Origin of the sequence: uncultured Sphingomonas sp. (genome assembly GCF_913062585.1) — a bacterium.
In the GTDB taxonomy this organism is placed as follows: Bacteria; Pseudomonadota; Alphaproteobacteria; order Sphingomonadales; family Sphingomonadaceae; genus Sphingomonas.
The window spans coordinates 56,735-113,715 of record NZ_CAJXWX010000011.1; the positions used below are offsets into that span (position 1 = coordinate 56,735).

Here is a 56,981-nt window from a genome sequence, read left to right on the forward strand (position 1 = left end):
CGTGCGGCGTCCGCTCGATCGCGGCGCGCGCGGCACGGGTGGCCAGCGTCTCCCAGCTTTCCTCGTCCCCGGACCAGGGCTCTTCATGGATCAGGGCAATCTCGATCATCGGGGCCTTTCCGGGGCAGCCAGGTCAGTCAGGGCGAAATCGTCGCCCTTGTACAAGAGTTCCGCCGCGACGCCATGGGCACAGGCATAGGCGAAGCAATCGCCCATGTTGAGGCGGGCGGGGTGATGGCCCTTGCCGTAGCGGGCATGGGCGATGACGGCCTGTTCGGCTTCTTCCGCGCCGATCGGCATGAGCTTGAGACCGAGTGCGATGCGGAATCGTTCGACCTCGGCCCATGCCAGTTCGACGCTCGTATCACGCGCGCGGCGGACTGCCGCCATCGTCTCCCAGAGCGCGATGGCGCTCGTCAAACGACGTTCGTGGCGCTCGAGCCGATCCGCAAGCATATCGACATCCGGCTCTTTGAGGATGATCGCGACCAGAGCGGACGCGTCGACGAACAGACTCACAGGCCGCCCGAAAGATCGTCGTAAAATGCCTTGTCGATGACGATTCCTGTCGGTGGCGGTAGCGGCGAAGTACGGTGCAGTTCGGCGATGACATCTCGAAGCGGTCGCCGGTCTGGCTGTTCAGGCGGGCCTTTTGCCAGCAACTCCGCCAAAGCCCGCCGAATTGCCTCCTCCTCGCTGACGCCGAGCCGCCGGGCGGCGAGCGCGACCTGCTCGCTCGTCTCGGAGCCCAGCGTCAGCGGAGGATAGGGATCGCGTTCGGCCATGGTCCCATCCTATATCAGGCGTTCGGCCCTTCATAGGCATCGACGATCCGCCCGACGATCGGGTGACGGACGACGTCGGCGGCGGTGAAGCGGCTCATGGCGATGCTCTCAATGCCTTCCAGACGACGCACGGCATCGGCCAGGCCAGAGGCCGCGACGCCGCCGGGCAGGTCGACCTGGTTGGGATCGCCGCAGATGACCATGCGGCTGTTCTGGCCGAATCGGGTCAGGAACATCTTCATCTGCGCGGGCGTGGTGTTCTGCGCTTCGTCGAGGATGACGAAGGCATCGGCCAGCGTCCGGCCGCGCATGAAGGCGATGGGCGCGATCTCGATCTCACCACTGGCGATCCGCCGCTCCACCTGCTCGGCGGGGAGGCAGTCGTGCAGCGCGTCGTAGAGCGGGCGGAGATAGGGATCGACCTTCTCCTTCATGTCGCCGGGCAGGAAGCCCAGCTTCTCGCCCGCCTCGACCGCCGGGCGCGACAGGATCAGGCGCTGGACCGATCCGGTGATGAGCTGCGCCACCGCCTGCGCCACCGCCAGATAGGTCTTGCCGGTGCCCGCCGGGCCGAGCGCGAAGATCATGTCGTTCGACACGAGCTCCTTCATGTAATGCGCCTGGGCGGGGGTGCGCGGCACGATCGTCTTCTTGCGCGTGCGGATCATGATCGGCGGCGCCGAGGAGCGTTCGGCGCTCAGGATGCCGTCCAGCGTCGGTTCGGATGCCATGGCGATCGATGCGTCGACCAGGCCGGTATCGACCTCCTCGCCGCGCTGGATCCGCGCATACAGGTCGTTCAGCACGTCGCGCGCCAGCGCCACCTGCTCGGCGGTCCCCTCCAGCCCGACACGGTTGCCGCGCGCGGTGATGTAGACGCCCAATCGATTTTCCAACGCGACCAGATTGCGGTCATATTGGCCGAACAGCTGCGCCAGCACTTGCGGCTTGTCGAAGCTGAGTTCCGCCCGGCTGCGTTCACCGGCCTGGGCGGGGAGGGGCTTGCGGCTCATGCGGTCCTTTCACCGTCTGTGGTTGCCACCAAGATGGGGTGGCGGCGGTCGGAACGCCAGCGAAATTGCGTGACATGGGTGTGACGTTCGCAAGGTTTTTGGCGCGCAGAGGCGCGGAGGACGCAGAGAAGAAGAGCACGTCCTCGCGATCGGGAGACCCTCTTCTTCCTCCGCGCTCTCTGCGCCTCTGCGCGATCAAGAAAATTTGGTTCGCGCGAAGACGCGAGGACGCGAAGATGGCGTATCAAAGTACCGTGTCTTCCGTCCGCGATGACGGGATGCGCTTGTGACGAGCGATACCTCTTTGCGCCGTCGCGTCTTCGCGTGAACGATCGGCATCGCATGGGCTTCGACTTCGCTCAGCCTGAACGGAGGTAGGGGGGACGGCTTACGCCGCAGCCTTCACCTTCGCCTGTCCGGTCAGCGAGTTCGGGCCCGCCGCGACCAGTTCGACCTCGACCAGGTCGCCGATCTGGTGGTCGCCGATCAGATGGACCGACTGGAGCCAGGGCGACTTGCCGAGCATCTGGCCGGGCAGCTTGCCGCGTCGCTCGAGCAGGACGGTGCAGGTGCGCCCAACGCTCGCCAGATTGAACGCGTGCTGGTCGCGGTTGAGCGCGGCCTGCAGGCGCTGGAGCCGGTCGTCCATCACCTCGGCGGGAACCTGATCCGCCATGGTCGCAGCGGGCGTGCCGGGGCGGGGGGAGTATTTGAAGCTGAACGCCTGGGCATGGCCCATCGCGTCGACCAAGCTCAGCGTGTCGGCGAACTCTTCCTCGGTTTCGCCGGGGAAGCCGACGATGAAATCGCCCGACAGCGCGATGTCGGGGCGCCCCGCGCGGACCCGGTCCATGACGCGCATATAGCTGTCGCGCGTATGCTGGCGGTTCATCGCCTTCAGGATGCGGTCATTGCCCGACTGGACCGGCAAATGGAGGAAGGGCATCAGGCTCTCGACATCGCGGTGCGCGTCGATCAGCCCCTGCGTCATGTCGTTGGGATGGCTGGTCGTATAGCGGATGCGGTGCAGCCCCGGAATCCGGTCCAGCTCGCGGATCAGCCCGTGCAGGCCGCGGTCGTCGGCGTCGTTCCACGCATTGACGTTCTGGCCCAGCAGCGTGATCTCACGCGCGCCCGCATCGACCAGCGCCCGCGCCTCGTCCATGATCGCCGAATAGGAGCGGCTGACCTCCGCGCCACGCGTATAGGGCACGACGCAATAGGTGCAGAATTTGTCGCACCCTTCCTGCACCGTCAGAAAGGCCGAGGGGCCGACCTTGCGACGGCCGGGCAGGTGGACGAACTTCGACTCGACCGGCATGTCGGTGTCGAGCGCGGCCTCGCCCGCCGCCGCCTTCGCGACCAACTCGGGCAGGTTGTGATAGGCCTGCGGACCGACGACGACGTCGACCTTGGCGCGGCGGACGATCTCCGCGCCTTCGGCCTGGGCGACGCAGCCCGCGACCGCGATCATCGGCTTGCGACCCTGTTCGCCCGCGTCCTTGCGCAGGCGGCCAATGTCCGAATAGACCTTTTCGGTCGCCTTTTCCCGGATATGGCAGGTGTTGAGCACGACCAGATCGGCGGCGGCGGCATCGTCGGTCGCCGACAGGCCTTGCGCGGCCATCAACTCGGCCATGCGCTCGCCGTCATAGACGTTCATCTGACAACCGAAGGACTTGACGTGAAAGGTCTTGGGGGATGCGGGCATGGCGCGCCCCTTATCGCAAAAGGCGCGCGCTCGCCAGCGTCGGGCGATGTCCTTCATTCCTTCCCTGCAAGGGGAGGGGGGCGTGCGCAGCTTGGTGGAGGGGTGCCGCGTTATCGAGAGGGTGACACCCCTCCGTCAGGGCTTCGCCCTGCCACCTCCCCTTTCAGGGGAGGAATATTGGCTCTCAGCCCTGGGGCAGGCAGACGCGGGTTTCGTCCGCCATGTCGCTGCTCTGGCGATACAGGTCGGTGAAGGCCGAATAGGCTGCGTCGCGAGGCGCCTGCGGTTTGGAGGCGCCATAGCGGGTGATCGTCACCGCTTCCGCATCGGTCACGACCGGGCCGCTGGAGCCGCGTGTCAGGACGCGGACCAAGGTCGTGCGGGTGGGGTCGTTATGGCTGACATACCAGCCATTGTGCGCGGCGACCGCCTTGGCGAAGGTCGCCCATTGGCCGGGCTTGATCTTGCTGTGGCGGATCGTGGCGGGCTGGGTCCCGCCGGGGCAGGGATTCGCCATCTGGGCGCTTGCGGCAGTGGCGGTCAGTAGGCTGGCGGCAACGAGAATCGTCTTGAGCATGGCATATCCCCCATCTGATCGCCGCCATCCTATCGCCAGGCTCGCGCGCTGGCGATGCAGGATTTCGGGCAGGATTTCAGGAGGCTGCGATCCGCCGTCGCGCCTCGGCCGCGATGGCCTTGCGATCGGGGAAGGCGGCGGGATCGAAGGGCGCCAGATAGTGGAGCGTCACGGTGAAGCGCCCCGGTCGGCGCAGCACCCGCCTGGCGTGCGCATCGCCCGGATCACTGCCCAGCCACGCGAGATCCGCCGAGGCCGCGCCATAATCGATTCGCACCGGCTGGACCCGAATGCCGGGCAGGGCGGGGACCAGCGCGGCGAACAGCGCGGGCTTGAAGGGCAGGAGGGCCAGGTCGTCGCCGGTCGTCCCCTCCGGAAAGACCGCCAGCGGCTGTCCCTCGGTCAGCGCCGCGCGGATCGTCGCGACCTGATCGCTCACGCCCAGCCGGTCGCCGCGTTCGACGAACAGCGTGCGGTTGAGGCTCGCCAGCCAGCCGATCAGCGGCAGTCGCGCCACCTCCGCCTTCGCGACGAAACGCGTGCCGGACGTACCCGCGAGCAGGAGGATGTCCATCCAGCTCAGATGATTGGCGGCGATCATCACATCGCGGCGCTCAGGTGCCCCGATGACACGGATATCGGCGCCAAGAATGATCGCCACCCGGCGCAGGAACCGGCGCGGCCAGGGCGAGAACCGCCCCAGCGCGCGCCAGATTCCATGCAGCGCCAGCGCGACGAGCAGCGCCCCCACGATGCACGAAAGGCGACCCGCTGCACGCAGGCCGCCCTTTTGATCGGCGTCGACAGAGGCCGCGAGCGCGCTCACCCCTTGCGGTCGAGGCTGACGCCGTAGAGTTCCATCCGGTGATCGACCAGGCGGAAGCCCAGCTTTTCGGCGATCGCCTTTTGCAGCTGTTCCAGCTCGGGGTCGACGAACTCGATCACGCGGCCGGTTTCGACGTCGATCAGATGGTCGTGATGCGCTTCGGGCGACGGCTCGTAGCGGGCGCGGCCGTCGCCGAAGTCGTGACGGTCCAGGATGCCGGCCTCCTCGAACAGGCGGACGGTGCGGTACACGGTCGCGATCGAAATGCCGGGATCGATCTTGGCGGCGCGCTCATAGACTTTTTCGACATCGGGATGGTCCTCCGCCTCCGACAGGACGCGGGCGATCACGCGGCGCTGTTCGGTGATGCGCAGACCTTTTTGGGCGCACAGCGCTTCGAGATCAATTTTGCGGGCCATGGTAAATTTCAACTCCTCAGGCAGACCCCTCTCTACCCCCAAAGCGCTATTGCGAAAAGAGGATAGCGACTCGCAATAACCCGGAAACTATGATCGGGTCAGCCTATGACCCGGTTATAGGTATGCGCGTCGTAACGGCGACCGTCGGCACCCTTGTAATAATCGCGCCGCTCGCCGCATTTGGCGAAATCGTGCCGGGTGTAGAAGAGGATGGCGGGGTTGTTCGACCGCACCTCCAGATGCAGCGTCGCGACGCTCTGTGCGGCGCAATCGCCGACGACCGCCTCGACCAGCAAGCTGCCGATGCCGTGGCGACGATGCTCGGGGACGACGCCCAGCAACAGCAACTCGGCTTCGTCCATGACCGATCGGGTCAGCGCAAAGCCCGCCGGTTCCTCGCCCGCCTCGGCGATCAGCAGCGTGATGCCGGGCAGCGCCATCACGCCCAGAAGCTGTGCCCGGGTCCAGGCCTCGCCCCATTGCGGGTCGAAGGCGGCGGTCATGATGTGTTCGACGATCCCGGCATCGCGCGTATCGCCGGGGCGCAACGAGACGCCGATGCTCGCCATCAGGCGGCCAGCTCGGGCGGGGTGATCCCGCCGGGCAGCTTGGCATCGGGCGCGCGGCCATAGACCGGGCGCGGGGGCAGGTCGGTCAGGGCCGGGGGCAGGCGCCAGCCCTCTGCGGCATCGGGCAGCGCCTCGACCACGGGCAGGTCGGGCGACAGCGCGGTCAGCCAGCGGACGCCGTTGCCGATCGCGGTCCGCCTCGCCAGCGCGGCGAGCGCGGCGTCGGGCTTCATCGAGGCGAAGGGGGCGAGGGCGGTCAGGTCGCGCGCGAAGGGCTGGACGAAAACCTCGCCATGCCCGCCCTCCAGCACCACCGTCAGCGCCTCGTCGTCGCGCGTGGCAAAGCCGGCGGCGGCGACCAGCGCCAGCGAGCTGTAGCCGGTCGCGGGCACGCCCCAGCCCAGCGCCAGCCCGCGCGCTGCCGCGATGCCGACCCGGATGCCGGTGAAGCTGCCCGGCCCGCAATCGACCAGGACGCGCTCGGCCCGGCCGCCATCCGGCAGGGCGGCGATCATCGGCACCAGCTTTTCGGCATGGCCGCGCCCGACCACGTCATGGGCGCGCGCGACCACCCGGTCGCCGTCGAGAAGGGCGACGGAGCAGGCGGCGGTGGCGGTGTCGATGATCAGCGTGCGCAAGGGGCGGCTCAGACGATCTGGTTGGCCTGTTCGAACGCCAGGCGTGGATTGCGCGGGTGCAGCGTCTCGCGGTCGCCGTAACCCAGCGTCGCGATGAAGTTCGACCGGACGCCCGGCTGGTCGGCGAAGAACGCCTTGTCCACCGCGCCCTGGTCGAAGCCCGACATCGCGCCGGTATCCAGCCCCACCGCACGCGCGGCGAGGATCAGATAGGCACCCTGGAGCGAGCTGTTGCGGAAGGCCGAGGCCTCGCGCAGCTCGGTATTGCCATCGAACCAGCTCTTGGCATCCACATGCGGGAACAGCTGGGGCAGGTTCTCGTGGAAGTTCACGTCCATGCCGATCACGACGGCGGCGGGCGCCTTGCGGATCTTGTCGGCATTGCTGTCCGAGGCGCAGGCGGCGAGTTTTTCCTTCGCCTCCTGGCTCAGGCACCAGACCATGCGCGCCGGGCTCTGGTTGGTTGAGGTCGGCGGCATCTTCATCAGATCCCAGATCGCGCGGATCTCATCCTCGCCGACGGGGGTGTCGAGATAATGGTTGAAGGTGCGGCCTTCGCGGAACAGCCGGTCCAGGCTGGCGTCGTCGATCGGGTTCATCAAACGGCCCTTACTTCGGTGACTTCGGGAACATAATGGCGCAGCAACTGCTCGATGCCGTTCTTCAGCGTCGCGGTGGACGAGGGGCAACCGGCGCAGGCGCCCTGCATCTTCAGGTACACCTTGCCCTTGTCGAAGCCGCGATAGACGATGTCGCCGCCGTCATTGGCGACCGCGGGGCGGACGCGCGTGTCGATCAGCTCGCGAATCTGCGCGACGATGTCGGCATCCTCGGGATCGTCGGTGAAATTCTCTTCCGATGGCACGGAGAAATCGGCCGAGCCTTGGCGGAACAGCGGCATCTGCGCGGAGAAATGATCGAGCAGGATGCCCAATACGTCCGGCTTCACATCCGCCCATTCCGCCCCGGGCGCGATGGTGACCGAGACGAAGTCGCGGCCGAAGAACACGCCGGTCACGTCGCCGAGGTTGAAGATCGCCTCGGCCAGCGGGCTGGCGGCGGCTTCCTCGGGCGAGGCGAAGTCGCGGGTGCCGCTGTCCATGACCTTGCGGCCGGGCAGGAATTTCAGCGTCGCCGGGTTGGGCGTCGGTTCGGTCTCGATCAGCATGGCCCCCATGTGGCGCGGCGCGCGGCAGGGATCAAGCAGGCTCCGGGAAAGGATGCGTTTCCGGCGCGCAATCCTGGCTGATCATGATGGGGTTCTGAGCGGATCGCCACGCGTCGGACCTTCCTTCCCTCTCCCCTCTGCGAGGGGCGAGGGAGGAAAGGCCCATCGCTCCTAGAAGGCCGACCAGCTTTCATTGGCGGCGCGGGGAACGGATTGGCGTTTCGTCCGATGTTCCTTCGGCTCGGCCATCCGGACGGGGGCGGCGGGTGCCGCGTCCAGCCGGAAGCGGGCGACCGCGCGCGACAGCTCCTCCGCCTCCTCGGCCAGGTTGCGCGAGGCGGCGGTCGCCTGTTCGACCATCGCGGCATTTTGCTGCGTGACCATGTCCATCTGGGTCAGGCTGACATTCACCTCGCCCAGCCCGGTCGCCTGGCGGTTCGCATCGGCGGCGATCGCAGTCATCATCGTGCCGAGCTGGCCCATGCCGTGATTGATCCGCTCCAGCGCCTCGCCGGTTTCGCCGACCAGCGCGACGCCCGTCCGCACGCCGCCCGCGCTGGCCAGCACCCGCGCCTTGACGTCCTTGGCGGCTTCGGCGGACCGCTGGGCGAGCGCGCGAACCTCGGAGGCGACGACGGCGAAGCCCTTGCCCGCGTCACCGGCGCGCGCCGCCTCGACCCCGGCGTTCAGCGCCAGCAGGTTCGTCTGGAAGGCGATGCCGTCGATCACGCCGATGATCTGTTCGATCTCGGCCGAGGCCCGCTCGATGTCCGCCATCGCAGTGCGGGCGCGGACGACCACGGCGCCGCCGTCGCGCGCATCGGTTCGCGTCTTTTCCAGCGCCTGGACGGCCTCGGTCGCGCCGCTGGCGGCGTGGCGGACGGTCGCCGTGATCTCGTCCATCGCGGCGGCGGTTTCCTCCAGGCTGGCGGCCTGTTGCTCGGTGCGCTGCGACAGATCGTCGGACGCCTGGCGGATATCCATCGCCCCCGCGCGCACGCCACCCGTCGCACTCACGACCGCGCTGAGCGCGGCGTGCAGCGCGGTGATGGCGGCATTGAAATCCGCCTTCAGCCGGTCGAACGGCGCGGCCAGCGGCGCCTCGATCCGGGCGGTCAGGTCGCCCTGTGCCAGCGCGGACAGGCCCTGGCCGATGCTGGTGACGATCAGATCGGTCTGCGCCGCCTTGCTCGCCTCGGCGCGGGCCAGCTGGTCGCGAAACTCGGCCATGGACCGCGCCATGTCGCCGACCTCGTCCCCGCGCGTGGCATGGGGGATAGGCCGGTCGACCCGGCCCTCGGCCAGGGCGCCCATCGCGTGGCGCAGGTCGTGCAGCGGCCGCACCACGGTGCGCAGCGTCATGGTAAGCCCCGTCGCCAGTCCCGCCACGGCCAGCAGAATCGTCGACCCGATCAGGATCCAGCGCCCCTGTTCGGCGACCGCATCGGCGCGGGCGTGGAGGTCCGCAATCTCCTGGGTCAGCGCGTCGATGCGCGCATCGGCGATCTTGGAGGCGCGGCGTTCGGCCGGTCGAACCGATTCGCGGAAATGGGCAAGTGCCCCGGCACGGTCGCCGGTGGCGGCCAGGCGCCCGACCTGTTCCAGCTGCTCGCGAACATTCGCCTGCGACGTGACATAGTCGGGGGAGACGGCTGCATAGGGATCGGTACGCAGTTGCGCCAGCTGCTCGGCAAAGCGGGTCAGTCGGGTATCGAACTTGTTCTGGATCGTGCGATGCTCGGCGGGATCGGCCTCGATGACCAGGTTCAGCGCATCACGCTGAAGCGAGCGGCTGATCGAGCGTGCCTCCGCCAGGCGTAGCATCGCGGCCTCTGCCGCGCCGGCCGCGGCATTGGCCTCGGCCACGCGGGCCGCGATGTGGAGCGTGATCGCCGACAACCCCGCCAGCAGGAGCATCGAGATCAAGGCAGGGGCAATCAGGCGTGCCGCTACGCTTTTGAAAATCATGACAAATCCGTGACAGTTTGGGGCCGGAGGCCGAGCCCGCCCTGTCGTGCGGCAGCGGTTATAAATGGGTTAAGAAAGCCGAATTGGTCCGGCGATTTTCGCGGTCGTCACAGGATCGCGCCGAACAGGCGCAGGATGCCGTTCGCGATCCCCCGCCCCGGTTGGCGCAGCGGGCGGACGAAGCGCAGGCGCAGGACCAGGCGCATGGCTTCCGCCTCGTTCCACACCTCGTGCGGGAAGGTATCGTCGAACACCAGCGTCTGCCCTTCCGCCCAGCGGACGATACGATCGCGCACCCGCATCCGCGCGCCGCCGTCACGGGGCACGACCAGCCCGAGATGACAGCTGATCAGCGCCTTGGTCGCGCCGCGCGGCGGGGCGACATGCGCACCGGGGGCGAGCAGGGCGAAACCGGCATCGTGAAGCCCGGGCACGGCGGCCAGGGCCTCGGCCGTGCGGGGGCAGGCGGCGATCCTGTCATCCAGGGCGCGGCCGTTCCGCCAGAGCGGTATGATGCCGCACGGGGCGAGGGGTGGGGTGCCCTCGACCGCCAGCGTCAGCGCTTCGTCGCGAATCGCCGACCAGTCGCGGCGCAGCGCATCGGTCCAGCCGAAATCGCGCACGTCGAGCACCGGCTCGTTCGAGGCGAGGGACGATCCGGCGATCCAGCCGTCCAGCAGGCGACAGGCGCGCAGCATCGGCGGGACGGGCGACACGGGCATGGAGACGGTGACAGGGGCCAGTCGGACGAGGGCTTCGGCGGGGCGGACGGGCGGCGGCGGACCGGCAGGGCGATCGGTCTCGCCCGAATTGTGCCATATTGTGCCCGGCCCCTCGCTCTGGGCGCGCGCATTCATCGACTTGGTCATCACGTTCCGCACTTCCCCGGCCCGACCCCGGCGCCCGGGCATCAATGGCCCTTGTGACGCGGGTTCGGTGGAAAGGCGGGTAGCGCGCCACTGGGTCGAAATGATGGCGGACGCCCAGGGCTTGCGGCCCAATCGCGGCGCTTTGGGGCGATTTAGGGGCGGCTGGCGATCCGCCTTGCGCCGGGTTAAGAGGGCGCATGGCGTTTCCGTCCCGCGCAATGCGCTGTCTTGCCCTGCCGGTCCTTCTGGGACTGGCGCTTCCCGTCATCGGCCAGGTTCCCACCAACGGCCAGACGGACAATCGCTCCGTCCCGCAAGGTATGCCGGTGCCGGCGAGCGTGGTGGGCACCGCCCCCGATCCGCTCGCCCCGCTGCCGCCGATTGCCGGCGTCGACCAGTCGCCCTGGCTCTACAAGGGCTCCGACCTGCCGCAGGACAAGATGTGGAAGTTCGGGCGGCTGGCCAATGGCCTGCGCTTCGCGGTCCGGCGCAACGGCGTGCCGCCGGGGCAGGTGGCGGTGCGGGTGCGGATCGACGCGGGCTCGCTGAACGAACAGGATTCGGAGCGCGGCTTCGCACATCTGATCGAGCACCTGTCCTTCCGCGGATCGCAGCATGTCCCCGATGGCGAGGCCAAGCGTATCTGGCAGCGGCTGGGCGCGACCTTCGGCTCGGACTCCAATGCGTCGACCACGCCGACCCAGACCGTCTATCAGCTCGACCTGCCCGGCGCGACCGAGGCGGGGCTGGACGAGAGCCTGAAGATCCTCAGCGGCATGATGGCCGCGCCGTCGATCACCGCCCAGTCGCTGAACGCCGAGCGCCCCGTCGTGCTGGCCGAGCGGCGCGAGCAGCCGGGGCCGCAGGTCCGCTATTCGGACAAGCTGCGCGAGACCTTCTTCGCCGGTCAGCCGCTGGCCGAGCGCTCGCCGATCGGCCAGCTCAAGACGCTGGAGGCCGCGACGCCCGAGACGGTGCGCGCCTTCCACGATCGCTGGTATCGCCCCGAACGCGCGGTCGTCATCATCTCGGGCGACATGGACCCGCTGTTGCTGGCGAAGCTGGTCACGAAGAATTTCGGGTCGTGGCAGGGCGTGGGGCCCAATCCGCCCGATCCCGATTTCGGCAGCCCCAAGGCCGATGCTCCGGTCGCGGGCGCGCTGGTCGAGCCGTCCATGCCGCCGGTCGTGGCGATGGCGGTGCTTCGCCCCTGGCATTATCAGGACGACACCGCGATCTTCAACCAGAAGCGGATGGTCGACATGGTCGCCGCGCGCCTCATCAGCCGCCGCCTGGAAAACCGGGCGCGGGCGGGGGGCAGCTTTCTGCAGGCCAGCGTCGCGCTCGACGACGTGTCGCGCTCGGCCAATCTGACCACGGTCAACGTCGTGCCGATCGGCGACAATTGGGAAGCCGCGCTGAAGGACGTGCGGGCGGTCATCGCCGACGCGATGGCGACGCCCCCGACGCAAGCCGAGATCGACCGCGAACTGGCCGATTACGACGCGATCCTGCGCAACGAGGTGGATACCCAGCGGGTCGAGGCCGGCTCGAAACAGGCCGACGACATGGTCGGCGCGCTCGACATCCGCGAGACGGTGACGGCGCCCGAAACCAGCTACCAGATCTTCAAACAGGCGGTGGCGGCAAAGATGTTCACGCCGGACACGGTGCTGGCCTCCACCCGCAAGATCTTCCAGGGCACGGCGACGCGGGGGCTGGTCAACACCCGCACCGCGCAAGCGGATGCGGTCGCCCGGCTGACCGCCGCGCTGAAGGCCGATGTCCGCCCGCTGGCCGAGCATCGCCGCCGCCAGGGCGCGATCAGCTTCGCGCAGCTGCCCCGGCTGGGCGCGCCCGGCAAGGTCGTGTCGCGCGAGAAGATCGGCGAACTGGGGCTGGAAAAGATCACCTTTGCGAACGGCGTACGGATGCTCCTGCTCGCCAATGACGGCGAGACGGGGCGCGTCTATCTGCGTGTCCGGTTCGGGCGTGGCTATGACGCGCTGCCCGCGACGAAGGAGAGTCCGGCCTGGGCGGCCGATCTGGCGCTGGTCGCGGGTGGCATCGGCAAGTTCGACCAGGGCGATCTCGATCGGATGACCGCCGGGCGGACCATGGGCATGGACTTCGATATCGACGACGATGCCTTTGCCTTCAACGCCTTGTCGTCGCCCGGCGATTATGCCGACAATCTGAAGCTGATGGCGGCCAAGCTGGTCGCACCGCGCTGGGATGCCGCGCCGGTCAACCGGGCCAAGGCGGCGATGCTGGCGGGCTATGACGGGTTCGATTCCTCGCCAGACGGGGTGCTCGACCATGATCTGGAGCGGTTGCTGCGCGACGGCGATCCGCGCTGGGGCACGCCGCCGCGCGACGTGGTGGCGGCGACCACGCCGGAGGCGTTCAAGGCGCTCTGGGCGCCGCTGCTCGCCTCCGGTCCGATCGAGGTCTCGGTGTTCGGCGATGTGAAGGCCGATGACGCGATCCAGGCGGTCGCCGACAGCCTGGGGGCGATCCCGGCGCGTGCCCCCGTCGTGGGGCCGGTGCCGCCGATCCGCTTCCCCGCCCATGTCGCGACCCCGGTCGTGCGCTATCATACCGGCCCCGCCGACCAGGCGGCGGCGGTCATCGCGTGGCCGACCGGCGGCGGTTCGGCGGGGGACCAGGTCCGCAACCGCCTCGACGTGCTGGCGCAGGTCTTCGCCGACCGGCTGTTCGACCGGATGCGCCAGCAGGCGGGCGCAAGCTACAGCCCGCAGGTCGCCAGCCAATGGCCGATCGGCCTGCCCGGCGGCGGGCGGATGATCGCGATCGGCATGGTCGCGCCCGACAAGGTCGATTTCTTCCTGGCGACCGCGCGGTCGATCGCCGCCGACCTGGCATCCAAGCCGATCGAGGCGGACGAGTTGCAGCGGATCAAGCGTCCGATGGCGCAGCGTCTGGCCCGCATGGCCTCCGGCAACATGTTCTGGATGCAGCGGCTGGGCGGGGCGGCCTATGATCCCAAGCGGATCGAGGCGACCCGGCGGCTGGCCCAGGATTTCGTGTCGATCGGCCCGGCGGATCTGCAGGCGGTGGCGGCACAATATCTGCGGTCGGACACCGACTGGACGCTGAAGGTCGTGCCGAAGGCGAAGTAATCCTCCCCGCTCGCGGGGAGGGGGACCATCGCGCAGCGTTGGTGGAGGGGGCGTGCCGAAAGGGGTGCCCCATGTGGAAGCCCCCCTCCACCAGCCTGCGGCCGGTCCCCCTCCCCGTGCCGGGGAGGAACCTGTCGCTTTCCCGCTCGTTTACACCGCCAACCACCTTTGTGCGCCGCAATATCCGCGCCACTCTTTCGCTTTGCGCAGCTTTCGGCTATGGCGCGCGGCGACATACCCTCCGAACAAGAGAAATTTGCATGAGCCTCCGCAACGTGGCGATCATCGCGCACGTCGACCATGGCAAGACGACCCTGGTTGATCAGCTGTTCCGCCAGTCGGGCACCTTCCGCGACAACCAGCGTGTCGAAGAGCGCGCGATGGACTCCAACGACCTGGAAAAGGAGCGCGGGATCACGATTCTCGCCAAGCCGACCTCGGTCGACTGGACCCCGCCGGGCAGCGACGAGTCGATCCGCATCAACATCGTCGACACCCCCGGCCACGCCGACTTCGGCGGCGAGGTGGAGCGCATCCTGTCGATGGTCGACGGCGTCGTCCTGCTGGTCGATTCGTCGGAAGGCGCGATGCCGCAGACGAAGTTCGTGACCGGCAAGGCGCTGGCGCTCGGCCTGAAGCCGATCGTCGTCGTCAACAAGGTCGACCGCGCCGACGCGCGTATCCAGGAAGTGCTGGACGAAGTGTTCGACCTGTTCGTCTCGCTCGACGCGAATGACGAGCAGTTGGACTTCCCCGTCCTCTACGCCTCGGGCCGCAATGGCTATGCCTCGACCGACATGGACGCGCGCGAAGGCACGCTGATCCCGATGTTCGAGACGATCGTGAACCACGTTCCCGCCCCCAAGGTGGAAGTCGAGGACGTGCCCTTCACCTTCCTGGTGACGTTGCTCGATCGCGACAACTTCCTGGGTCGCATCCTGACCGGCCGCGTGAACTCGGGCACGGTCAAGCTGAACCAGGCGATCCACGCGCTCGACGCCGAGGGCAATGTGATCGAAACCGGTCGCGCGTCGAAGATCCTGTCGTTCCGTGGCCTGGACCGCGTGCCGGTCGAGGAAGCCAAGGCGGGCGACATCATCTCGCTGGCGGGTCTGGCGGTTGCGACGGTGGCGAACACCATCGCCGACACCAGCGTCACCGTGCCGCTGCAGGCGCAGCCGATCGATCCGCCGACGCTGTCGATGCGTTTCGCGGTGAACGACTCGCCGATGGCGGGCCGTGAGGGCACCAAGGTCACCAGCCGCATGATCCGCGACCGCCTGATGCGCGAAGCGGAATCGAACGTCGCGGTGAAGGTCACCGAGAGCGACGACCGCGACAGCTTCGAGGTTGCCGGTCGCGGCGAACTCCAGCTGGGCGTTCTGATCGAGACGATGCGCCGCGAAGGCTTCGAGCTGGGCATCAGCCGCCCGCGCGTGCTGTTCGGCGAGGACGAGGACGGCAAGAAGACCGAGCCGTACGAAACCGTCATCATCGACGTGGACGAGGAATATTCGGGCACGGTCGTCGAGAAGATGAACCTGCGCAAGGCCGAGATGACCGACATGCGTCCCTCGGGCGGCGGCAAGACCCGCATCACCTTCTCCGCGCCCTCGCGCGGCATGATCGGCTATCACGGCGAGTTCCTGTCGGACACGCGCGGCACCGGCATCATGAACCGCCTGTTCGAGAAGTACGGCCCCCACAAGGGCAAGATCGAGGGTCGCAAGAACGGCGTCCTGATCTCGAACGGTGCCGGCGAGGCGCAGGGTTATGCGCTGGGTCCGCTCGAAGAGCGCGGCATCCTGTTCGTCGGCCATGGCGAGGCGCTCTATGAGGGCATGATCATCGGCGAGAACGCCAAGACGGATGACCTCGAGGTCAATCCGATGAAGGCGAAACAGCTGACCAACTTCCGCGCGTCGGGCGGCAAGGACGACGCCATCCGCCTGACTCCGCCGAAGAAGATGACGCTGGAACAGGCCATTGCGTATATCGACGACGACGAGATGGTCGAAGTGACCCCGAAGTCGATCCGTCTGCGCAAGCGCTACCTCGACCCGAACGAGCGCAAGCGCGCGGCTCGCTCGAAGGCGGCGTAATCAGGCTAGCCAATCGGAAAGGGGCCGGGCGGAAACGTCCGGCCCTTTTTCTTTGGGAGGCGTCCGTGGCCTTCGACTTCGCTCAGGCTGAACGGAGGTTGGTATGTTTGCCGGGGCCGAAAAATCCGATTCCACGCGTCTACCGCCCCGTTCAGCCTGAGCGAAGTCGAAGGCCACGTCCCTCGCGCCGCTATGTCCCAACCAGGACCATCAGAAAAAAAGCCCGCCTCCTTGAGGGAGACGGGCTTCCGAAAAAGTATTTAGGGAAGGGGCCTTACGCCCGCTCGGCTTCCTTGCGCGCGCGTTCCTCGTAGAAGTTGCGGACCACGTCCCACGCCTCTTCGGCGGTTTCGACGTAGGTGAAGATGCCCAGGTCGCGCTCGGACACCACGCCTTCCTCGACCAGCGCGTCGAAATTGACAACGCGTTCCCAGAAGGCACGGCCGAACAGCAGCACGGGGATGGGTTGGATCTTGCCCGTCTGGATCAGGGTCAGCAGTTCGAACAGCTCGTCGAACGTGCCGAACCCGCCCGGGAAGGCCGCCAGCGCGCGGGCGTGCAGCAGGAAGTGCATCTTGCGCAGCGCGAAATAGTGGAACTGGAGCGAGAGCGACGGCGTGACGTAAGGGTTGGGCGCCTGCTCGTGCGGCAGGACGATGTTCAGGCCCACCGACTCGGCGCCGACGTCATGCGCGCCGCGATTGGCGGCTTCCATGATCGACGGGCCGCCGCCCGAGCAGACGACGAATTGCCGCATCCCGCGATCGTCGCGGGGCAGGCGGCTGGTGATCTGCGCCAGCTCGCGCGCGATGTCGTAATATTTGCTCTTGGCGACCAGGTTCTCGGCGATCCGACGCGATTTGTCGTCATGCGCCAGGTCGAGCATGGCCTGCGCCTTGGCGGGCTCCGGGATACGCGCCGAGCCATAGAAGACGAAGGTCGAGGCGATCTTGGCCTCTTCGAGCAACAGCTGCGCCTTTAGCAGCTCCAGCTGGAAACGGACGGGGCGAAGGTCTTCCCGCAGCAGGAAGTCCATATCCTGAAAGGCCAGCGTATAGGCGGGGCTTTCGGTCTGGGGCGTCGAGACGATCGTCTTGGCGCTCTCGGCGTCCTGGCTGGCATTGGGAAAGACGCGGTTCGGTACTTGGGTTTTATCGGTCATTTCAGATGATGTAGGGGATCGCTGCCTCTCGCGCTACCGGCAAAAATGCGCGGCATCATCCTCCAGGTGCAGGTGGTTGCGGTGCGCCGCATTGTAATCCGGGGTCAGCACCGTGCCGAAGCGCCGACAGGCGGAGGCGCGAATGGTCGCCCAGAACTGGCGGATCTGCGGATCGGTCGAATGCCAGTCGTTCAGCAGGGTGATGCGCCGCCCGTCCTTCAGGACGAAGCCGCCGACATCGACCGCATTGGCCAGCGCATGGCCCGACCGCCGGTCGCCCATCCGGCTGGTGCCGACGATGTTGCGACAGGCATAGCTGCCCATGCCCTCGACCTTGACCAGTTGCGATCCCAGTATCTGCCACGCGGCGGGGGCGACGGCGTTGCGGATCCAGCCGGCAAAGGCACGCGCATTGCCGCAGCGCATCGCCGTGACCCCGGTTACCGGCACGCCGATATCGGTCAGCTGCACCGCGCCGTACAGGCCGCAGCCGGGGCCGAGTTCCTTGTCGGGCAGGCGGCGATAGTCGACGCCCTCGCGCCGCAGATCGGCCTCGCATTGCGCCGTCTCGCGGATCGGCGGGCGATAGGGTTCGGGGCGTGCGGCCTGTTGGACCGGGCGCTCGGAACGATCGGGGCGTCCGCAGGCGGAGAGGAGGGCCGCGCCCAGAATCGGGACGACCAGCGGAAGGGGGATGCGCACCATGGTCCCCCTTTCCGCTGCCGCTCCGCTTTTGTCAGCAGGGATCAGGCATCCGGAGCCGGTTCTGCGACATGTTCCAATATGTCCCCCGGCTGGCATTCTAGCACGGTGCAGATCGCATCCAGCGTGGTGAAGCGGATCGCCCGCGCCTTGCCCGTCTTCAGGATCGAGAGATTGGCCAGCGTCAGGTCGACCCGCTCGGCGAGTTCGGTCAGCGACATGCGCCGGTCCAGCAGCAGCCGGTCGAGATTGATGCGGATCGCCATCAGATCGTTCCGTCCGCCTCTTCGCGCAGGCGAACGCCCTCGCGAAAGACCTGGGCCAGCACCAGCGTCAGCAGGATCGCAAACACCCCGTCGACGCCCATCGGCTTGACGATGTCGCGCGACTCGAAGGGCAGTATGGGGGGCAGGACGAACTGCAACAGATAGGCGACGGCGATCGTCGCCGCGATCCAGTGCAGCCGCTTGACGTTGGCCAGGGTGAAGGGCTGTCCCGCCGCCGTGCTGCGCAGCATCTGGATCAGCGGCAGCAGCGCGGCCCAGACGAGCGACAGCACCATCAGCATGACCGCCAGCGCGGCGGCGACCACGCCCGGCGTCTTCATGTCCAGGGCCTGTGCGTTGACGTGCACCGCCCCCAGCGCGCCGGGCGAGATCGAATCGACGATCAGCACGCCGACCGACGCCAGGATGATGGCCGTGACGAATGCCAGCAGGCCGAGAAGCGTGGCATAAAGCAGCATGCTGATGTGACTGGCAAAGCGTGTCATCGTCGATTCTCCCATTCTGTTCCGATATCGAAATTCAATATTGTGTTATCGAATGTCAATCAACATAAATATCGAATTTCGATATTCCATGCTATGTCAGATCGGGAGCGTGGACTGGTCTTACTCGGGCGGGACCTGGCTCTCGGTGGCGATGCGTGCGCTCTGCAACATGCTGATATCGCGAAGCAATCGACAGGTCAGCACGGCCAGCGGCGCGTCGATGACGATGCTGGCCACGTGCATCCAGGATGCCGAAATCCATTGGTCCGGCGTTTCCGTCACGCCCAGGATCATCGCCGTGACATTGCCGTAGATGCTCGCTCCGATCAACAGGCCCCACCACAGCCGCAGCCAGGTCGGCACGTCGACCGATTCGGGCGCGCCGGAGTCGATGGTGGCGCCGCGGCTTTCCCGAATCCCCTCGAACGGCTTCCAGAGACAGGCAACGGGCACGAAGAACCAGCCGACATTCCAGCCTGGACTGATCGTCATGGCATCGCTCCACTGCTGTGCGTTGCGATTCACGACATAGACCCAGCGCAGGAACGCGATGTGGTAGAGAATCGAGATAAGGACGAACCCGATATGGGTGGGATCCGGCGAGTCGGCGAGGCGAGCGATCGCCTCCGGCGTCTGGGGGGCATCGCCAAGGCCGCCCAAGAGCTTGATACGCCAGACATATAATGCCGTCTGGACGATGCTGCCGACCAGCCAGAAACAGGCGAGCGCTGTGGTCCAGCGCGCCAGGCGCTTCGGATTGCTGAGCATGTGAAATTCCCCCTTTGCCGGTTCCCTAGACGCAATATTGCGTCGACGCGATTGTGGTTGTCATCTTCGATCGACATCGCTAGGGCCGTCGACGGGCCACGCGGTCCCAACGCCGCGCGTGCTCTCTGTGAGGAGAGTCTTAAATGACTAATGTGATTGCCGCTGACGCCATTCTTGCGCCCGCGAAGCCCGCCACCAAACCGGCGCGTCCCTATTTTTCCAGCGGTCCCTGCGCCAAGCCTCCCGGTTGGGAAGTCGCCAAGCTCGCGACGGACAGCCTCGGCCGTTCGCATCGCTCGAAGCTCGGCAAGCAGCGTCTGCAATATTGCATCGACCTGATGCGCGAGCTGCTGAAGCTCCCCGACACCCACCGCATCGGCATCGTCCCCGGCTCCGACACCGGCGCGTTCGAGATGGCGATGTGGACCATGCTGGGCGCGCGCGCCGTCACGACGCTCGCCTGGGAAAGCTTTGGCGAGGGCTGGGTGACCGACGCGGTCAAGCAGTTGAAGCTCGAACCGACCGTCCTGCGCGCCGATTACGGCCAGATCGCCGATCTGAACGCGGTCGACTGGTCGAACGACGTGCTGTTCACCTGGAACGGTACCACCAGCGGCGTGCGCGTGCCGAACGGCGACTGGATCGCCGACGACCGCGAGGGCCTGTCCTTCGCCGACGCGACCAGCGCGGTGTTCGCCTATGACCTGCCCTGGGACAAGATCGACGTCGCGACCTTCTCGTGGCAGAAGGTGCTGGGCGGTGAGGGCGCGCACGGCGTCCTGATCCTCGGCCCCCGCGCAGTCGAGCGTCTCGAAACCTACACCCCCGCCTGGCCGCTGCCCAAGGTGTTCCGCCTGGTGTCGAAGGGCAAGCTGGCCGAGGGCGTCTTCAAGGGCGAGACGATCAACACGCCGTCGATGCTGGCCGTCGAGGACGCGATCTTCGCGCTCGAATGGGGCAAGGGGCTGGGTGGCGCGGCGGCGCTGGTCAAGCGCTCGGACGCCAATGCGGCGGCGCTGAACAAGATCGTCGAAGAGCGCGACTGGCTCGGCCATCTGGCGGCCGATCCGGCGATCCGCTCGACCACCAGCGTCTGCCTGACGGTCGAGGGCGCGGACGAGGCGCTCATCAAGAAGATGGCCTCGCTGCTGGAGGCCGAAGGGGCCGCCTATGACGTGGCGGGTTACCGCGACGCGCCTGCGGGCCTGCGCATCTGGTGCGGCGCCACCGTCGAGACCGCCGATGTCGAAGCGCTCGGCCCCTGGCTCGACTGGGCCTACGCCACCGCCAAGGCCTGACCTTATCTTAGCCCTCTCCCCCTCGGGGAGAGGGTTGGGTGAGGGGCGGTTCTAGGCCAGGCGGCGCGTGTGTCGCCAAGCCCCAACCCCTCACCCCGACCCTCTCCCCAGTGGGGAGAGGGAGAAATCCCCCTATTCCTGGAGCTTGTCTCATGCCCAAAGTTCTCATCAGCGACAAAATGGACCCCAAGGCCGCCCAGATCTTCCGTGAGCGCGGGGTCGAGGTGGACGAGATCACCGGCAAGACGCCGGACGAGCTGAAGGCGATCATCGGCGACTATGACGGCTTGGCGATCCGCAGTTCGACTAAGGTCACGAAGGACATCCTCGAGCACGCGACGAACTTGAAGGTCGTCGGCCGCGCCGGGATCGGCGTCGATAACGTCGATATCCCCGCCGCCAGCGCCAAGGGCGTGGTGGTGATGAACACCCCCTTCGGCAACTCGATCACCACCGCCGAACACGCCATCGCGCTGATGTTCGCGCTCGCCCGCCAGCTGCCCGAGGCCGATGCCTCGACCCAGGCCGGCAAGTGGGAGAAGAACCGCTTCATGGGCGTCGAGCTGACGTCGAAGACGCTGGGTCTGATCGGTGCGGGCAATATCGGCTCGATCGTCGCCGACCGCGCGCTGGGCCTGCGCATGAAGGTCGTCGCCTTCGACCCGTTCCTGACGCCTGAGCGCGCGATCGAGATGGGCGTGGAGAAGGTCACGCTGGACGAGCTGCTGGCGCGCGCCGACTTCATCACGCTGCACACGCCGCTGACCGACCAGACCCGCAACATCCTGTCGGCCGAGAATCTTGCCAAGACCAAGAAGGGCGTCCGCATCATCAACTGCGCGCGTGGCGGCCTGATCGACGAGGATGCGCTGAAGGCAGGGCTCGACTCGGGCCATATCGGCGGCGCGGCGCTCGACGTGTTCAAGGTCGAACCGGCCAAGGAAAGCCCGCTGTTCGGCACGCCCAACTTCATCTCGACCCCGCACCTCGGCGCGTCGACCACCGAAGCACAGGTCAATGTCGCGATTCAGGTCGCCGAGCAGCTGGCCGATTTCCTGGTCTCGGGCGGCGTCACCAATGCGCTCAACATGCCGAGCCTGACCGCCGAGGAAGCGCCCAAGCTGAAGCCCTATATGGCGCTGGCGGAAAAGCTCGGCTCGCTGGTCGGTCAGCTGTCGCACGGTGCGGTGACGGGCATCGCGATCGAGGCGGAGGGTGCGGCCGCCGCGCTCAACCTCAAGCCGATCACGGGTGCGGTGCTGGCGGGTTTCATGCGCGTCCATTCGGACACGGTGAACATGGTCAACGCGCCGTTCCTCGCCAAGGAGCGCGGCCTCGACGTGCGCGAAGTGCGCCATGACCGCGAGGGCGACTACCACACGCTGGTCCGCGTGACGGTGACGACGGCGGACGGCGAGCGTTCGGTCGCGGGCACGCTGTTCGGCGATCAGGCCCCGCGCCTGGTCGAGCTGTTCGGCATCAAGGTCGAGGCCGATCTCGCCGGGCCGATGCTGTACGTCGTCAACGAGGACGCACCGGGCTTCATCGGCCGCTTGGGCACCACGCTGGGCGAGGCGGGCGTTAATATCGGCACCTTCCACCTCGGCCGCCGCTTGGCGGGCGGCGAAGCGGTGCTGTTGCTCTCGGTCGACGAGGCGGTGGACGCGGACCTGCTCGCCAAGGTCAAGGCGCTGCCGGGCGTGAAGACCGCGATGGGCTTGGGGTTCTAATCTAAAAAGCCCTCTCCCCCTCGGGGAGAGGGTTGGGTGAGGGGCGGGGGCTGGGCGATAGCGCTGTGCCAAGCCCCAACCCCTCACCCCGACCCTCTCCCCAGTGGGGAGAGGGAGTGGTATGCTCCTCGGAACAGGGGGAGCCATTCACATGCAGACCGATCCGGTGCTCCGCGACCGCGCCCGCGCAATGCGTCGCGCAATGACCGAACCCGAAAAGCGCCTCTGGCTGATCTTTCGCGACCGGCGCTTCCAAAGGATCAAATTCTCCCGCCAAGTCCCGATCGGCCCCTATATCGCCGACTTCGCTGCGCGGTCTCACAAGCTAGTCATCGAGGTTGACGGCGATACGCATAGCGACCAATCACGCGATGCCCGTCGTACGGCATGGCTGGAGCAGGAGGGATATCGGGTGATCCGCTTCCCAAATGCGGACGTCATGACCAACCCCGACGGCGTGGCGCACACGCTGATGAACAGGCTTATTCGATGACCGCGCTCCTTCCCGAAGGCTATCACGACCGTCTTCCCCCCTATGCCGATGCCGCCGCATCGGTCGAGGCGCGGGTGCTGGAGGCGGCGCGGCTGCATGGCTATGAGCGCGCCGATCCGCCTTCGATCGAGTTCGCCGAGGCGCTGGGTTCGCGCCTGAAGGCGGGCGGCCTGCATGATGCGGTGCGCTTCGTCGATCCGGTGTCGCAGCGCACGCTCGCCATCCGGCCCGACCTGACCGCGCAGGTGGCGCGGATCGCGGCGACCCGCATGGGCCATCACCCGCGCCCGGTGCGGCTGTCCTATGCGGGCACCGTCGTGCGGCTGCGCGGCTCCGAACTGGCGCCTGCGCGGGAGTGGCGGCAGATCGGGGCGGAGCTGATCGGGCTCGACTCGACCGCCGCTGCGACCGAAGTGGTGCGGGTCGCGGTCGAGGCGCTGGTCGCGGCAGGGACGACCGGCATCTCGATCGACTTCACGCTGCCCGATCTGGTCGACCTGCTCGCCGCCGGGCCTCTGCCGGTCGCGGCGGATCAGGTCGCGGCGCTGCGTGATCGGCTGGATGCCAAAGATGCGGGCGGGGTCGCGGCCATCGCGCCCGACTATCTGCCGCTGGTCGAGGCCGCCGGGCCGTTCGCCACCGCGATGGAGCGGTTGCGCGCCTTCGACACCCAGGGCGTACTAGCCAGCCGTCTCGATGCGCTGGAGGCGATCGCCGCCGCGCTGGGGGAGGGGGTGTCGATGACGCTCGACCCGACCGAACGCCATGGGTTCGAATTCCAGAGCTGGCTGGGCTTCTCGCTGTTCGTCGCGGGCCCGCCGCGCGAGGTCGGGCGTGGCGGCACCTATACGATCTTCCACGAGGATGGCGCCGAAGAGAAGGCGACCGGCTTCTCGCTCTATGCCGACGCCATCGTCGCGACCGCGCCGCCGACCGAGCGGCGGCGGCTGTTCCTGCCCTTCGGCACCGCGCCTGCGACGGGCGCATCGCTCCGGGCACAGGGCTGGGTGACGGTGCAGGCGCTGGAGGAGAGCGACACGCCCCAGGCGCAGCTCTGCACCCATATCCTGACGGATGGCGAACCGCGCGCCATCGCCGGTTGACATCAGGGGGCGCGTCCCGCTACGCGCGCCCCGCACATCTTTGGAAACCCCCTCGCGCCGAGTCCTGTCGAAGGGCGCATGGGGTCCGTCCGGCAGGCGGAGCATAGCATCCATGGCAAATGTAGCAGTCATCGGCGCGCAATGGGGCGACGAGGGCAAGGGCAAGATCGTCGACTGGCTGGCCGAGCGCGCCGACATGGTCGTTCGCTTCCAGGGCGGGCATAATGCCGGCCACACGCTGGTCGTCGGCGAGAATGTCTACAAGCTGTCGCTGCTCCCCTCGGGCATCGTGCGCGGCACCCCCAGCGTCATCGGCAACGGCGTCGTCCTCGACCCCTGGGCGCTGAAGGCCGAGATCGAGCGGCTGGGCGAGCAGGGCGTCCATGCGTCGCCGGAGACGCTGCGCATCGCCGACAACTGCCCGCTGATCCTGCCGATCCACCGCGACCTGGACGGTCTGCGCGAAGATGCGAGCGGCGCGGGCAAGATCGGCACGACGCGGCGCGGCATCGGCCCGGCGTACGAGGACAAGGTCGGCCGCCGCGCGATCCGCGTGTGCGACCTGGCGCATCTGGACGATCTCGGCCCGCAGCTGGACCGCCTGTGCGCGCATCACGACGCGCTGCGCGCCGGGTTCGGCGAGCCGCCGATCGATCGCGAGCGCCTGCTGGCCGATCTGCGCGAGATCGCGGCCTTCGTCCTGCCCTTCGCCAAGCCGGTGTGGCGCGACCTGAACGAGGCGCGGACGGGCGGCAAGCGCATCCTGTTCGAGGGCGCGCAGGGCGTGCTGCTCGACATCGACCATGGCACCTACCCCTTTGTCACCTCGTCCAACACCATCGCAGGGGCCGCGGCGGGCGGTTCGGGGCTGGGGCCGTCGGGTGTCGGCTTCGTGCTGGGTATAGCCAAGGCGTACACCACTCGCGTCGGCTCGGGCCCGTTCCCGACCGAGCTGGAGGACGAGACCGGCCAGCGCCTGGGCGAGCGCGGGCATGAGTTCGGCACCGTCACGGGCCGCAAGCGGCGCTGCGGCTGGTTCGACTCGGTGCTGGTGCGCCAGTCGGCGGCGGTCGGCGGCATCACCGGCATCGCGCTGACCAAGATCGACGTGCTCGACGGGTTCGACACGGTGAAGATTTGCGTCGGCTACAAGCTGGGCGACCAGACGCTCGACTATTATCCGACCCATGCGGCGGACCAGGCCAAAGTCGTCCCCGTCTATGAGACGATGGAAGGCTGGCAGGAATCGACCGCGGGCGCGCGCAGCTGGGCCGATCTGCCCGCGCAGGCGATCAAATATATCCGGCGGATCGAAGAGCTGATCCGCTGCCCCGTGGCGCTGGTGTCGACCAGCCCGGAGCGCGAGGATACGATCCTGGTTCGCGATCCGTTTGCGGATTGATTGGGGAGTCCCCGGCGGAAGTCGGGGCCTTTTTTGTTGCGGGTGGTGTCCCGTGGCCTTCGACTTCGCTCAGGCTGAACGGGTCTTGGTACTGAACCCCGTTCAGCCTGAGCGAAGTCGAAGGCCACGCCCCAACCCAAATAAAAGACCCGGCCGCTTTTGCGACCGGGCCTTTTCCGTAGTGACGAACCCGTCAGGGCTTACATGCCGCCGCTGCTGCCCGGCGGAGTGGTGGTGCCGCCCGAGGTGCCGGTGCCGACCTGACCGCTGGTGGTCGGATCGCTGCCCAGCGTGCCGCTGCCCGTGGTGGTGGACGATCCGGTCGCATCCGGCACGGTCGACGGCGTGTTCACCGTGCTGTCCGGCGTCGTCGTGCGCGAGCGGCTCTTGTTGCGCGTCGTCGAGCGGGTGGTCGTGCTGGGCATGGTGCTCATGGTGTCGGGCTGACCCATGGTGGTCTGGCCCGGCGTCGTGGTCTGACCGGGCATCTGACCCGACATGGTCTGGCCTGGCGTGGTGGTCTGTCCAGACATCCCGCCGGTCGTGCCGCCCGATACCTGCGCCATCGCTGCGGCGGGAAGGATCAGGGCACTGGCGGCGATCACATGCATGTAACGCATTGTTTCTCTCCTGCTTATTTTCTCGTATTGGTTAACGAGGCGGGAGAACGTCCGTTCCTATAGTTAACCACACTGACCGCGATGAAGCAACGCCTGATCGGCTAAAACCAGCGCGACCATCGACTCCACAACCGGAACGCCGCGAATGCCCACACAGGGATCATGGCGGCCCTTGGTGGCGATCTGCGTTTCCTCTCCGGTGCGGGTGATGGTGTCGACGGGGGTCAGGATCGAGCTGGTCGGCTTGAACGCGACGCGCATCGTGACCGGCTGGCCCGTAGCGATGCCGCCAGCAATGCCGCCCGCGTGATTGGCCAGGAAGCGCGGGGCGCCGTCGCCGATCCGCATCGGGTCGGCATTCTGCTCGCCGGTCAGCGCGGCGGCGGCGAACCCGTCGCCGATCTCGAAACCCTTGACCGCATTGATGCTCATACAGGCCGAGGCGAGTTCGCTATCCAGCTTGGCGTAGAGCGGTGCGCCCCATCCGGCGGGCACCCCGGTCGCCTCGCACGCCACGACCGCGCCGACCGAGGAGCCGGACTTGCGCGCGCCGTCGACGATCGCTTCCCAGCGTTCGGCGGCGGCGGCATCGGGGCAGAAGAAGGGGTTGGCGTCGATCTGCGCATCGTCGAACGCGGCATAGTCGATCCGGTCGCCGCCGATCGCCTCGACCCAGGCGCGGATGCGGACCTGCGGGATCACCGCGCGTGCCACCGCGCCCGCCGCGACCCGCGCCGCCGTCTCGCGCGCCGAGGAGCGCCCGCCGCCGCGATAGTCGCGGAAACCATATTTGGCGTCATAGGCGTAATCAGCATGGCCGGGGCGATAGGCGAGCGCGACGTTGGAATAGTCCTTGGAACGCTGGTCGACATTCTCGATCATCAGGCTGATCGGGGTGCCGGTGGTCTTCCCCTCGAACACGCCGGACAGGATGCGGACCTGATCGGGCTCGCGCCGCTGGGTGGTGAAGCGGCTGGTGCCCGGACGGCGCTTGTCGAGCCAGGGCTGGATGTCCTCTTCCGACAACGCGATGCCCGGCGGGCACCCGTCGACCACCGCGCCCAGTGCCGGGCCATGGCTCTCGCCCCAGGTGGTGAAGCGGAACAGGCGGCCGAAACTGTTGAAGCTCACGCAGCGTCTCCCAGCCGGGCAAAGGCCGGCGCATGTGTGGCGGCCCCGCGCACGCCGCAGGGGATCAACCCGCCCTGCAGCGGCACCGCCAGGAAATAGTCGCCCGCATAGGGGCTGTCGAAACCGCTCGCGACATCGGCGGCGAAACCGAACCGGCCATAGAAAGCCGGGTCGCCCAGCGCGAAGCAGAGGACGACGCGCTCCTTCTCCAAGCGTTCGAGTCCGGCGGCGACCAGCGCCTCGCCGACGCCCTGATGCCGCCAGTCGCGCGCGACCGCGATGGGGGCGAGGGCGACGGCGTTGATCGGCTTGCCCCCGACCTCCACGCTCATGCGGCTGAAGGCGATCGCGCCGATCAGGCTGTCCGTGTCCTCGTCGATCGCCACCAGCATCAGCACCATGTCACCCTCGACGCACAGGTCGCGGACCAAGGCGGCTTCGGCGGGCGCGGGGAAGCTGGCGACGAGCAACGCGTCGAGCGCGGCGACGTCCTGCCCCTGGGCCGGGCGGATGGTGATGGCGGCGGAGGGCTGGTCGGACATGGGTTCGTCTTTAGCGTCGCCGGCGCGCAAGGCGCGATAGATAATGTTGCCAGCGATTCCTCCCCTGGAAGGGGAGGTGGCAGGGCGAAGCCCTGACGGAGGGGTGTCACGCTCCGTGATGGCAGGCTGTCTTTCGACCCGCCATGCCCCTCCACCATGCTTCGCATGGTCCCCCTCCCCAAGCGGAGCTTGGGGAGGATTGGGGGTTACGCCAGCGCGATGTCGGGCGCGTCCTCGGCCTTCATGCCGATGACGTTGTAGCCTGCGTCGACATGGTGGATCTCACCCGTCACGCCCGACGACAGGTCGGACAGCATATAGAGGCCCGCGCCGCCGACATCCTCGATCGTCACGGTGCGACGCAGCGGCGAATTCAGCTCGTTCCACTTCAGGATATAGTTGAAGTCGCCGATGCCGCGCGCCGCCAGCGTCTGGATCGGGCCCGCCGAGATGGCGTTGACGCGGATATTCTCCGGGCCCAGATCGACCGCAAGATACTTCACGCTGGTCTCCAGCGCCGCCTTGGCCACGCCCATGACGTTGTAATGCGGGATGACCTTTTCCGCGCCATAATAGGTCAGGGTCAGGATCGATCCGCCCTCGGGCATCATCGCCCGCGCGCGCTGCGCGACCGCGACCAGCGAATAGGCCGAGATGTTCATGGTCATCAGGAAATTGTCGAGCGTGGTGTCGTAATAACGCCCGCGCAGCTGCGACTTGTCCGAAAAGCCGATGGCATGGACGACGAAATCGATCGTCGGCCACTCGGCCTTCAGCCCCTCGAACAGCGTGTCGAGCGATTCCATCTCGGACACGTCGCAATCGAACAGGCGCGCCACGCCGAGTTGTTCGGCCAGCGGGCGGACCCGCTTTTCCATCGCTGCACCCTGATACGAAAAGGCGAGCTCCGCGCCCGCCTCCGAAAGCTGCTTGGCGATGCCCCAGGCCAGCGATTTGTCATTGGCCAGGCCCATGATGAGCCCCCGCTTGCCTGCCATCAATCCGTTCACGCCGTTACCGCTCCTGCCGGTTCACTGTCTTCAATCGCCCTCTCTAGCGCCGTTTCCGGTGGTTCCGCCAGTGCCGCGTTCAAATGCGCGCCGAAAACCAGCCCCAGGCCGATCAGATAGAAGAACAACAGCATCACGACGACGCCCGCCAGGCTGCCATAGGTCAGGTCATAGCCGCCCAGCCGCGACAGCGCCCAGGGGAGGAGTGCGGTCATGCTGACCCACCAGGCGGCGGTGAACATGGCGCCCGGCCATTTGGGGCAGTCGCTCTCGCGATACTTGCCCGGCGTGACCGAATAGAACAGCATGTAGAGCGCGCCGAACATCACGACGCCGGGGATCATCCGCGACAGGCCGACCCAACCCGCCACGTCCTGCGCGAAGGGCAGCAGGCGATAGATGAACTGCTCGGCAGCGGTCAGGATACCCGCGGCCAGGAAGGACAGCAGCGCCACGATGACCGAGGCGATCATGACGAAGGTCGAGGACAGGCGCGATTTCCAGAAGGCGGCCGTCGCCTTCACGCCGTAAGCGCGGTGGAAGATGTCGCGGATCGTCTCGATAAAACCGCCGACGGTCCACAAGCCGACCAGCCCGCCCAGCCACAGCAGCGATCCGGTCCGCGCGGCGAGCACGTCCGAAATCGGCTTGCGGAGCAGCTCGCTGACATCGGGGGGCAGGACGTGCAGGAAGCTCTCCACCGCATGTTGCGTCTCGTTGCTCTGTCCGAACAGCGACAACAGCGCGGCGGTGGTGATGAAGAAGGGAAACAGCGTCATCAACGCCAGATAGGCGAGGTTCCCGGCATGGATGAACCCGTCGTTGAACACGCCCAGGCTGGTCCGTTTCAGGATCTCGAAGGCGTAAGAGCCCGGCCGGACCTTGGCCAGTTGCCGGTCCAGCCTTTTGCGGGCCTTGCCCCGATGATGTGCACGTTCTTCGGGGGTCAGGCCAGTCGCATCGCTCATGGAACGATCAGACGCCCATGGCGGCCCTCGGGTTCCTGCCATCGCTCCATTCCGTAGCGAAGCGTTGCAAGGCTGCATCATCCGCCGGGATGTCGATGATGAGCGTGATCAGCTGGTCGCCGCGATTGCCGTCCTTCTTGTGGAAGCCCTTGCCCTTCAGGCGCAGCGTCTTGCCCGACGTGGTGCCCTTGGGCACGGTCAGCATCACCGGGCGCTCGACGGTGGGGGCCTTCACCTGGCCGCCCAGCACCGCCTCGGTCAGGCTGATCGGCAGGTCGAGGCGGACATCGTCGCCGTCGCGAGTGAAGAAGGCGTGCGGCACGACCTCGATCATGATGATCGCGTCGCCCGGCCCGCCGGGGCCCTGTTCGCCCTTGCCGCTCAGGCGCATCTGGGTGCCGGTGTCGACGCCGGCTGGCAGTTTCAGGTCGATGGTCTTGCCATCGGCCAGCGTGATCCGCTGCGGGCTGAGCGCGGCGGCATCGACGAAGGGGACGCGCAGCGCATAGGTGGTGTTGGCGCCCTTGGCCGCCGAGCGGCCCCGGCCGAACGCGCTTGAAAAGCCGCCGCGCCCCGCGCCGCTGAACATGCCTTCGAAGATGTCCGACATGTCGGCGCCTTCGCCGCCAAAGTCGAATTGCTGGCGAAAGCCCCCGGCACCCCCCGGGCGGGCCCCCGCGCCGCCGCCATAGCCGCCCCCGAAACCGCCGGGGCCGCCGCCATAACCGAAGGGCGAGGCCGGGTTGCCGTCGCCGTCGATCTCGCCCCGGTCGAACCGGGCGCGCTTATCCTTGTCGTTCAGCAGGTCATAGGCATTGGTGACCTGGCTGAACTTTTCCGCCGCCTTGGGATTGTCCTTGTTGCGGTCGGGATGCAGTTCCTTCGCCAGCTTGCGATAGGCTTTCTTGATATCGGCTTCGCTGGCCGTGCGGCTTACGCCCAGCGTCTGATATGGATCGGCCACTCTGTTCCCCGTCGGCAGTGTATTACCGATCTATGTGGGGAAGTCCGCGCCGGAGCGCAATCCGTCTCCCATGCGTTGCAGCATGAACAAAGGAGACGGATCATGACCCAGCCGATGCAGGCCGTCGAAAAGGATGGCAAGAAGGGCGCGCCCGACGGCGTCTCGGACGCCCCCGGCAAACATGGCGGCGAGAGCCAGGGCGGCGGCTATGAAGGCGTGCCCGAGCGCGAAGGCGACTTCCACGGCGGCCAGAGCGGCACGGCGTATCACGGAAAGGGCGGTCATCCCGACCCGGACAAGGACAATCCCAATGCGGTGACGGAGGAGGGGTAGGTCCTCAATTCGCGCCAAGCTGAGCGAAGTCGAAGGCCAAAGGAGGCCCCAGCGGGGAAGACCGGGGCGTGCACTTCGACTTCGCTCAGTGCGAACGGAGGTTGGGGAACGGATGGCGCCGTTCCGCCCCCCATCCCAAAATTTCGTTCAGCCTGAGCGCAGACGAAGGCCATGGGACGAGGCTTTTCGCTTAGGCGCAACCCTTCAGCATGACGTCGCTATTGTCCCGAGGCTGACAAATCCCGGCCACGAGCCGCTCGATCCGGCGGACCCGTTCATCCAGCCGCCCGTCCGGGCCGAACAGCCGAAAATCGGACGGCGTGATCAGTACCGCCACCAGCCTGAGCCATTGCGCCTCGGTCAGCGCGGCGGGTGCTTTGCCGTAAACCTGCGTGCTGGTTGGAAACACGCCCTGCATCCATCCATTCGGCCCGCGACCGAACGGCGCCTCGTCCAGGAACAGCGCCAGGATCTGCCGCTTGGACAGACGCGCTTCCAGCCCCATGGCATAGGTCGTCTGCCGAATCTTGCGGACGCCCGGTTTGAACGCCTCGAAAGCGAGATGCTTGGACAAGGCCTGGGTGATCGTCGTCACGCCAGCGCCCGGCGTTTCGTTGTCGACGCCGTGATGATGCCAGAAATTGGGATGTTCCACCCGGATCAATTGTCGCAATTCGGCGGGCGTCAGGGCATCGGGCCCGCGTCCTTGCGCGATCAGGCGGTCGGCGCGGAGCTTCAGGTCGGGCGCATCGCGCAGCGCATCGCCATAACTGATCGCCGCATAGGCCAGCAGGGCCAGAACGGCTGCAAGAATTGCGATCAGCAGGATGCGTAGGGCGGATGTCACGCTGCGGGACACGGGTTTCAAGGCCATCGCAGCGCTCCCCCCAAAGGCCGTGGCTAACAGTCGGACAGCGCGGGCTCGGGCCTGTCGGCTTCCTCGATCGGCGCGACGTCGACGCTGACTTCCATCTGTTGTGCGCCCGAGCCCAGCACGACGCCGTCGACGGGAGCGATCTCGGCATAGTCGCGGCCGACGGCGACGATGATATGGTCGCCCGCCATCCAGATGCCGTTGGTGGGATCGACGCCGACCCAGCCATGCTCCGGCCCGCCCCAGATCAGGACCCAGGCATGTGTCGCGTCGGCGCCGACCAGTCGCGGTTGGCCCGGCGGCGGCAGGGTGCGGATATAACCCGAGGCATAGGCCGCCGGAATGCCCGCCGCACGCAGGCCGGTGATCATGATCTGCGCGAAATCCTGGCATACCCCGCGCCGCTGTCGAAAGGCTTCGGCGGGGGGCGTATCGACCAGGGTGGCGGTGGGGTCGAAGGCGAATTCCCGCTGGATACGGTTCGCCAGCGCGAATCCGGCCTCCAGCGCGCCGCGATCCGGCGACAGGTCGGGCGCGCACCACTCGGCGATGGCGGGGTCGAGTGGGATCAGCGGCGAGGGGAAGATGTAATTGGCCGGGCCCGATGCCGACAGGTCGCGGCTCTGGCGGGCGAGCGCGGCCACCTCCGCCAGTGTCGGATCGCCTGGTGAGGGCATCGGGACCAGTCGGTCCACCCGCATCCGGGCGCGGCTCTCGATGGTCAGACTGCGCACCGGCCGGTCGACGACCAGCCGGGTGACGTGCGCCAGCCCCGCCTCCGCCCGCGCCGCGCGGGTGCGGCCGACCGGCTCGACGATCAGGTCGTAGCTCTCCAGCGTCTGGCCGGGCCAGTCGATGGGTTTGAGGCGCAGATTGCAGCGCGCATATTTCACCTGCACGCCATAATCGAAGCGGGTGATGTGGCGGATGTCGTAGATCATGCGAGCGTAAGCCCTCCCGCTCGCAGAGGCTCCGCCCCTTGCAGGAAATAGCGGCGTGCGATCGCTTCGGAGAGCAGGCCCAGCCGCCGTTCGACATCGCCCAGCGTATCGGCATCGAGCGTGCGGGCATCCGCCGTCTCGATCGCGGCACGGATCGCGATGGCCTGGGCCTGTTGCGGCTCGGCCATATCGTCGTCGGACAGGACGGGCAGGCGCGACAGGCAATCGGCGATGCGTGCGGTCTGATAGGCGAGCGCGCGCGGATTGTTGGGATCGAGCGCGACCAGATCGACCACCGCGACGCGGGCGAGGCCGGTCGGATAACGCTGGCGATAGCTGATCTGGCTGTTGGCGAGGTCGAGCAGCGTGGACAGGTCGTCCGCCGAGGCCCCCGCCATGCCGAACAGCCGGGTCGCGCGCGCCACCGCGATCGCGCGCTCTACCCGCCGGCCGAGATCGTGGAAGCGCCAGGCGGTGGTGCGCACCATATGTTCGGCGGACAGTCCGGCGATCGCGGCATAGCGGCGTTGCAGCGAGCCGGCCCGGTCGAGCATCCCGGCATGGCTGGGGAAGGGGGCTTCCAGCAACCGCACCATGTCGGCCGACAGGCGGTCGCGCGAGCCTTCGCTGATGCCGCGCGCCAGACGGTTGATGCGGGCGACCGAGTGCCAGCCCTCATCCTCCATCGCGGTGCGGGCGAACTGGGTCAGGGCGGCGCGGTGCAGGCTGTCGGGATGGGGCGCCGCCCCGCCGCCGGTGATGAGCCCCACCAGCCGCCCGACGGTGCGCGGGTCGAGCGCCGCGCCGCCGTCCACGTCGATCGAATTGCCCAGCATCACCCGGATCGCGGCCAGCAGCGCCTCGCCCCGCTCCAGATAGCGGCCCAGCCAGTAGAAATTGTCCGCGACCCGGCTGGGCAGCGTGCCCGGATTGCGCCGGACATGCAGCGAATCGGGCGCGGCGAGCAGCGACATCGGTGCGACCGGCTCGGGGCCGTGAATGCAGACATCGGCGGACCACAGCCCCTCGCCGATCATCGCGGCGGTCGCTTCGGGATGATCGCCGATCCGGCCGAAGCCGCCGGGCAGGACGGTCCACTTGCCCTCGCCGTCGCGCGCGGCAAAGACGCGCAGGGTGAAGGGGCGCGGCTCCAGCCGGTCGTCGATCACGACGGGCATGGTCGACAGGCGCACCATCTCCTGCCCGACATAATCCTGCGGCCGCCGCGCCATGTCGGCGAGCAGCACCCGGCGTTCGTCGGGCGACAGGCTCGCTCCCGGCCGCGCGCCGTCCGGCAGGCCCAGCGGGCGGGGGCCGAAGGCGGGCGCGATCAGCAACGCGTCCAGATGCTCGGCGACATGCGCCGCCTGGGCCGCGCCGCCGCACCACCAGGTCGCGATATTGGGCAGCTTGAGCGGCTCGCCCGATAGTTGCTCGGCCAGGGCGGGGAGGAAGGCGGAGAAGGCGTGGCTCTCCAGCACGCCCGCGCCCGGCGCATTGGCGATCACCACCTGCCCCTCGACATAGGCGTCGATCAGGCCGGGCACGCCGATCTGCGAATGGCTGTCGAACGCCAGCGGGTCGAGCATCCGGGGATCGAGCCGCCGCCACAGCGCGTCGATCCGCTTCAGCCCGGCGACGGTGCGGACATAGACCTGCCCCTCGATCGCGGCCAGGTCGGCGCCCTCGACCAGCAGCAGCCCCAGATAACGCGCGAGATGCGCCTGTTCGGGATAGCTGGGGTTGAACCGGCCGGGCGTCAGCAGGCCGATGCGCGGATCGGCGCGGCGGCACTGGGCGGCGAGCCCGGCGCGGAAGGCGGCGAAGAAGGGCGCGTGGCGCTGCACGTTCAAACGGTTCTGAAGCCCGCCTAGCGTCCGGCTGACCGCCAGCCGGTTCTCCAGCGCATAGCCCGCGCCCGCCGGATTGCGCAGATGATCGGCCAGCACCCGCCACTCGCCATCCGGCCCGCGCGCCAGGTCGAAGGCGACGAAGCTGAGATGATGGCCGCCCGGCGGCGTCACCCCGACCATGGGGCGCAGGAAATAGGGGCTGCCGGTCGCCAGCGCGGCGGGGACATGCCCCTCGGCCACCAGCCGTCCGGGGCCGTAGAGATCGGCGAGGATCGTCTCCAGCAGCTCGGCACGCTGGGTCACACCGTCCGCGATGCCGGCCCATTCCTCACTGTCGATCAGCAGGGGGACGGGGGAGACGGGCCAGGGCCGCTCGTCGGTCTCGCCGATGATACGAAAGCCTGTGCCGATGTCGGCGGCATGGCGCTGCACCCGTTCGCGCGCATGGGCGAGGTTGCTGGCGACGGCGGCCAGTTCCTCCAGCATCGCGGGCCAGGCCGGGTCGGTCGAGCCCGCCAGCACGTCCGCACCCCCCGCTGCGGCGCGATAGGCGGCGGTCCAGGCCGCGGCTTGCGCGGGACTATCCTCTGACGGGTCCATTGGCGGGCAAAATCGCTGGATCGGCCTCCGGTTGCAACAGGCGATTGGCGGCAGGACGGTCATGGGGGCGGAAATCGGTCGTGCGACGATGGAAGACGCGGAGGATCCAGTGTTTCCGATCGCGACATTGGTTTTCCGCCCCCACAGGCGTATGGGCGGGCACATGGCTGACGATCCCTTTGCCCTGTTCGATGCGTGGTTCGCCGAAGCGCGTGCGAGCGAAATCAACGATTCCAATGCGATGGCGCTGGCGACGGTCGATGCGAGCGGCCAACCCTCGGTCCGCATGGTCCTGCTGAAGGGCCATGACGCGCGCGGCTTCGTATTCTACACGAATCGCGAAAGCCGCAAGGCGCAGGAATTGGGCGAGGGCAGCAAGGCCGCGCTCCTGTTCCACTGGAAATCGCTGCGCCGCCAGATCCGGATCGAAGGCCCGGTGTCGCGTGTCGATGACCCCGAATCGGACGCCTATTTCGCCAGCCGCAGCCGGGATTCGCAGCTGGGCGCCTGGGCCTCGGACCAGTCGCGCCCGCTTCCCGACCGCGCGACGTTCGAGGCGCGGTTCGAGGACATGCGCGCCCGGTTCGAAGGCGGCGAGGTGCCGCGCCCGCCGCATTGGGGCGGCTATCGCGTGACGCCGCAGCGGATCGAATTCTGGCTCGACCGCGAACACCGGCTGCACGAACGCCGCATTTTCACCCGCACGGCCGAAGGTGGCTGGGACGAAGGATTGCTGTTTCCGTGACCCAGGACGAACGCAAGAAAGTCATTCCGCTGGCGACCCGCGCGGCGCTGGCCAGCGTCGCGATGGCGCTGTTCCTGCTGGCGCTGAAGGGCTTTGCCGCGTGGCGGACGGGGTCGGTCGCGATGTTGGGCTCGCTGGCCGACACCGCGCTGGACCTGCTCGCCAGCCTGGTGACGCTGTACGGCGTGCGGCTGGCCGCGACCCCGGCCGACCATGACCATCGCTTCGGCCATGGCAAGGCGGAGGCGCTGGCCGCGCTGTTCCAGGTGGCGCTGATCACCGCGTCGGCGGCCGGGATCGCCTGGCGCGCGGTCATGGCGCTGGGCGCGGACAATCCCACCAGCGATGCCGAATTCGGCATCGGCGTGTCGGTGATCGCGATCCTGGCGACGATGGTCCTGCTCGCCTATCAGCGCAGCGTGATCCGCCGCACCGGTTCGGTCGCGATCCTGGCGGACAATGTCCATTACCAGTCGGACGTGCTGCTCAACGGATCGGTCATCATCGCGATGGTGCTGGACCAGTATTTCGGCTGGCACGGCGCGGACCCGGTCTTCGGCATCGCCATCGCCTTGTGGCTGGCCTGGGGCGCGTTCCAGGCGTCGTCCACCGCGATCGACCAGCTAATGGACAAGGAATGGCCCGACGACCAGCGTGCCGCTTTCCTCGACGTCGCCGCGCGCCAGCCGGGGCTGAAGGGTATTCACGACTTCCGCACCCGTCGTTCGGGCAGCCACGACTTCGCGCAGTTCCATATGGAGGTCGAGCGCGAGCTGACCGTCGCCGCCGCGCATGACATCGTCGAGGGCGTCGAGCGCGCGCTGCGCCGCGCCTTCCCCAAGGTCGAGGTGCTGATCCATCTCGATCCCGAAGGCCATGTCGACACCGACAATCCGCTCGTCGAGGCGGACGTGACCCCGCACTGGTTCGGCAAGCGCGTCGGATATTGATGCGTATTCCCTTCACCCAGGTGGATGCCTTTGCCGACGCCGCGTTCGGGGGGAATCCGGCGGCGGTGATGATGTTGTCGGCCTGGCCCGACGACGCCCTGCTGTTGAAGATCGCGCAGGAGAACAACCTGTCGGAGACCGCTTTCCTGGTAGCGAGCGATGGGGCTGAGGCGGATTTCGAACTGCGCTGGTTCACGCCGGGCGACGAGGTGGAGATGTGCGGCCATGCCACGCTGGCGAGCGGGCATGTCGTGCTGTCGTCGGATAGCACGCGCGAGCGGGTGCGGTTCGCGACACGCCATGCCGGGGTGCTGGAAGTGGCGCGCGACGGGCTGGGGTACAGCCTGTCCCTGCCCGAACGCACGCCGTTCCCGGAGGCGCTGCCGGGTGTGATCGAGGCGCTGGGTGTGGGCGGCGTGGTCGAGACGTTGCGCCATCCGGCGGGCTATGCGGTGGTGGTGGTGGACGATCCCGCGACGGTGCGGACCTGCACGCCCGATTTTGCGGCGCTGGCCCAGGCGGGGCGATATGTCGTCATCCTGACCGCGCGTGGCGGGAAAGGGGAGGCGGATGTGGTCAGCCGTGTCTTCGTGCCCGCCTTTGCGATCGACGAGGACCCGGTGACGGGATCGGCCCATGCGGTGTTGACCCCCTATTGGACCGCGAAGCTGGGCGTCGAGGCGTTCGTGGCGGAGCAGGCCAGTGCGCGGGGCGGGCGGTTGACGTGCCGGATGGATGGCGACCGGGTGATCCTGGGCGGCGGGTGCGTGACGGTGATCGAGGGGACGTTCCTGCTGCCGTGAGTGGCGGGGCATGGGCTTCGACTTCGCTCAGCCTGAACGGGTTTTTGAAATTCTGCGGCACCCCGGCGAAGGCCGGGGCCCAGGCTCCGCCAAGTCTGTAGTGCGCCATCCGATGCGGGGGAGGCAAATGCTCGGCGCCTTCGATGGCACATGGAAACTGGACCCCGGCCTTCGCCGGGGAACGGTCGTAAATTCGCCGGATTACCGCTCTGAAACGTGGCTCACTCCGCCGCCAGCAACGTCTCCGCCGCCTGCAAGTCCACCGAGACCAACCGGCTGACCCCGCGTTCGATCATCGTCACGCCGAACAGCCGGTGCATCCGGCTCATCGTCACCGCATTGTGCGTCACGATCAGATAGCGCGTATCCGTCTCGCGCGTCATCCGGTCGAGCAGCCCGCAGAAGCGGTCAATATTGGCATCGTCCAGCGGCGCATCGACCTCGTCCAGCACGCAGATCGGCGCGGGGTTGGTCAGGAACAGCCCGAAGATCAGCGCCACCGCCGTCAGCGCCTGCTCGCCGCCCGACAATAAAGTCAGCGACTGGAGCCTCTTGCCCGGCGGCTGCGCCATGATCTCCAGCCCCGCCTCGAGCGGATCGTCCGAATCGACCAGCGCCAGATGCGCCGAGCCGCCATCGAACAACGTCGCGAACAGCGTCTGGAAATGGCCGTTCACCGCCTCGAACGCCGCCAGCAGTCGCTGCCGCCCCTCGCGGTTGAGCAGCCCGATCGAACCGCGCAACCGCGCCACCGCCTGGACCAGATCCTCGCGCTCGGCGGCACTGGCGGCGCCGCTCGCTTCCAGTTCGGCCAGTTCCTGTTCGGCGACCAGATTGACCGGGCCGATCCGTTCGCGGTCGGCGGACAGCTTGTCATGGGCGGCGGCCTCGGCCTGGGGCGAGCCGACGCCCGCGCTCTCGAAGCCCAGCTTTTCGGGCAGCACCGGCGCGGGGCAGGCGAAACGCTCACCCGACACGCGGCCCAGTTCCACGCGACGTAGCTCGTGATTCTCCACCCGCGCCAGCGCCCCGGCCCGCGCCTCCCGCGCCGCCGACAACAGGGCATTGGTCCCGGCATGGGCGGCCTCCGCGGCGCGCAAGGTCCGTTCGGCCTCCGCCTCTTCGGCTTGCGTCCGTTCGGCCTCCGCCTTGGCGGCCTCATGCGCGGCGGCGAGGGTAGCGATCTCCTCGGCCAGTTGTGCTGGACGGTCGGCGAGCGCGGCGGCATCCTGGTCCAGCGCGGCGGCGCGCGCATCCATTTCGGCGATGCGCCCCGCCGCTTGCCCTGCGCGCTGGTCCCAGCTTTCCGCCTCGGACGTCGCGGCGGCCAGCCGGTCGCGGGTCTGCGCCAGGCTGCGCTCCAGCGTCGTCCGCTCCGACCGGGCGAGCGCCACCGCCGAGCGCGCCAGCTGAGTCTCGGTCTGGAGCCGTGCCGTCTCCGCCGCGCTCGCCGATCCATCGGGCAGGGCTGCCAGCGCCGCCTCGGCCCGGTCGCATTCGGCGCGGGCCTCGTCCATCTCGGCGGCGATCCGCTCGGCGCGGGTGGCAAGGTCGGCACGCTGGGCGGACAGCCGCTCGATCACCGCCTGCGCCCGGTCCTCGGCGCGCTGGGCATCGCGCAAATTGGTGACGGCGGAGGCGTGGAGCGTACGTGCACTGGCGGCGGCGGCGCGGGCGCGGATGATGCGATCCTCGATCACGGCGCGGGCCTCGGTCGCGGCCTGGACCGCCGCCTCGACCGCCGGACGCTCCGCCTCCAGCGCGGCCAGCCGGTTGCGCCGCTCCATCCGCTCGGCCGCCGCCGCACCGCCGCCCTCGCCGATATAGCCGTCCCAGCGCCGCAGCCGCCCCTCGCGCGTGACGAGCCGCTGCCCCACCGCCAGGGGCTGACCCGAATCCACCTCGACCAGGAAAATCTGCGACAGCCGCCGGGTGAGCATCGGCGGCGCGGTGATCCGTTCGCCCAGCCGCAGCGTCCCAACGGGCGGGGCGGGATCATCGGGTAGCAGGTCCGAGCCGTGCCAGTCGACCAGCGGGGTATCCAGTTCGTCGCCCAGCGCCGCCGCCAGCGCGCGCTCGAAGCCGGGCTCGGCCTGTACCTCGTCGAGCAGCCGGTCGCCGCCCTTGCGCTCGGTCGCGCGGGTCAGCGTCGCGGCTTCGGCATCCAGCGCGGCGAGCGCGGCGATGGCGCGGGCGCGGGTCGCCTCGGCCGCATCGCGCTCGGCACTGGCGGTCAGTTCGCTTTCCTCGGCCCAGCCCAGTGCGGCCTGCGCCTTGTCCGCATCGATCCGGGCGGCGGCCTGGGTCGCAACGGCGGCTTCGCGGGCCGCCTCCTGTTCGGCCATGTCGGGCAGCGCCTCGATCGCGGCGGCGACTGCGCGGGCGTCGCGTTCGGCGCGGGCATGGTGGCCTTGCGCATGGGCCAGCGCGGCCTCGGCGATGCGACGCTCGGCGGCCTCCGCGGCTTGGGCCGACAGCGCCTGGGCGAGTGCCACCTCGGCATCGCGGTTCTTCGTCTCCGCCTCGGCCAGCAGCGCGTCGAGCCGGGGCATGGCCTGCATGGCATGGGCGATGCGCGCGTCCAGGTCTTCGCGTTCCTCGGCTAGCCGCTGGATCGCGGCGGCGGCGTCGTGCGCCAGCGAGTCCTCGCGCGCCCGGTCTTCGGCCAGCCGGGTGCGGGCGGTCGCCAGTTCCTCGATCCGGCGTTGCAGGCCATGGCGGCGGTCTCGCGTGCGCGACAGGGCGTGGCCCGCCTCGCTCAAGGCATCGCGCGCGGCCAGGGCTGCGGCACGGGTGCGCGCGGCGAGCCGCGCGGCCTCCTCCTGGGCTTGCGCGGCCTTGCGTTCGGCGGCGGTGGTGTCGGCGACCTGGGCCTCGGCGTCTTCGGCCTCGGCCTTTGCGGTGGCGGCGGCTCCGGCGGCGTCGCGCCAGCGCGCGAAGATCATCCGCGCCTCGGCCAGACGAATCTGGTCGGAGATCAGGCGATAGCGCTCCGCCGCGCGCGCCTGTCGCCGCAGGGTCGCGCGGCGGGCGTCCTGGTCGGCGATCGCCTCGTCCAGCCGGGTCAGGTTCGCCTCGGTCGCACGCAGCTTGGCTTCCGCATCGCGGCGGCGGACATGGAGCCCGGAAATCCCCGCCGCTTCCTCCAGCATCGCGCGGCGCTCGGCGGGCTTGGCGGCGATGACCGCGCCGATCCGGTTCTGGCTGACAAGGGCGGGCGAATGCGCGCCGGTCGCGGCATCGGCGAAGAGGAGGGCGACATCCTTGGCCCGCACGTCGCGCCCGTCGATGCGGTAAGCCGAGCCTGCGCCGCGTTCGATCCGGCGGACGATCTCGGTCTCTTCGCCCTCGCGCTCGGCCAGGATCATGACCTCGGCAAAGTCGCGCGGCGGGCGGGTGGCGGTGCCGGCGAAGATGACGTCTTCCATGCCCGCGCCGCGCATCGACCGCGCGCTGTTCTCGCCCATCGTCCAGCGCAGCGCCTCGAGCAGGTTCGACTTGCCGCAGCCATTGGGCCCGACAACGCCGGTCAGCCCCGGTTCGATGACCAGATCGGCCGGATCGACGAAGCTCTTGAAACCCGAAATGCGAAGCCGCTTGATCTGCACGGACCCGGTCGCCGCTCCCCCGATGCGATGTGGTTAACCGATAGCGGATGGGGGCGGGATGTCGAGGGGGGTGGCGACTCGGCGCCACGTCTAAAAACTGGGGTGGCTTCTGTCGCCGGCCGAAAGGACGCTGAGCGGGCTTCGATCAGTCATATTCCGCTACGCGAGCGGCGAACCTTTTTCGCATGCGGCCAAGGCGTCTCGGGCCAGCCCGTCGAGCCAGTCGTCGCCTGAGGGTTCTGTCCAAGGTTTGAGATAGTCGATGAGTCTGGGGTCCGCGATCAGCGTTGCGGCCTCGAATACGGGCATGGGGACGGAATCGCCGGCTAGCGCGCTTTGCACCAAGGGCAGTGCCAGTTCCCGATCACGATTTGCCAAACCAACCAAGGCCTCTGCTCTTACGACATCGTTCTCGTCCCGCGCCGCAGAGAGCAACGCTTCGCGAATCTCAGGCGTATCGGCATCTTGCAATGCCACAAGCAGCGTTGCCCAATCGCGGTTGGAAACGTCCTGATCCCGCATCATGGCAATTAGCCGCTGCATATTCTCGTCGGCAAAAGTCGAGCCGACTAACGGCAATTCCTCAGCGATAATTGCCTTTAAGAAGGGTGAGGCAGGCTCATATCCGTCCGTCATGCCGCTTAAATATCATGGCTTCGTAAGGGGCGCTAATTATCCGAACCGTCCCAACTCGAACGGCTTCAACTGCCCGGCCATGGCATTCCCACTCAGCATCGCCGCCACCAATTCTCCCGTGATTGGCGCAAGCGTCAGGCCCAGGTGATTGTGCCCGAAGGCGTAGGACAGCCCCGTAGCGCCCGGCACCCGCCCGATCGCAGGCAGATAATCGGGCAGGGTCGGCCGTGCGCCCATCCAGGGTCTGGCGTCCTCGCCGATCGGCAGGCCGAGCGCGGCGATGTGGTGGCGCAGGCGGTTCCACTTGGCGGGGTCGGGCTTGGCTTCGGCGCGGGCGAACTCCACGATGCTGGCGGCGCGCATGCCCCCGGCGAAGCGGGTGACGATCATCGAACGGTCCTCGAATACCACCGGGGGCAGGTCGGCGGGCCAGTCGACCTCCGGGCCGGTCTGAAGGTGATAGCCGCGCTCCGCGATGATCGGGGCCTTCACGCCGAAGGGGCGGAGCAGCGCCGCACTCGCCACGCCTGCGGTCACGACGACCTGATCGGCGGATAGTCGGCGGCCGTCGACCAGGCGAACCTCGCCGTCACCGACCGTTTCGACATGGGCAACGATGCGGGTGCCGCCGTCCGCCACAAAGCGCGCGGTCGCGGTTTCGGCTAGTCGCGTCGGGTCGGCGATCTGGCCGCTGCCCTCGAAGCGGATGCCGCCTGCGATGGGGCTGCGGATACGGGCGCGCCAGTCGCCCAGTTCGGCCTCGGTCAGCGGGCGGAAACGCGCGGTGCCGGTGTCGGCTGCCTGCCAGCTTGCCAGTCCGCGCGCGGCGCTCTTGGGCGTTTCCCACAGCACGACATGGCCATGCGGGCGGAGCAATTCGGGCGCACCGAGCGCGGCGACGTGCCGCTGCCACGCGGGCATGGCCTGGGCGAGCAACCCCGCCAGCGCCTGATGCGCGCGCTCGTAGTTGGCGGGCCGCGCCGCCTTCAGCAAACGCAGCGAGAAGGGCAGCCAGGTCGCGATCTCACGCGGGGGCAGGGCCAGCGCGCCGCCGCGCCAGAACAGCCGCTTGGCAAAGCCGCGCACCATCGCGGGCGAGGCGATCGGCTCGGCCTGTTCGGTCGCGATATGGCCCGCATTGCCCCAGGAGGCGGCACGCGGGGTCTCCTCCCCCTCGATCAACGTCACCGCCCAGCCGGTGCGTTGCAGGGCAAGCGCGGTGGTGGTGCCGATGACGCCGCCGCCGACGACGATTGCGCTGCGACGGTCCGAGGCTGAAGGACTATTTTCCGGCTTGGGCATGACGCCGGTCATATCGTATACGGATTTTACAGCAAGGGAATCCCGATGACGTCACCCACGATCCGCCATACCTTTTTCTGCATCGACGGCCACACCGCGGGCAATCCCGTCCGTCTCGTCGCGGGCGGCGCGCCGCTGTTGCGCGGGTCCAGCATGGCCGAGCGGCGGCTGGATTTCCTGGAGCGGTTCGACTGGATCCGCACCGGCCTGTGCTTCGAGCCGCGCGGGCACGACATGATGTCGGGCGGCTTCCTCTATCCGCCCTGCGAGCCGGACAGCGACGCCGCGATCCTGTTTATCGAGACCAGCGGCTGCCTGCCCATGTGCGGGCATGGCACGATCGGCATGATCACCTTCGGCCTGGAAAACGGCCTCATCACCCCGCGCGAGCCCGGCAAGCTGAAGGTCGAGGTGCCCGCCGGCACCATCCATATCGAATATGAGAAGCAAGGCGCGAAGGTCACCGCCGTCCGCATCCGCAACGTGCCCGCCTATCTGGCCGCCGAGGGCATTCACATCGACGTGCCGGGCTTCGGCCCGCTGACGCTGGATGTCGCTTATGGCGGCAATTACTACGCCATCGTCGAGCCGCAGGGCGCCTATACCGGGCTGGACGATCTGGGCGCGTCGAGGCTGGTCGAACTCAGCCGCATGATCCGCGAACTGGTGCGCGAAAAGTTCGAGCCGGTCCATCCGCTCGAACCCTCGATCCGGGGGGTCAGCCATGTGCTCTGGGCGGACAAGCCGTCGGCCGAGGACGCCGATGGGCGCAACGCGGTCTTTTATGGTGAGCGGGCGATCGACCGGTCTCCGTGCGGCACCGGCACCTCGGCGCGGCTGGCGCATCTGGCGGCCAAGGGGCGGTTGAGCGTCGGCGACCGCTTCGTTCATGAAAGCTATATCCGCAGCCGCTTTATCGGCCGGGTCGAGGAAGCGACGGAGCTGGGCGGACAGGCGGCGATCGTGCCGTCGATCCAGGGCTCGGCGATCGCGACCGGCTACAACACGATCTGGATCGACCGAGAGGACCCGTTCTGGGCCGGGTTCACCGTGGTGTGACCTTCGATCCAGCCCTGCGGAGGCCGGGGTCCAGTTGCGGCACCCTCTGAAGGGCACCGCGTCGCGTGCCACAGGCGTGGTGGCAACTGGACCCCGGCCTTCGCCGGGGAGGTTGCCGGTAGGTTCAACCCAGATCGTCGATCGCAGGCTGCGGCTCGGTGAACCAGGCCGCGCCCGTCTCGGTCACATAGAAGTGATCCTCGAGCCGTACGCCGAAGCGGTCGGGTACCACGATCATCGGCTCGTTGGAAAAGCACATGCCCGGCGTCAGCGGCGTTTTGTCGCCGCGCACCAGATAGGCGGGCTCGTGGATCGACAGGCCGATGCCATGGCCGGTCCGGTGCGGCAGCCCCGGCAGGCGATAGTCGGGGCCCAGCCCTGCGCGCTCCAGCACGGCGCGGGCGGCGTAATCGACCGCTTCGCACGGTTCGCCCGGCCGGACGGCGGCGAAGGCGGCGGCTTGGGCTTCCTTCTCGATGTCCCAGATGCGGCGGACCTCGTCACCGACCTCGCCGAACGCATAGGTCCGGGTGATGTCGCTGTGATAGCCGTCGATCAGCGTGCCGGTATCGACCAGCACCACGTCGCCGTCGCGCAGTACATCGTCCTGCGGCAGGCCATGGGGGAAGGCCGTCGACCTGCCGAACTGCACCGCGCAGAAATAATTGCCGATGGATGCGCCCAGTGCCCGGTGCGCCTGGTCGATGAAGCGGATCACCTCGGACGCGCGAATGCCTTCGTGCAGGATGCGGGCGGCGCGGCGATGGACCTCCAGCGTCATGTCCATCGCCTGTTGCATCAGCGCGATCTCGGCGGGCGACTTGATCGAACGACAGCCATCGACCACGGGCGCACCGCTGACCAACGTCACGCCCGGCGCGGCCTGGCGGATGCGGTCGACGAACAGGAACGCCAGCGCCGGGTCGATGGCGAGCGTCTTCGCCGCGCCCAGGGCATCCGCGACCAGCGCGGAGGGGCTTTCATCCTCTTCCCACAGGCGGATGTCGGTGGCGGGGATGGACAGGCTGGCCTCGAACGATCCCAGCTCGAAGGCCGGGCAGATAAAGATCGGATCGCCGCTGACCGGCAGCAGCATCGCGACCAGCCGCTCGGTCGCGCCCCAGGCGACGCCGGTGAAATAGCGCAGGCTCGCGCCCGCGCCGATCAGGATCGCGTCGGCCCCCATCTGGCCCATCAATTCGCGCGCGCGGTCCATGCGGCGGGCGCGTTCCTCGGCGGTGATGACGGGGGCGGGGTTCGCCCAGAGCGACAGGCTCGCCAGTTCGCGCTCCGCCGTCGATCCGCCGATCATCCCTGCCATCTCACTTGCTCCATTTCGTATACGGTCGGAGCCTCTAGCGCGGTTGGCCGCCTCACGCCACCCGGCGCAGGCGATAGCCGTCGGGCCCTTGCGCCACGTAACCCAGCCGCACCGCGCCTGTTAGCGCGGCGACGACCGCGCGCTCGACCTGGCGGCCTTGCGCGAAATGCTGGGCGATAGCGGTTGCCGTCAATGCGCGATCGGTGGCCAGCAGCGCGAAGATGCTGGCGATCCGTCCGCCCAGATCGCGGGGGAATTGGGGCTTGGCGCCGGCGGGCTCGGCCAGCGGCAGCGCGCGTTCGGTCGGGGCGAGCGGCGTCGCGCCCGCGCGGCGGCTCTGGAAATCGGGGCGGAGCCACTGGACCCGGCCGCCGCGTTCCTCGGCCCGGCGCTGGGCGTTGAGCACGACCAGCCGCTCGACCATCGCCGGCGCGGCGAGCCCCGCGGGCCAACCATAGGCGGCGATGACGGCGGCATCGATCTGGTCATGCAACCGCGCGATCAGGTCGACCGATCCGGCCCGGCGCAAGTCTTCCTCTTCGTCGGACAAGGCTGTGCCGGTCATGAGCTTGGCGCGCAGATTGTAGAGGCCGGTGAGGGTCAGGTCGGGCACCTCGGCCAGGATGCGCTTGCGGGTGGCGTCGAGTTCCTCCGCCAGGTCGGCGATGGCCGCCCGTATTGTTTCATCCATCTCCGGGAATGGGAAGGGATCGAAACTCGTCGTCTTCACGTAAACGGCGGGCTGGTCATAAACGCCGAGCATCCCGGCATTGGCCAGATACCAAGCCTCGTGCACCGAGGAATGGAGAACGCCCAGTATCCAGGCGTCGGATGCGGCGATGCAGATCAGCTTGTTATCGGGCAGCGTAGCGGCATCCAGGAACTGGAACAGCCGATGCTTGGCCGTCTCCACCGTCGCAATGTAGCGTGACAGGCCCTCCAGCGCCGGGCGCAATTCGCGGCGTGGTTCGCCGAACAGCCACCATTGGTTGCGGTAGGTGGCGCGGGCGTTGCCGTCCCGCTCGGGCTTCACGCTGCGCAGCAAATGGCCATAGACTTCGGGAAAGCGCTGCCGCACCTCGGCTTCGGACAGGCCCAGCAGGTCGATGACCATCGCCCCACGCGTCCGGGCGGTCAGATCGCGGCCATGGCAATAGGGGCGGATATGCATCTCCAGCCCTTCGCGACGCCCCAGCCCGAGCAATTCTGCCTCCGCCGGTGACACGATGAAACCCGCGCCGTGCAGCGACACGCCGCGCGAACAGAGCCACGCATTGGCCAGCAGGTGCTGGGCGCTTCCGACATTCGCCCCCACCGACAGATCGGCATTGATCCGCCCGACCGTCTCGATGAACCGGATCGCAGGCGTGTCGCTATCCAGCCCGTTCTCCCCCGCGATCCGCAGACGGCGCCCCTCGACCTTGCCGCGCCCGACTACGGTCATCGCGATCCGCACCATCGCGGCGTCGGGTGTCGCCTTGGTCCAGGGATGATCGGGGATCGCCAGCAGGATGGACAGCGGCACAGGGCTCTCGATCGCGCGTGCGATGACGCGGCGGCCAAAGGTCTGGGTGATCGAATTGGTCGTCACGAAACCGAACCGGATCAACGGCGAGCCTTTGACCGCCAAAGCCTGCGCCGCCCGGTCCCACCAATAGAGGACATAGTCGGCGGCGCGCGGCATCTTGGGGTAGGCGCGCCACAGTGCCTCGGCCATGCCCTCGGGAAGCCGTCCGCGCAGGTCCTTGCCGCCGATAAAGGGCGGGTTGCCGACGATGAACTCCACCTCGGGCCAGGATGCCTTCGTGCCCGAGGGGGTGAGCAGCGCGTCCTGCGTCACGATCGACTGGACATCCTCCAGCACCGGGTCGGACACCTGCCCGCCATTGCGCAGCTGCCACCGGATATAGCCCAGCCACAGCACCAGCTGCGCGATGGCGGCGGCGCGGGCATTGACCTCGATCCCGTGGAAATTGCGCGGATGCACCGTCTCGGTATCGAAGTGCAGGATCTCCTCGCCAGACAGCTCGGCCAGTACCTCCAGTACCTCACCCTCCAGCCGCTTCATCAGCTCCAGCGTGACATAGAGGAAATTGCCGGTGCCGCAGGCGGGGTCGAGCACGCGCGTCGTGGCCAGCCGGTGGTGGAAGTCGCGCACCCGCTGCACGGCGGCGCGGGGATTGCCGGGGCGCTCGGCCTCGACCGCGCTCAGTACCTGCGCCCAGGCGTCGCGCAGCGGCTCCATGACGGTCGCCGTCACCAGTCGCTCGACATAGGCACGCGGCGTGTAATGCGCGCCCAGCCGCCGCCGCTGATCGGGGTCGAGCGCCTGTTCGAGCAGCGTGCCGAAAATCGCGGGCTCGACATCGCGCCAGTCGCGCCGAGCAGCGGCGAGCAGCTCGCCGATTTCCTCGCGATTGAGCGGCAGGGCGTCGGCGGTATGGAACAGCCCGCCATTGAACCGCCGCACCGCACAGCGCAGCACGTTTGCCTCGCCACCCCGATCCATCGAATGCCACAGATCCTCGATCCACGGCACAAAGGCATCGGGCCGCTCGCGCGCATCCGACAACAGCGTGACGAACCCCCCGGCGGGCAGCAGCCCGCTATGCTCGGCGAACATGGTGAACAGGCAGCGCATCAGGAACAGCGCGACGCCCTCCGCATCATGGCCGCGCTCCTCCAGCAATTTGGAGATGCTAGCGAGGCGCGCCGCCACGTCGCGGGTGACGGCGGCGGCATGGCGGGTGGGATCGAGCGAGAGCGGTGCTTCCCAGATTGCTGCGAGGCGCTGGCGTACTTCTTCACGGCGCAGATCGTCCAGCGTGATGCGGAACCGGGCGCGGTCGGGGAATTGCTTGTAATGTTTCCCCTGGCCGGAAAAGTCGGCGAACAGCTCGATCACCCGGCCGACATCGACCACGATCAGGAAGGGCGGCCAGCCATGCTCTACCGGCAGGGCGCGGGCATATTGCTCGGCCTGTTCGCGCGCGCGGCGCATCAGGATATCCCATTGCCGCGACCGGGGTGCGGCGCCGGGCTCGTCGGGAAGCAGGCCGGGTAGCATCGGCCCTGCGGCGGCCAGCGATTTCGCGCCGAGCCCTTCGCGGCTCTGCTTGGCCTCCAGTACGAAACAGCCGCGCTTGTAGAGGTCGATCCGCCCGCGCCGGTCCTCCTCTTCGCCCGGTAGAACGACCGCGCGCTCGAAGACATAGTCGTTGCGGTTGCTGGTTGCGTGGGCGGGATCGGGCGGGGCGACGCCGATGATCGCGCACAGCTCGGTCAGGAACAGCGCATAATTGGCGCGCTCGGCCCCGCCTTCGCATGCCTGCCAGCGTCCGATGAACGCCTCGATCGCCGCCGGGCTCGCCATAAGTTGAAATCCTCCCGATGGGGATCATCGGGAGGATTTCGATTGGTCAAAGCGAAGTTGCGGTCGTTTCTGCTCAGTCTCCCCATCTCCGTTCCGCCTGAGCGAAGTCGAAGGCCAAGGGAATCCGGAAACCGCCGGGCGTGCGCTTCGACTTCGCTCAGCGTGAACGGCTGTGGGGAATTAGTCCGATGCGGAGAGGGAAGTTATCCCCCATACATCGCCATCGCATCCCGCCGGAACGCAGCACCACTATCCGTCCGGCTATAGAACATATGCCCGCCCGGATAGACGTTCAGCTTCACCCGCTGCGCCACGCCGTAGCTCGGCATCTGGTCAACGATCAGTCGCGAGGCGAAGAACGGGCAGGACAGGTCGTCCCAGCCATGCACGATCATCACCTTCATCTTCGGGTCGTTGGCGATCGCCTTGCGCAGGTCGGTGACGGGGGTGTCGTCGGGCTTGCCGCGATCCCAGGCGCTGTTCACCTCATAGGACAGCGCGTGATAGCGGGCGTCGGTCTTCCAGCCCACTTCGCGCGTCACGAAATCGACCATCGCGCTGGTCGTCGGCGCGATCAGCGAGTCGAGCAGCGGGTCGTTGGAGCGCTGCTGCGACGACCAGGGGAAGGGGTCGAAGGCGGTGACGTTGGAGTCGTAGATGCTGCCGATCGTCGAATCATTGCGGTGGATCTCGCGCAGATAGGTCCGCGTATCGACCCGTCCGCCTAGCTTGCGGACCAAGGCGGGGTCGAGCCCGGTCAGCTCGGACACCCGCGTCACCAGACGGTCGACCGCCTGCGTATCCGACCGTCCGCGCATCAGATCGCGTAAGTAATCGCCGCGCGCATAGGCCTCGACGCTCGCCATCGACTCGGCGTTGAGCTTGCCCTGCCGCTCCAGCTGCGCGGCGGCCATCGAGGGCAGGTCGATCATCCATGGCAGGGGCGACAGCGCGGTCGCGTCATCGCCCGAGGCCGGGTCGAGATAGGGCGACACCATCACCAGCCCGTTCACCCCGACGCCGATCTGCGACTGAAGCTCATAGGCGATGCGCGGCGCGCGGTAGCCGCCATAGCTTTCACCCATGATATATTTCGGCGAGCGCAGCCGCCCTTCCTTGACCAGCCAGTCATAGACGACCTTGGACAGGTACTTGATGTCGGGATCGTTGGCGTAGAAGGCCTTCTTCGTCTCCGCCTCGTCCACCAGGCTGCGGCTGAAGCCGGTGCCGATCGGGTCGATGAAGACCAGGTCGGTGAAGTCCAGCCAGCTGTTCGGATTGTCGGTCGTGACCGGCGCGTCGGAGGGGGCATCGCCTTGCGCGCCGAACGGCACCCGCTTGGGTCCCACCGCGCCCATGTTCAGATAAACCGAGGACGCACCCGGCCCGCCATTGAACGCGAAGGTCACCGGCCGCCGCACATCGCCGCCGGGCACGGTATAGGCGGTATAGACGACCTGCCCGATCTCCTTGCCCTTGTCGTCGCGCACCGCGATCTTGCCGATCGTCGCCTTGTAGGTGACCACCCGGCCGCCGATCCGCGCGCTCTGCGTGATCGTCTTGTCGGCGGGCAGCGGCGGCAGCTTGCTCTCGTCGTCCTTCTTCTCGGTGGTCGTCGTCTTCGTTTCGGTCTTTTCCGCCTTTTGCGCGAGCGCCGGGGTCGTACCGGCGGCAAGCAGCAACAGCGCGGACAGGTGCAGGGTCTTCGACAAGATGGAAGGTCTCCACGAACAGGATGTGATACTATATCACATGGAGCCGCCGAGAAGTGCAATCCCCGTGCTCCGGCGGGGATCATGGGCGATTGCCGCACGTTACCGCAAGTCTCGGCTCTCGAAAGTGAGGGCCGCGCTTCCTATCTCGCCTCTGGCATTTATTCCGGAACAGAAGTAGAACCCGCCCTATGCTGACCAAGATTTCCGTCCGCGGCGCGCGCGAGCATAACCTCAAGGATGTCGATATCGACATTCCCCGTGACACGCTGACGGTGATCACCGGCCTGTCGGGGTCGGGCAAGTCTTCGCTCGCGTTCGACACCATCTATGCCGAGGGGCAGCGCCGTTACGTCGAGTCGCTGTCGGCCTATGCGCGCCAGTTCCTGGAGATGATGCAGAAGCCGGACGTCGACCATATCGAGGGGCTGTCGCCCGCCATCTCGATCGAGCAGAAGACGACCAGCCGCAACCCGCGCTCGACCGTGGCGACCGTCACCGAAATCTACGACTATATGCGCCTGCTCTGGGCGCGTGTCGGCATTCCCTATAGCCCCGCCACCGGCGAGCCGATCGCGGCGCAGACGGTCAGCCAGATGGTCGACCGGGTGATGACGCTGCCCGAGGGTACGCGCCTGTACCTGCTCGCTCCCGTCGTGCGCGGCCGCAAGGGCGAGTATCGCAAGGAAATGGCCGAGTGGCAGAAGGCGGGCTTCACCCGCGTCCGCATCGACGGCCAGCTCTACGAGATCGAGGAAGCCCCCGCGCTAGACAAGAAGTTCAAGCACGACATTGAGGTGGTGGTCGACCGCCTGGTGGTGCGCGAGGACATCGCGACGCGCTTGGCCGACAGTTTCGAGACTGCGCTGAAGCTGGCGGACGGGCTGGCCTATGTCGATCCCGCCGATCCGGTCGAGCCGCACACGCCCAAATCCGCCGTGCTGGGCGACAATGCGCCTGACGGACGCATCGTCTTCTCCGAGAAGTTCGCCTGTCCGATCTCCGGCTTCACCATTTCGGAGATCGAGCCGCGCCTCTTCTCGTTCAACGCGCCGCAGGGGGCGTGTCCGGCCTGTGACGGCCTGGGCGAGAAGCTGATCTTCGACGAGGATCTGGTCGTCCCCAATCACGAACTGTCGATCAAGAAGGGCGCGGTCGTGCCCTGGGCCAAGTCCAACCCGCCCAGCCCCTACTATATGCAGGTGCTCGGTAGCCTTGCGCGCGAGTTCGGCTTTTCGCTGGAGACGCCGTGGAAGGACCTGGAGGACAAGGTCCGCGACGCGATTCTGTACGGGACCAAGGGCAAGGCGGTCACGCTGACCTTCATCGACGGCAAGAAGTCGTACGATGTGAAGAAGCCGTTCGAGGGCGTGATCGGCAATCTCAACCGCCGGATGCTCCAGACCGAGAGCGCCTGGATGCGCGAGGAACTGGCCAATTATCAGTCGTCGCAGCCCTGCGAAGTCTGCCACGGCGCGCGGCTGAAGCCCGAGGCTTTGGCGGTCAAGATCGCCATGAAGGACATCTCTTACGCGACCCGTTTGTCGGTGGTCGATGCGCTGGCCTTCTTCACCGGCCTGCCGGAGCATCTGACCGACCAGCAGCGCGCCATCGCGCAGCCGATCCTGAAGGAGATCGTCGAGCGGCTGGGCTTCCTCAACAATGTCGGTCTGGATTACCTGAATCTGGACCGGACCAGCGGCACGCTGTCGGGCGGCGAGAGCCAGCGCATTCGCCTGGCGTCGCAGATCGGCTCGGGCCTGTCGGGCGTGCTGTACGTGCTGGACGAGCCGTCGATCGGGCTTCACCAGCGCGACAACGATATGCTGCTCGCGACGCTGCGGCGGTTGCGCGACCTGGGCAACACCGTGCTGGTGGTCGAGCATGACGAGGACGCCATCCGCACCGCCGACTATGTCATCGATATGGGGCCGGGCGCGGGCGTGCATGGCGGCCAGATCGTCGCGCACGGCACGCTGAAGCAATTGCTCAAGTCCAAGACCAGCGTGACCGCCGATTACCTCAACGGCACGCGTGAGGTCGCGGTCCCGGCCAAGCGCCGCAAGGGTTCGGGCAAGAAGCTGACCGTGCACAAGGCGACCGCCAACAACCTCCAGGGCGTGACGGCGAGCATTCCGCTGGGCACCTTCACCTGCATCACCGGCGTGTCGGGGTCGGGCAAGTCGAGTTTCACTATCGACACGCTTTACGCTGCCGCGGCGCGCACGCTGAACGGCGCGCGTATCCTGGCGGGCAAGCATGAGAAGATCACGGGCCTCGAGCATCTCGACAAGGTGATCGACATCGACCAGTCGCCGATCGGCCGCACGCCCCGGTCGAACCCGGCGACCTATACGGGCGCCTTCACCCAGATTCGCGACTGGTTTGCGGGGCTGCCCGAGGCGCAGGCGCGGGGGTACAAGCCCGGGCGTTTCTCGTTCAACGTCAAGGGCGGCCGGTGCGAAGCGTGCCAGGGTGACGGCGTGCTCAAGATCGAGATGCACTTCCTGCCCGACGTCTATGTGACCTGCGACGTGTGCCACGGCGCGCGCTACAATCGCGAGACGCTGGAGGTGAAGTTCAAGGGCCACTCGATCGCCGATGTGCTCGACATGACGGTCGAGGACGCCGCCGAATTCTTCCAGGCGGTGCCGCCGATCCGCGACAAGATGGCGATGCTGGTCGAAGTCGGGCTGGGTTACGTGAAGGTCGGCCAGCAGGCGACCACCCTGTCGGGCGGCGAGGCGCAGCGGGTGAAGCTGGCCAAGGAATTGTCACGCCGGGCGACGGGCAACACGCTCTACATCCTCGACGAGCCGACCACGGGGCTGCATTTCGAGGACGTCCGCAAGCTGCTCGAAGTGCTCCATGCGCTGGTCGAGCAAGGCAATACGGTGGTGGTGATCGAACATAATCTGGACGTCATCAAGACCGCCGACTGGATCGTCGATCTCGGCCCCGAAGGCGGCGTGAAGGGCGGCGAGATCGTCGCGGTCGGCACGCCGGAAGTTGTGGCGGCTGAACCGCGCAGCTTTACGGGGAAGTATCTGAAGCCGCTGCTCGACAAGGGGCAGGCGCAGGCGGCTGAGTAGTCTTCCCCGGTATTGGGAGGGGAACGATGCTGTTATGGGGAAGGGGCAACTTGCTGCTTGTTTCTTTCCACACCACCCCGGCGGAGGCCGGGGTCCAGTTGCGGGACGCGTAAGGCAACTCATCGACGTCCGCCTAACTGGATTCCGGCCTGCGCCGGGATGGTAGGGGATAGTTGCACGGATCGACGCATGACTTGCGTGAGCATCTTGTCCGGCTGAGACCGTCTTTGACGTCCTGGGAGTGGGACGGGTTTTCCCTTGGCCTTCGACTTCGCTCAGGCTGAACGGATTGTGGGGGATGGGAATGGCCCTGGCCACTCAAGCCGTTCGCACTGAGCGAAGTCGAAGTGCACGTCCCGACATGCGACAGGAAACCCCGCGCCACTCCCCCGCAAAACCGACTTAACCTATCGCAACCTTTCCCCAGCCCACGCGATTACCCCGCATCACCCATGAGGGAGGATGTAATGCGTGCACTGACACTCGGCCTGGTAGCGGCCGCGACGCTGGTTTCGGGTTGCTCGACCTATGGCGGCGGTTTGGGCGGGGGCTATGGCGGCCCGCGCTATGCCTATGACTATGACCGGCCCGATCCCGCTTATGGCGGCTATTACGCCGACCGCTATTATGTCGACAACAACCGGTATCGCGAACGTCGGCTGGGCAATAACGACCGTGTCTATGTCGGGCAGGACGGCCGCTATTATTGCCGCCGCAACGACGGCACCACCGGCCTGATCGTCGGCGGTATCGCGGGCGGTGCGCTGGGCGCGGCGATCACCTCGGGCGGGTCGCAGACGCTGGGCACGCTGCTGGGCGCTGCCGGTGGCGCGCTGGCGGGGCGCGCGATCGAGCGGAACAACGTCCGCTGCCGGTAACCCCCCGCGCTGACTGAGAAAGGGCCGGTCGGTCGTCTCCGTTTCGGATGCGACTGGCCGGCCTTTTCGCGACCGCCTCGCTTACCCTGTGCCGGGGAAACAGGAGGATTGCGACGAAGCTGGCCGAACTGGAAAAGCGGATTCCACAGCGCCGCGAACTACCGCTGACTGACGAGGCGGCGAAGACCGCGCTGGTCATGCCCTTCAAGTTCCTCGCTCGGCTGCACTGCAACAGCCCGACGACGCGCTATGTCGGCACCTTTGCGGGCAAGGTGGAGACCCGCCACCCCGTCGCGGCGCTGACCGACATCTACCGACTGGAAGAGGCCATTGTCGCCCGGATCCAGGAACTCGCCGGCACCGCCTGACCCCGTCCAAGATGAACGAACCCATTGGATTTGCGACACTTGGTGACAATTCCGTCATGGTGCTGGGATGGCTCTGGGATAGACCGCCCCCATATTGCCGATCGGGCCAGTATTCGCCCGCTTATCTATGGGAGTATCATCATGAAGGCCATGATTCTTGCCGGTATGGGGATCGCCACCATCGCCGTTCCGACGGTCGCCGATGCGCAGCGCTGGACCCCGATCGCCCAGCGCCAGGGCCAGTTGCAGGCGCGGATCGACCAGGGTGTCCGCTCGGGCGCGCTCAATCGGCGCGAGGCGGTGCGGCTGCAGGGCGAGCTGCGCGGATTGAACCAGCTCGAATATCGCTATCGCCGTTCGGGTGGCGGGTTGAGCGTCTCCGAGCGCAATGACCTGGATCGTCGCTATGCGATGTTGAGCCGCCAGGTCCGCTTCGAGAAGCACGACCGCAACTATCGTCGCTGACCCGACCCTATCACGGCCGCGCCCGGTTCCTCTGGGCGCGGTCTGTCGGGCCGCTCGATCGGGCGGCCGCTATCCTTCCATTTGTCCAGGATCTCGCCCGAGCGCGCCAGCGTCTCGGTGATGCCTGTCACGCCTGTTGGTGTGGTTGACGCCTTGGTTTGCGGCGTGCGCGTCGTACCCGGTGGCGTGGCGGTGTTGGACGTCATGGGGACCGGCGGAACGGGTAGGGTCGCCGAGACAGGCGGCAGGGCGCCGCCATCCTCGCCAGCCTGGGCGACCGCGTCCGGTTTCGGAGGTGGGACCAAAATGGGCAACACCTCCCCGCCGGCATAGACCCGATTCATCGCCGCCGCCGTGCCCCAATAGCCTTTCCAGCGATGGAACAGATGCGCGCCGACCATGTCGGTCATCACCATCGCCCGGTTCCAGGCAGGGGTGACGGCATAGGTGTGATAATGGGTGGCCAGCCCCACGGGCGCATAGACGCCGCCCGACAGCGCCGCGGCGGCGATCCGGGCCGCGCGCGACCAGCCGGATATGGCGGGCGGGCGTGACAGCGCGCCGTCGCACACGAAGCTGAACTGGCAATGCGCCCGCTCCATGCCCTGATAGACCACGCCGCAGACGGTGCCGGGAAAGGCGGGATGCCGTGTGCGATTGAGCACGACCTGCGCCACAGCACGTTGTCCGTCCACGCTTTCGCCGCTGGCCTCGTAATAGAGGGCAGCGGTCAGGCACTGCATGGCGCGCGCCTTGTCGGTCGCGCTGGCCCGGCCCCAGCGAAAGGGCGGTGCCGCGACGACGCCGCTGTCCGACAGCGTGGCACCCGGCGGGATCGGCAATGTGGGAAGAGCGACCGTGCCCGTGCTGCCGTCTATGGCGGGTAACATGTCGGGGGCGGAGCGGGGATTCCGCTGTCCGGCGTCGGCGACGGGCGACGGCGATGTTCCGGTGGTGCCGGCGATCCGAGGCGTGCGATGCCACGCCCCCCGAGCAGCGAATATCAGGCCGAGCGCCAGCAACAGAGCGACCAGCACCAGCCAGCCCTGTATCATCCGCCGTACCGTCCGCTTCGCCACCCGCAATGTGTTGCTCAGCCCTGTGCCAAATCCCGGTCGCTCAAATCCTTATATCCGACAGGGTTAAGGATTTCGCGCCGTCGACCTGTTTGTTCCCCAAGCGGTGCTCGGGGAGGAGGGCGGACGGATCGACATTCAAGGAAACAAATTTTGCTCCCTCGCCCCTCTCCCCTGTCCAGGGGAGAGGGCCAGAAGATGCGATCGTGGAAGTCGACCCGTTAGCGCAGCTTCGGCGTGTCCAGATCGACCTCGGCGGCCGGGATCACCTCGACATCGAGATGCTGGGCCTTCAGCGCGGGCAAGAACTGCTTGGCGTCGCCGACCACGATGATGCTCGCCGCCTTGGGATCGAGCAGCGCGGCCGAGGCGGACTGGACCGCGGCCGAATCGACCGCCTGCACGCGCGGGATGTAGCGGCTGAGTTCGTCCAGCGGCACGCCTTGCAGCGTGTAGTTGGCGAGGATGTCGGCGATGCCGTCCGTCGTCTCGATCGTCCGGCCGAAACCGCCGATCAGCACCGCCTGGCGGGTCGCGAG

At 67.7% G+C, this 56,981-nt stretch carries 52 protein-coding genes (2 of these 52 running past the window's edge); 16 read left to right on the forward strand and 36 right to left on the reverse strand.

All coding sequences use genetic code 11. The annotated features are described in order from the left end of the window. The 14 genes from ybeY to QZ546_RS09375 all read right to left on the reverse strand — a co-directional run. On the reverse strand, positions 1-109 hold the 5' end (the start) of the coding sequence (gene ybeY, locus QZ546_RS09310) for an rRNA maturation RNase YbeY (protein ID WP_294236423.1). Its footprint begins 407 nt before the window's first position; only the first 109 of its 516 coding nucleotides appear in the window; it begins with the start codon at positions 107-109; its stop codon lies beyond the left edge, outside the window. After that, positions 106-519, reverse strand: a complete 414-nt coding sequence (locus QZ546_RS09315; protein ID WP_294236425.1) for a type II toxin-antitoxin system VapC family toxin — start codon at positions 517-519, stop codon at positions 106-108. Before QZ546_RS09315 ends, ybeY begins: the two co-directional genes overlap by 4 nt. Further along, complete coding sequence (locus QZ546_RS09320; RefSeq protein WP_294236427.1) at positions 516-785, reverse strand: ribbon-helix-helix protein, CopG family; 270 nt, start codon at positions 783-785, stop codon at positions 516-518. Before QZ546_RS09320 ends, QZ546_RS09315 begins: the two co-directional genes overlap by 4 nt. A 14-nt stretch (positions 786-799) precedes the next feature. Then, entirely contained in the window at positions 800-1,798 is a 999-nt protein-coding gene (locus QZ546_RS09325; protein ID WP_294236429.1) for a PhoH family protein, read from the reverse strand. Between the two features lie 388 nt (positions 1,799-2,186). Beyond that, positions 2,187-3,509, reverse strand: coding sequence for a tRNA (N6-isopentenyl adenosine(37)-C2)-methylthiotransferase MiaB (miaB, locus tag QZ546_RS09330; RefSeq protein ID WP_294236431.1), 1,323 nt, complete (start codon positions 3,507-3,509; stop codon positions 2,187-2,189). A 184-nt stretch (positions 3,510-3,693) separates the two neighbouring features. Next, positions 3,694-4,086 carry a hypothetical protein gene (locus QZ546_RS09335; RefSeq protein WP_294236433.1) on the reverse strand — a complete coding sequence of 131 codons (393 nt, stop codon included), beginning with the start codon at positions 4,084-4,086 and terminating at the stop codon, positions 3,694-3,696. A gap of 76 nt (positions 4,087-4,162) precedes the next feature. Continuing rightward, positions 4,163-4,912: a 1-acyl-sn-glycerol-3-phosphate acyltransferase gene (locus QZ546_RS09340; protein WP_294236435.1), complete on the reverse strand. Its 750-nt coding sequence runs from the start codon at positions 4,910-4,912 to the stop codon at positions 4,163-4,165. Further along, positions 4,909-5,331, reverse strand: a complete 423-nt coding sequence (locus QZ546_RS09345; RefSeq protein WP_007406973.1) for a Fur family transcriptional regulator — start codon at positions 5,329-5,331, stop codon at positions 4,909-4,911. The genes QZ546_RS09340 and QZ546_RS09345 overlap by 4 nt, the downstream gene beginning before the upstream one ends. Positions 5,332-5,429: 98 nt before the next feature. Further along, positions 5,430-5,900 (reverse strand): GNAT family N-acetyltransferase, encoded by a 471-nt coding sequence (locus QZ546_RS09350; RefSeq protein ID WP_294236436.1) that lies wholly within the window; start codon positions 5,898-5,900, stop codon positions 5,430-5,432. After that, on the reverse strand, positions 5,900-6,538 hold the full coding sequence (gene tsaB / locus QZ546_RS09355) for a tRNA (adenosine(37)-N6)-threonylcarbamoyltransferase complex dimerization subunit type 1 TsaB (RefSeq protein ID WP_294236438.1): 639 nt from the start codon (positions 6,536-6,538) through the stop codon (positions 5,900-5,902). The genes QZ546_RS09350 and tsaB overlap by 1 nt, the downstream gene beginning before the upstream one ends. 8 nt (positions 6,539-6,546) lie before the next feature. Further along, the gene (locus tag QZ546_RS09360; protein WP_294236440.1) at positions 6,547-7,137 is read right to left on the reverse strand and encodes a malonic semialdehyde reductase; all 591 of its coding nucleotides are present in this window, start codon (positions 7,135-7,137) and stop codon (positions 6,547-6,549) included. After that, entirely contained in the window at positions 7,137-7,706 is a 570-nt protein-coding gene (locus QZ546_RS09365) for a NifU family protein (RefSeq protein WP_294236442.1), read from the reverse strand. The genes QZ546_RS09360 and QZ546_RS09365 overlap by 1 nt, the downstream gene beginning before the upstream one ends. A 171-nt stretch (positions 7,707-7,877) precedes the next feature. Beyond that, the gene (locus tag QZ546_RS09370) at positions 7,878-9,674 is read right to left on the reverse strand and encodes a methyl-accepting chemotaxis protein (protein ID WP_294236444.1); all 1,797 of its coding nucleotides are present in this window, start codon (positions 9,672-9,674) and stop codon (positions 7,878-7,880) included. Positions 9,675-9,781: 107 nt separating this feature from the next. Then, positions 9,782-10,543: an aspartyl/asparaginyl beta-hydroxylase domain-containing protein gene (locus tag QZ546_RS09375; RefSeq protein WP_294236446.1), complete on the reverse strand. Its 762-nt coding sequence runs from the start codon at positions 10,541-10,543 to the stop codon at positions 9,782-9,784. Positions 10,544-10,740: 197 nt separating this feature from the next. Between QZ546_RS09375 and QZ546_RS09380 the strand changes: the two genes are divergently transcribed. Together QZ546_RS09380 and typA are read left to right on the forward strand one after the other, a co-directional pair. After that, a complete protein-coding gene (locus QZ546_RS09380; RefSeq protein ID WP_294236448.1) occupies positions 10,741-13,686 on the forward strand; it encodes a pitrilysin family protein in 2,946 nt (981 codons plus the stop codon). Positions 13,687-13,946: 260 nt separating this feature from the next. Next, entirely contained in the window at positions 13,947-15,788 is a 1,842-nt protein-coding gene (typA, locus tag QZ546_RS09385) for a translational GTPase TypA (protein WP_294236450.1), read from the forward strand. Between the two features lie 274 nt (positions 15,789-16,062). On the opposite strand, the gene QZ546_RS09390 is transcribed toward typA, so the two are convergent. The 5 genes from QZ546_RS09390 to QZ546_RS09410 form a co-directional block, all read right to left on the reverse strand. Next, positions 16,063-16,950 (reverse strand): TIGR00730 family Rossman fold protein, encoded by an 888-nt coding sequence (locus tag QZ546_RS09390; RefSeq protein WP_294236452.1) that lies wholly within the window; start codon positions 16,948-16,950, stop codon positions 16,063-16,065. A gap of 33 nt (positions 16,951-16,983) precedes the next feature. Next, on the reverse strand, positions 16,984-17,655 hold the full coding sequence (locus QZ546_RS09395) for an extensin family protein (RefSeq protein WP_294236455.1): 672 nt from the start codon (positions 17,653-17,655) through the stop codon (positions 16,984-16,986). 41 nt (positions 17,656-17,696) lie between these two features. Next, positions 17,697-17,918: a helix-turn-helix transcriptional regulator gene (locus QZ546_RS09400; RefSeq protein WP_294236457.1), complete on the reverse strand. Its 222-nt coding sequence runs from the start codon at positions 17,916-17,918 to the stop codon at positions 17,697-17,699. Beyond that, positions 17,918-18,424 carry a DUF2975 domain-containing protein gene (locus QZ546_RS09405; RefSeq protein ID WP_294236459.1) on the reverse strand — a complete coding sequence of 169 codons (507 nt, stop codon included), beginning with the start codon at positions 18,422-18,424 and terminating at the stop codon, positions 17,918-17,920. The genes QZ546_RS09400 and QZ546_RS09405 overlap by 1 nt, the downstream gene beginning before the upstream one ends. A 120-nt stretch (positions 18,425-18,544) precedes the next feature. Further along, complete coding sequence (locus QZ546_RS09410; RefSeq protein ID WP_294236461.1) at positions 18,545-19,192, reverse strand: DUF4328 domain-containing protein; 648 nt, start codon at positions 19,190-19,192, stop codon at positions 18,545-18,547. A gap of 143 nt (positions 19,193-19,335) precedes the next feature. Between QZ546_RS09410 and QZ546_RS09415 the strand changes: the two genes are divergently transcribed. The 5 genes from QZ546_RS09415 (at position 19,336) to QZ546_RS09435 (ending at position 25,218) form a co-directional block, all read left to right on the forward strand. Further along, positions 19,336-20,490 (forward strand): phosphoserine transaminase, encoded by a 1,155-nt coding sequence (locus QZ546_RS09415; protein ID WP_294236463.1) that lies wholly within the window; start codon positions 19,336-19,338, stop codon positions 20,488-20,490. Positions 20,491-20,642: 152 nt separating this feature from the next. Then, the gene (gene serA, locus QZ546_RS09420) at positions 20,643-22,220 is read left to right on the forward strand and encodes a phosphoglycerate dehydrogenase (protein WP_294236465.1); all 1,578 of its coding nucleotides are present in this window, start codon (positions 20,643-20,645) and stop codon (positions 22,218-22,220) included. Positions 22,221-22,371: 151 nt separating this feature from the next. Continuing rightward, positions 22,372-22,713 (forward strand): endonuclease domain-containing protein, encoded by a 342-nt coding sequence (locus QZ546_RS09425; RefSeq protein WP_294236467.1) that lies wholly within the window; start codon positions 22,372-22,374, stop codon positions 22,711-22,713. After that, positions 22,710-23,816 (forward strand): ATP phosphoribosyltransferase regulatory subunit, encoded by a 1,107-nt coding sequence (locus QZ546_RS09430; RefSeq protein ID WP_294236469.1) that lies wholly within the window; start codon positions 22,710-22,712, stop codon positions 23,814-23,816. The genes QZ546_RS09425 and QZ546_RS09430 overlap by 4 nt, the downstream gene beginning before the upstream one ends. A gap of 112 nt (positions 23,817-23,928) precedes the next feature. Then, positions 23,929-25,218, forward strand: a complete 1,290-nt coding sequence (locus tag QZ546_RS09435) for an adenylosuccinate synthase (RefSeq protein WP_294236471.1) — start codon at positions 23,929-23,931, stop codon at positions 25,216-25,218. Between the two features lie 200 nt (positions 25,219-25,418). Here the strand turns inward: QZ546_RS09435 and QZ546_RS09440 are convergent, their stop codons facing one another. From QZ546_RS09440 to QZ546_RS09465, 6 genes are all read right to left on the reverse strand, one after another. After that, a complete protein-coding gene (locus tag QZ546_RS09440; protein WP_294236473.1) occupies positions 25,419-25,838 on the reverse strand; it encodes a hypothetical protein in 420 nt (139 codons plus the stop codon). Positions 25,839-25,901: 63 nt separating this feature from the next. Continuing rightward, positions 25,902-26,969: a chorismate synthase gene (gene aroC / locus QZ546_RS09445; protein ID WP_294236475.1), complete on the reverse strand. Its 1,068-nt coding sequence runs from the start codon at positions 26,967-26,969 to the stop codon at positions 25,902-25,904. Further along, positions 26,966-27,511 carry a GNAT family N-acetyltransferase gene (locus QZ546_RS09450; protein WP_294236477.1) on the reverse strand — a complete coding sequence of 182 codons (546 nt, stop codon included), beginning with the start codon at positions 27,509-27,511 and terminating at the stop codon, positions 26,966-26,968. The genes aroC and QZ546_RS09450 overlap by 4 nt, the downstream gene beginning before the upstream one ends. A 206-nt stretch (positions 27,512-27,717) precedes the next feature. Next, the gene (gene fabI, locus QZ546_RS09455; RefSeq protein WP_294236520.1) at positions 27,718-28,509 is read right to left on the reverse strand and encodes an enoyl-ACP reductase FabI; all 792 of its coding nucleotides are present in this window, start codon (positions 28,507-28,509) and stop codon (positions 27,718-27,720) included. An 8-nt stretch (positions 28,510-28,517) separates the two neighbouring features. Then, positions 28,518-29,489 carry a YihY/virulence factor BrkB family protein gene (locus QZ546_RS09460; protein ID WP_294236479.1) on the reverse strand — a complete coding sequence of 324 codons (972 nt, stop codon included), beginning with the start codon at positions 29,487-29,489 and terminating at the stop codon, positions 28,518-28,520. A 7-nt stretch (positions 29,490-29,496) separates the two neighbouring features. Next, positions 29,497-30,453 (reverse strand): J domain-containing protein, encoded by a 957-nt coding sequence (locus QZ546_RS09465; RefSeq protein WP_294236481.1) that lies wholly within the window; start codon positions 30,451-30,453, stop codon positions 29,497-29,499. A 102-nt stretch (positions 30,454-30,555) separates the two neighbouring features. Here QZ546_RS09465 and QZ546_RS09470 point away from each other — a divergent pair, with 102 nt between their 5' ends. Next, positions 30,556-30,786: a hypothetical protein gene (locus QZ546_RS09470; protein ID WP_294236482.1), complete on the forward strand. Its 231-nt coding sequence runs from the start codon at positions 30,556-30,558 to the stop codon at positions 30,784-30,786. A 190-nt stretch (positions 30,787-30,976) separates the two neighbouring features. Here the strand turns inward: QZ546_RS09470 and QZ546_RS09475 are convergent, their stop codons facing one another. Genes QZ546_RS09475 through QZ546_RS09485 form a run of 3 tightly spaced genes read right to left on the reverse strand, consistent with a single transcriptional unit; the run spans position 30,977 to position 35,054 of the window. Further along, positions 30,977-31,660 (reverse strand): transglycosylase domain-containing protein, encoded by a 684-nt coding sequence (locus QZ546_RS09475; protein WP_294236484.1) that lies wholly within the window; start codon positions 31,658-31,660, stop codon positions 30,977-30,979. A gap of 26 nt (positions 31,661-31,686) precedes the next feature. After that, positions 31,687-32,601, reverse strand: coding sequence for a transglutaminase family protein (locus tag QZ546_RS09480; RefSeq protein ID WP_294236485.1), 915 nt, complete (start codon positions 32,599-32,601; stop codon positions 31,687-31,689). Next, positions 32,598-35,054 carry a circularly permuted type 2 ATP-grasp protein gene (locus tag QZ546_RS09485; protein ID WP_294236487.1) on the reverse strand — a complete coding sequence of 819 codons (2,457 nt, stop codon included), beginning with the start codon at positions 35,052-35,054 and terminating at the stop codon, positions 32,598-32,600. The genes QZ546_RS09480 and QZ546_RS09485 overlap by 4 nt, the downstream gene beginning before the upstream one ends. 163 nt (positions 35,055-35,217) lie before the next feature. Between QZ546_RS09485 and pdxH the strand changes: the two genes are divergently transcribed. Genes pdxH through QZ546_RS09500 form a run of 3 tightly spaced genes read left to right on the forward strand, consistent with a single transcriptional unit; the run spans position 35,218 to position 37,552 of the window. Then, entirely contained in the window at positions 35,218-35,799 is a 582-nt protein-coding gene (pdxH, locus tag QZ546_RS09490) for a pyridoxamine 5'-phosphate oxidase (RefSeq protein ID WP_294236488.1), read from the forward strand. Beyond that, positions 35,796-36,749, forward strand: a complete 954-nt coding sequence (locus QZ546_RS09495) for a cation diffusion facilitator family transporter (RefSeq protein WP_294236489.1) — start codon at positions 35,796-35,798, stop codon at positions 36,747-36,749. Before pdxH ends, QZ546_RS09495 begins: the two co-directional genes overlap by 4 nt. Beyond that, positions 36,749-37,552, forward strand: coding sequence for a PhzF family phenazine biosynthesis protein (locus QZ546_RS09500; protein ID WP_294236490.1), 804 nt, complete (start codon positions 36,749-36,751; stop codon positions 37,550-37,552). The genes QZ546_RS09495 and QZ546_RS09500 overlap by 1 nt, the downstream gene beginning before the upstream one ends. 221 nt (positions 37,553-37,773) lie before the next feature. Here QZ546_RS09500 and QZ546_RS09505 read toward each other — a convergent pair whose 3' ends face one another. From QZ546_RS09505 to QZ546_RS09515, 3 genes are all read right to left on the reverse strand, one after another. After that, positions 37,774-41,160: an AAA family ATPase gene (locus tag QZ546_RS09505; protein ID WP_294236491.1), complete on the reverse strand. Its 3,387-nt coding sequence runs from the start codon at positions 41,158-41,160 to the stop codon at positions 37,774-37,776. A gap of 159 nt (positions 41,161-41,319) precedes the next feature. Next, entirely contained in the window at positions 41,320-41,796 is a 477-nt protein-coding gene (locus QZ546_RS09510; RefSeq protein ID WP_294236493.1) for a lyase, read from the reverse strand. A 36-nt stretch (positions 41,797-41,832) separates the two neighbouring features. Further along, a complete protein-coding gene (locus tag QZ546_RS09515; protein ID WP_294236495.1) occupies positions 41,833-43,098 on the reverse strand; it encodes an FAD-binding oxidoreductase in 1,266 nt (421 codons plus the stop codon). A 45-nt stretch (positions 43,099-43,143) separates the two neighbouring features. On the opposite strand from QZ546_RS09515, the gene QZ546_RS09520 reads away from it, so the two are divergent. Next, positions 43,144-44,157: a 4-hydroxyproline epimerase gene (locus QZ546_RS09520; RefSeq protein ID WP_294236496.1), complete on the forward strand. Its 1,014-nt coding sequence runs from the start codon at positions 43,144-43,146 to the stop codon at positions 44,155-44,157. A gap of 124 nt (positions 44,158-44,281) precedes the next feature. Here QZ546_RS09520 and QZ546_RS09525 read toward each other — a convergent pair whose 3' ends face one another. From QZ546_RS09525 to QZ546_RS09535, 3 genes are all read right to left on the reverse strand, one after another. Continuing rightward, positions 44,282-45,478, reverse strand: a complete 1,197-nt coding sequence (locus tag QZ546_RS09525; RefSeq protein ID WP_294236498.1) for a Xaa-Pro peptidase family protein — start codon at positions 45,476-45,478, stop codon at positions 44,282-44,284. 52 nt (positions 45,479-45,530) lie between these two features. Further along, positions 45,531-48,851: a DNA methyltransferase gene (locus tag QZ546_RS09530; protein WP_294236500.1), complete on the reverse strand. Its 3,321-nt coding sequence runs from the start codon at positions 48,849-48,851 to the stop codon at positions 45,531-45,533. A 203-nt stretch (positions 48,852-49,054) separates the two neighbouring features. Beyond that, positions 49,055-50,563 carry a peptidase S10 gene (locus QZ546_RS09535; RefSeq protein WP_294236502.1) on the reverse strand — a complete coding sequence of 503 codons (1,509 nt, stop codon included), beginning with the start codon at positions 50,561-50,563 and terminating at the stop codon, positions 49,055-49,057. 191 nt (positions 50,564-50,754) lie between these two features. On the opposite strand from QZ546_RS09535, the gene uvrA reads away from it, so the two are divergent. The 4 genes from uvrA (at position 50,755) to QZ546_RS09555 (ending at position 55,366) form a co-directional block, all read left to right on the forward strand. Next, complete coding sequence (uvrA, locus tag QZ546_RS09540; protein WP_294236505.1) at positions 50,755-53,655, forward strand: excinuclease ABC subunit UvrA; 2,901 nt, start codon at positions 50,755-50,757, stop codon at positions 53,653-53,655. Between the two features lie 467 nt (positions 53,656-54,122). After that, entirely contained in the window at positions 54,123-54,533 is a 411-nt protein-coding gene (locus QZ546_RS09545) for a glycine zipper 2TM domain-containing protein (protein WP_294236507.1), read from the forward strand. Positions 54,534-54,580: 47 nt separating this feature from the next. Next, on the forward strand, positions 54,581-54,901 hold the full coding sequence (locus tag QZ546_RS09550; RefSeq protein WP_294236509.1) for a hypothetical protein: 321 nt from the start codon (positions 54,581-54,583) through the stop codon (positions 54,899-54,901). Between the two features lie 141 nt (positions 54,902-55,042). Continuing rightward, positions 55,043-55,366, forward strand: coding sequence for a hypothetical protein (locus QZ546_RS09555; RefSeq protein WP_294236511.1), 324 nt, complete (start codon positions 55,043-55,045; stop codon positions 55,364-55,366). On the opposite strand, the gene QZ546_RS09560 is transcribed toward QZ546_RS09555, so the two are convergent. Together QZ546_RS09560 and QZ546_RS09565 are read right to left on the reverse strand one after the other, a co-directional pair. Next, positions 55,354-56,445, reverse strand: coding sequence for a cell wall hydrolase (locus tag QZ546_RS09560; RefSeq protein ID WP_294236512.1), 1,092 nt, complete (start codon positions 56,443-56,445; stop codon positions 55,354-55,356). The genes QZ546_RS09555 and QZ546_RS09560 overlap by 13 nt on opposite strands. Before the next feature lie 218 nt (positions 56,446-56,663). Continuing rightward, on the reverse strand, positions 56,664-56,981 hold part of the coding region annotated (locus QZ546_RS09565; protein WP_294236513.1) for a pitrilysin family protein (this coding region is incomplete at its 5' end). The annotated region continues 1,042 nt past the right edge of the window; 318 of 1,360 annotated nt are visible.

Coding starts and splice junctions, on each gene's coding strand:
- QZ546_RS09320 (WP_294236427.1), bottom strand. CDS start 785: ATGGCCGAACGCGATCCCTATCCTCCGCTGACGCTGGGCTCCGAGACG.
- QZ546_RS09325 (WP_294236429.1), bottom strand. CDS start 1,798: ATGAGCCGCAAGCCCCTCCCCGCCCAGGCCGGTGAACGCAGCCGGGCG.
- miaB (WP_294236431.1), bottom strand. CDS start 3,509: ATGCCCGCATCCCCCAAGACCTTTCACGTCAAGTCCTTCGGTTGTCAG.
- QZ546_RS09335 (WP_294236433.1), bottom strand. CDS start 4,086: ATGCTCAAGACGATTCTCGTTGCCGCCAGCCTACTGACCGCCACTGCC.
- QZ546_RS09345 (WP_007406973.1), bottom strand. CDS start 5,331: ATGGCCCGCAAAATTGATCTCGAAGCGCTGTGCGCCCAAAAAGGTCTG.
- QZ546_RS09350 (WP_294236436.1), bottom strand. CDS start 5,900: ATGGCGAGCATCGGCGTCTCGTTGCGCCCCGGCGATACGCGCGATGCC.
- QZ546_RS09360 (WP_294236440.1), bottom strand. CDS start 7,137: ATGAACCCGATCGACGACGCCAGCCTGGACCGGCTGTTCCGCGAAGGC.
- QZ546_RS09365 (WP_294236442.1), bottom strand. CDS start 7,706: ATGCTGATCGAGACCGAACCGACGCCCAACCCGGCGACGCTGAAATTC.
- QZ546_RS09370 (WP_294236444.1), bottom strand. CDS start 9,674: ATGATTTTCAAAAGCGTAGCGGCACGCCTGATTGCCCCTGCCTTGATC.
- QZ546_RS09375 (WP_294236446.1), bottom strand. CDS start 10,543: ATGACCAAGTCGATGAATGCGCGCGCCCAGAGCGAGGGGCCGGGCACA.
- QZ546_RS09380 (WP_294236448.1), top strand. CDS start 10,741: ATGGCGTTTCCGTCCCGCGCAATGCGCTGTCTTGCCCTGCCGGTCCTT.
- typA (WP_294236450.1), top strand. CDS start 13,947: ATGAGCCTCCGCAACGTGGCGATCATCGCGCACGTCGACCATGGCAAG.
- QZ546_RS09390 (WP_294236452.1), bottom strand. CDS start 16,950: ATGACCGATAAAACCCAAGTACCGAACCGCGTCTTTCCCAATGCCAGC.
- QZ546_RS09395 (WP_294236455.1), bottom strand. CDS start 17,655: ATGGTGCGCATCCCCCTTCCGCTGGTCGTCCCGATTCTGGGCGCGGCC.
- QZ546_RS09400 (WP_294236457.1), bottom strand. CDS start 17,918: ATGGCGATCCGCATCAATCTCGACCGGCTGCTGCTGGACCGGCGCATG.
- QZ546_RS09405 (WP_294236459.1), bottom strand. CDS start 18,424: ATGACACGCTTTGCCAGTCACATCAGCATGCTGCTTTATGCCACGCTT.
- QZ546_RS09410 (WP_294236461.1), bottom strand. CDS start 19,192: ATGCTCAGCAATCCGAAGCGCCTGGCGCGCTGGACCACAGCGCTCGCC.
- QZ546_RS09415 (WP_294236463.1), top strand. CDS start 19,336: ATGACTAATGTGATTGCCGCTGACGCCATTCTTGCGCCCGCGAAGCCC.
- serA (WP_294236465.1), top strand. CDS start 20,643: ATGCCCAAAGTTCTCATCAGCGACAAAATGGACCCCAAGGCCGCCCAG.
- QZ546_RS09425 (WP_294236467.1), top strand. CDS start 22,372: ATGCAGACCGATCCGGTGCTCCGCGACCGCGCCCGCGCAATGCGTCGC.
- QZ546_RS09430 (WP_294236469.1), top strand. CDS start 22,710: ATGACCGCGCTCCTTCCCGAAGGCTATCACGACCGTCTTCCCCCCTAT.
- QZ546_RS09435 (WP_294236471.1), top strand. CDS start 23,929: ATGGCAAATGTAGCAGTCATCGGCGCGCAATGGGGCGACGAGGGCAAG.
- QZ546_RS09440 (WP_294236473.1), bottom strand. CDS start 25,838: ATGCGTTACATGCATGTGATCGCCGCCAGTGCCCTGATCCTTCCCGCC.
- QZ546_RS09450 (WP_294236477.1), bottom strand. CDS start 27,511: ATGTCCGACCAGCCCTCCGCCGCCATCACCATCCGCCCGGCCCAGGGG.
- fabI (WP_294236520.1), bottom strand. CDS start 28,509: ATGGCAGGCAAGCGGGGGCTCATCATGGGCCTGGCCAATGACAAATCG.
- QZ546_RS09460 (WP_294236479.1), bottom strand. CDS start 29,489: ATGAGCGATGCGACTGGCCTGACCCCCGAAGAACGTGCACATCATCGG.
- QZ546_RS09470 (WP_294236482.1), top strand. CDS start 30,556: ATGACCCAGCCGATGCAGGCCGTCGAAAAGGATGGCAAGAAGGGCGCG.
- QZ546_RS09475 (WP_294236484.1), bottom strand. CDS start 31,660: ATGGCCTTGAAACCCGTGTCCCGCAGCGTGACATCCGCCCTACGCATC.
- QZ546_RS09480 (WP_294236485.1), bottom strand. CDS start 32,601: ATGATCTACGACATCCGCCACATCACCCGCTTCGATTATGGCGTGCAG.
- QZ546_RS09485 (WP_294236487.1), bottom strand. CDS start 35,054: ATGGACCCGTCAGAGGATAGTCCCGCGCAAGCCGCGGCCTGGACCGCC.
- pdxH (WP_294236488.1), top strand. CDS start 35,218: ATGGCTGACGATCCCTTTGCCCTGTTCGATGCGTGGTTCGCCGAAGCG.
- QZ546_RS09500 (WP_294236490.1), top strand. CDS start 36,749: ATGCGTATTCCCTTCACCCAGGTGGATGCCTTTGCCGACGCCGCGTTC.
- QZ546_RS09510 (WP_294236493.1), bottom strand. CDS start 41,796: ATGACGGACGGATATGAGCCTGCCTCACCCTTCTTAAAGGCAATTATC.
- QZ546_RS09515 (WP_294236495.1), bottom strand. CDS start 43,098: ATGCCCAAGCCGGAAAATAGTCCTTCAGCCTCGGACCGTCGCAGCGCA.
- QZ546_RS09520 (WP_294236496.1), top strand. CDS start 43,144: ATGACGTCACCCACGATCCGCCATACCTTTTTCTGCATCGACGGCCAC.
- QZ546_RS09525 (WP_294236498.1), bottom strand. CDS start 45,478: ATGGCAGGGATGATCGGCGGATCGACGGCGGAGCGCGAACTGGCGAGC.
- QZ546_RS09530 (WP_294236500.1), bottom strand. CDS start 48,851: ATGGCGAGCCCGGCGGCGATCGAGGCGTTCATCGGACGCTGGCAGGCA.
- uvrA (WP_294236505.1), top strand. CDS start 50,755: ATGCTGACCAAGATTTCCGTCCGCGGCGCGCGCGAGCATAACCTCAAG.
- QZ546_RS09545 (WP_294236507.1), top strand. CDS start 54,123: ATGCGTGCACTGACACTCGGCCTGGTAGCGGCCGCGACGCTGGTTTCG.
- QZ546_RS09550 (WP_294236509.1), top strand. CDS start 54,581: ATGCGACTGGCCGGCCTTTTCGCGACCGCCTCGCTTACCCTGTGCCGG.
- QZ546_RS09555 (WP_294236511.1), top strand. CDS start 55,043: ATGAAGGCCATGATTCTTGCCGGTATGGGGATCGCCACCATCGCCGTT.